Source organism: Pseudomonas sp. 910_23, assembly GCF_052850795.1.
The window spans coordinates 287,465-345,135 of sequence record NZ_VXCZ01000002.1; the positions used below are offsets into that span (position 1 = coordinate 287,465).

Below are 57,671 nucleotides of genomic sequence, written 5' to 3' on the forward strand. Positions count from 1 at the left end.
ACGGCCTTGAGGGCGACCATATTGTTGCTGTACACCTTGCCGAAGGCGCGCAGGCCGGTCAGCCACTCTTCGGCGGCTTCGCGACCGTGCAGTTTGATGATTGCCACGGCTTGTTCCTGGAAGGCACCGCTGGTGGGCACGAAGCCAACCTTGCCTTGCCACTCGGGGCCGGCGAAATCCAGGACGGATTTGGGCAGGTCCTTTTCAGCAATCAGTTTTGGATTGAACGCCACGACGCGGGTGCGTGCAGTCACGCCCATCCAATCACCATTACGACCGACGTAATCCTTGGGCAGCACGTCGAGGGTGCTGGCATCGATCTTCGCCAGCAAGCCTTGCTCGCCGAGTTTGTTCAGCGGCGGCGATTCTTCGGTATAGATCACGTCGGCGGGGGAGCGGTCACCCTCTTCGACGACCTGGCTGGCCAACTGATTGCTGCTGCCTTTGCGCACGTTGACGTGAATGCCGGTCTTGGCTTCAAAGGCTTTGGCGAGTTCATCGCCGACTTCCTTGTGTTGGCCGTTGTACAAGGTCAGGGCGATCTTGTCGGCAGAATAGGCGGCGGGCGAGAGCAGGGTCAGGCTGAGCAGGGTGAGGCTCAGGCCGCGCAGAAGGGATGTTTTGAGACGGTTATCACGGATCATCATCCGAAGTGTTCCTCGCTATATGCAACAAATCATTGCAAGGATAAACGATAAAACTTCTCAAGTGCGGGCGAGGGGGGAAATCGCTGGGGAGTTTTTCGAGCGTCAGAAACGAAAAAACCCGCTTTCGCGGGTTTGATCTGAATTTGGTGCCCAGGAGAAGACTCGAACTTCCACGACCTTGCGATCACCAGCACCTGAAGCTGGCGTGTCTACCAATTTCACCACCTGGGCATTATCTAACAACGTTGCCGCTGTTGATGGGGCGAACTATACGGCGGGCTTTTTGATCTGTAAACCCCTGATTCGAAAAATATAAATCAATTTTTCCGTTAAAAATCAAAGGTCTGAAACGAAAAAACCCGCTTTCGCGGGTTTGATCTGAATTTGGTGCCCAGGAGAAGACTCGAACTTCCACGACCTTGCGATCACCAGCACCTGAAGCTGGCGTGTCTACCAATTTCACCACCTGGGCATTATCTGACAACGTTGCCGTCGTCGATGGCGCGCACTATACGGAGCGATATTTGAGCTGTAAACCCCTGCCATGAAAAAACCCTGGAAAATTTCGTCAGTGGTCGTGCAAGGTGCGCGGCGGGGGGCGTAAAGGTCTTTTAAACGCTTGTTGATACCTGAAATTTCCCGTTTCAAGACGCGTATGCCAAACTAACCCACATATAGACAAGGTGAAAACTCTCTAATGGCCGATTGGCAGTCCCTCGATCCCGAGGCCGCTCGTGAAGCGGAAAAATATGAAAACCCTATTCCTAGCCGCGAACTGATCCTGGCGCACCTCGCCGATCGTGGTTCGCCTGCTAGCCGCGAGCAGTTGGTCGAAGAATTCGGTCTGACCACCGAAGACCAGCTCGAAGCCCTGCGCCGCCGTCTGCGTGCGATGGAGCGCGATGCTCAATTGATCTACACCCGTCGTGGTACTTACGCGCCGGTAGACAAGCTCGACCTGATCCTGGGCCGCATTGCCGGCCATCGTGACGGTTTCGGCTTCCTGATCCCGGATGACGGCAGTGACGATCTGTTCATGAGCCCGGCGCAAATGCGCCTGGTGTTCGATGGCGATCGCGCCCTGGCGCGGGTTTCCGGCCTGGACCGTCGCGGTCGTCGCGAAGGCGTGATCGTCGAAGTGGTGTCCCGTGCCCACGAGTCCATCGTCGGCCGTTACTTCGAAGAAGGCGGCATCGGCTTTGTGGTTCCGGATAACCCGAAGGTGCAGCAGGAAGTGCTGATCACCCCCGGCCGCAACGGTGCCGCCAAGGTCGGCCAGTTCGTCGAGGTGAAAATCACCCATTGGCCAACGGCGCGCTTCCAGCCCCAGGGCGATATCGTTGAAGTGGTCGGCAACTACATGGCGCCCGGCATGGAAATCGACGTTGCGCTGCGCACCTACGATATTCCTCACGTCTGGCCTGATGCCGTGCTCAAGGAAGCCGCCAAGCTCAAGCCGGAAGTCGAAGAGAAAGACAAAGAAAAACGCATCGACCTGCGTCATCTGCCGTTCGTCACCATTGACGGCGAAGATGCCCGTGACTTCGACGATGCGGTCTACTGCGAAGCCAAGCCTGGCAAGCTGCGCCTGTTCTCCGGCGGCTGGAAGCTGTACGTCGCGATTGCCGACGTGTCCAGCTACGTGAAGATCGGTTCGGCCCTGGATAACGAAGCCCAGGTGCGCGGCAACTCCGTGTACTTCCCTGAGCGCGTGATCCCGATGCTGCCTGAGCAGCTGTCCAACGGCCTGTGCTCCCTGAACCCGAAAGTCGACCGTTTGGCCATGGTGTGCGAGATGACCATCTCCAAAACCGGCGAAATGACCGACTACCAGTTCTACGAAGCGGTGATTCACTCCCAGGCGCGTCTGACCTACAACAAGGTCAGCACCATTCTGGAAACACCCAAGACCAGCGAAGCCAAGGCCCTGCGTACCGAGTACGCTGGCGTGGTCCCGCACCTCAAGCAGTTGTACGCGCTGTACAAGGTCTTGCTGGGCGCCCGTCATACCCGTGGCGCGATCGATTTTGAAACCCAGGAAACCCGGATTGTTTTCGGTTCCGAGCGCAAGATCGCCGCTATCACCCCGACCACCCGTAACGACGCGCACAAGTTGATTGAGGAATGCATGCTGGCGGCCAACGTGGCCACTGCCGAGTTCCTGAAGAAGCACGAAATTCCTGCGCTTTACCGCGTCCACGACGGCCCGCCGCCGGAACGTCTGGAAAAACTGCGCGCCTTCCTTGGTGAGCTTGGCCTGTCCCTGCATAAAGGCAAGGACGGCCCGACGCCCAAGGATTACCAGGCTCTGCTGGCCAGCATCAAGGATCGTCCGGATTACCACGTGATTCAGACCGTGATGCTGCGTTCGCTGAGCCAGGCGGTGTACAGCGCCGATAACCAGGGCCACTTTGGCCTCAACTACGAGGCGTACACCCACTTCACGTCGCCGATCCGTCGTTACCCGGATTTGCTCACGCACCGGGCGATCCGCAGCGTGATCCACTCCAAGCAGAACACCCCGCACGTCAAGCGCGCCGGTGCCATGACCATTCCGAAGGCGCGGATCTATCCGTACGACGAGGCGGCCCTGGAACAGTTGGGCGAGCAGTGCTCCATGAGTGAGCGCCGCGCCGACGAAGCCACCCGCGACGTAGTGAACTGGCTCAAGTGCGAGTTCATGAAGGATCGCGTGGGCGAATCGTTCCCGGGCGTGATCACTGCTGTGACTGGCTTTGGTCTGTTCGTGGAACTGACCGACATCTACGTCGAGGGCCTGGTGCATGTCACCGCCTTGCCGGGTGACTACTACCACTTCGATCCTGTGCACCACCGTCTGGCGGGCGAGCGCACCGGTCGCAGCTTCCGCTTGGGCGATACCGTCGAAGTGCAGGTCATGCGCGTCGATCTGGACGAACGCAAGATCGACTTCGGTATGCCTGACAAGCCCGCTGAGCCGGCTGGCCGCAAAAAGCGTGGCAGCGAAACCGCAGCGCCGGCTTCCAAAGGCAAGGCCACTGGCGCGAAGACGGCTGCCGAGCCTGCACCTGCCAAGTCGGGGCGTCGCTCTTCCGCCAAGGACAAGGCTCCTGAAGCCTACCGCCCAAGCGATGCTGCGGCGAAAAACGCCGAGCTGCGCAAGAGCCGCGAGTTGAAGCAGCAGCTGCTCAACGAAGCCAAAAGTGGTGGTAAAGCGGCGTCTGGGGGAAAGTCCCAAGGGGCGGAAAAACCGTCGAGCAAGCCAAGTAAACATCGTAAAGGCCCGCCCAAAGCGGGCTCAGCCCCCGCGAAAAACGGCGGGTCGCGCAAACCTAAGGCCAAGTCATGAGTCTGGAAAAAATCTACGGCGTGCACGCCGTAGAAGCACTGCTGCGTCATCACCCCAAGCGGGTCAAGCAGGTTTGGTTGGCCGAAGGCCGCAGTGAGCCGCGCGTACAGGCGCTGGTTGAACTGGCTAACCAAAACAAGGTTGCCATCGGCCAGGCCGAGCGTCGTGAAATGGACGTGTGGGTTGAAGGTGTTCACCAGGGCGTGGTTGCAGATGTCAGCCCAAGCCAGGTATGGGGCGAGGCCATGCTCGACGAGCTGCTCGACCGTACCGAAGGTGCGCCGCTCCTGCTGGTGCTGGACGGGGTGACCGACCCGCACAACCTCGGCGCCTGCCTGCGTTCGGCAGATGCTGCCGGTGCGCTGGCGGTAATCGTGCCTAAAGACAAGTCTGCAACCCTGACCCCGGTGGTGCGTAAAGTGGCTTGCGGCGCGGCAGAAGTGATTCCGCTGGTGGCCGTGACCAACCTGGCGCGCACCCTGGAGAAACTCCAGCAGCGCGGCCTGTGGGTCGTGGGTACGGCAGGCGAGGCCGAGGTCAGCATTTATGACCAGGACTTGACCGGCCCGACCATCCTGATCATGGGCGCCGAAGGCAAAGGCATGCGTCGTTTGACCCGTGAGCATTGTGATTACCTGGTGCACTTGCCGATGGCCGGTAGCGTCAGCAGCCTGAACGTATCGGTGGCGACGGGCGTGTGCCTGTTTGAAGCCCAGCGTCAGCGTGGTGCCAAGGTCAAAGCCAAGAAGTAATCCCGAGCCTGGCACAGAACCAAAATGTGGGAGGGGGCTTGCTCCCGATAGCGGCGGGTCAGTTACAGATGATGTGACTGAACTCCCGCAATCGGGAGCAAGCCCCCTCCCACATTTAATTTTGTGGTGTTTGGAAAGTTGTTCAAATAATCACCAATCACCTTGCGCCGCTTCTCCCCCTTCTCTACAATTGCGCCCCTTGCCTTCCTGGCAGGCACCGATGTGCCTCCCCTACGGCAAGATCCATAAGTGTCATTCACTCCTTGTCTGACCGTTTTTGAGCGGCAGGCTACAACCCGTAAGGAGCATTCATGCGTCATTACGAAATCATCTTTTTGGTCCACCCGGATCAAAGCGAGCAAGTCGGCGGCATGGTTGAGCGTTACACCAAGCTGATCGAAGAAGACGGCGGCAAAATCCACCGTCTGGAAGATTGGGGCCGTCGTCAACTGGCCTACGCAATCAACAATGTTCACAAGGCTCACTACGTGATGCTGAACGTTGAGTGCACTGGCAAGGCCCTGGCCGAGCTGGAAGACAACTTCCGCTACAACGATGCAGTGATCCGTAACCTGGTCATCCGTCGCGAAGAAGCCGTTACCGGCCAATCCGAGATGCTCAAGGCTGAAGAAAACCGCAGTGAGCGCCGTGAGCGTCGCGACCGTCCTGAAGAAGGCGCTGATGATAGCGCTGATGACAGTGACAACAGCGATAACGCTGACGAGTAATCCACGGACCTTATTAAGGAGCCTATCAAATGGCACGTTTCTTCCGTCGTCGTAAATTCTGCCGCTTCACCGCTGAAGACGTGAAAGAGATCGATTACAAAGATCTCAACACTCTGAAAGCTTACGTATCCGAGACCGGCAAAATCGTTCCAAGCCGTATCACCGGTACCAAAGCACGTTATCAGCGTCAGCTGGCCACCGCTATCAAGCGCGCCCGCTTCCTGGCCCTGCTGGCCTACACCGACAGCCACGGCCGCTGAGACCGGGCAGTCGACAAGTAGTAAGGGATTGAATGCATGCGCGCCTTAGCTGAGTTCATCATGCGCGGTCGCGTGCAGGCCACTCTGGTAGTGGCTGGCTGTGCGGCATTGCCGTTGCTTTATTGGTTGGGTGCTGCCGCAGGTTGCCTTGTGCTGCTGCGGCGCGGTTTGAAGGACGCCCTTGGCGTTCTTGCCCTGGGTTTGTTGCCGGCCTTGATCTGGTGGCTGCAAATGGGTGATCCACGGGTACTTCTGGTACTGCTGGGGTCATCGAGCCTTGCGTTGGTTCTGCGCGCAAGTGAGTCCTGGGTCCGTACGCTGCTGGTCAGCGTGGCATTGGGGTTGGTGTACTCAGTGATGCTTGGCGCGGCTTTCCGCCCGCAAATCGAGGCGCTGTCGCAGGAGATCGTCAAGATCCTGCCACTGGCTCTCGGGGATCTCTACCAGCAGTTGTCGGTAGATGAGCGAGCGCGGTTTGCGTCACTGATTGCCCCGGTCCTGACCGGCCTGATTGCGGCATTGTTGCAGGTCGTCAGCGTGCTGAGCCTGATTCTTGGGCGTTATTGGCAGGCGTTGTTGTACAACCCGGGTGGTTTTGGTCGCGAGTTTCGCAGTATCAGAATCCCTGCGGGGCCGGCGATGTTGCTGCTGGCGTGCATGGTTGTCGGACCGAACTTCGGTCCACAGATGGCCTTGCTGGCGCCGATTTGCAGCGTACCGCTGGTGTTTGCCGGGCTGGCCCTGATTCACGGGCTGGTTGCGCGAAAGCGCCTGGCCAGGTTCTGGCTGGTGGGGTTGTACGTCACGCTGTTGCTGTTCATGCAGCTGATCTATCCGTTACTCGTGGTTCTGGCCATTGTCGACGGCCTGATTGATTTTCGCGGACGTCTGGCGTCGAAAGATGCCGATAGCGCGAACGGTGAAGGTTAAAAGTTAGAGGATTTTCACATGCAACTGATCCTTCTGGAAAAAGTCGCCAACCTGGGCAACCTGGGCGACAAAGTGAACGTTAAGGCCGGCTACGGTCGTAACTACCTGCTGCCATACGGCAAAGCCACCGCTGCAACCGCTGCCAACCTGGCTGCGTTTGAAGAGCGTCGTGCTGAGCTGGAAAAAGCCGCAGCAGACAAAAAAGCTTCGGCCGAAACTCGCGCTGCCCAACTGGCTGAGCTGGAAGTGACTATCACTGCCACCGCCGGTGACGAAGGCAAGCTGTTCGGTTCGATCGGCACCCACGACATCGCTGATGCACTGACCGCCTCCGGCGTTGAAGTGCAGAAGAGCGAAGTTCGTCTGCCGAACGGCACCATCCGCAACGTAGGCGAATTCGACGTAGCCGTGCACCTGCACGCCGAAGTTGAAGCCACCGTACGCGTTGTCGTGGTAGCAGCTTAAGTCGCACCTAACTGACTGGCACCTCGCGTGTCAGCCAGTTAACATCGGGCACGATCCTGTTTACAGGTCGTGCCTTTTGTTTTTCTACACACCCTTAAATTCCAAGTGGCCATGAACGAAATCTCCGCTCCTGAGCAATACGATCTGCAAACCGCTGCCCTGAAGGTGCCGCCGCATTCCATCGAGGCCGAACAGGCCGTGCTCGGTGGCTTGATGCTGGACAACAACGCCTGGGAACGCGTGCTGGATCAAGTCTCGGACGGTGACTTCTATCGCCATGACCACCGCCTGATCTTCCGCGCCATCGCCAAGCTGGCCGACCAGAACTCACCGATCGACGTGGTGACCCTGGCCGAGCAGCTGGACAAGGAAGGCCAGACCTCCCAGGTTGGCGGGCTGGGCTACCTCGGTGAACTGGCGAAAAACACGCCGTCCGTCGCCAACATCAAGGCCTATGCGCAGATCGTCCGCGAGCGCGCCACCCTGCGCCAGTTGATCGGCATCAGCACCGAAATCGCCGACAGCGCCTTCAACCCGGAAGGCCGTACCGCCGCCGAGATCCTTGATGAAGCCGAACGCCAGATCTTCCAGATCGCCGAAGCGCGGCCCAAAACCGGCGGCCCGGTCAGCGTCAACGACCTGCTGACCAAGGCTATCGACCGTATCGATACCTTGTTCAACACCGACGCGGCCATTACCGGTATTTCCACCGGCTACACCGACCTCGACGAAAAGACCAGCGGCCTGCAGCCGTCCGACCTGATCATCGTCGCCGGCCGTCCGTCCATGGGTAAGACCACCTTTGCGATGAACCTGGTGGAAAACGCCGTACTGCGCAGCGACAAGGCGGTATTGGTGTACTCCCTCGAAATGCCAGGCGAATCGCTGATCATGCGTATGCTTTCGTCCCTGGGTCGTATCGACCAGACCAAAGTGCGTTCCGGCCAGTTGGAAGACGACGATTGGCCGCGTTTGACCTCGGCTGTCAATCTGCTCAATGACCGCAAGCTGTTCATCGACGACACGGCCGGTATCAGCCCGTCCGAGATGCGTGCGCGTACCCGCCGCCTGGTACGTGAACACGGCGATATCGCCCTGATCATGATCGACTACCTGCAGTTGATGCAGATTCCCGGTTCCAGCGGCGATAACCGTACCAACGAGATTTCCGAAATCTCCCGGTCCCTCAAAGCCCTGGCCAAGGAATTCAACTGCCCGGTGGTGGCGCTGTCCCAGCTCAACCGCTCCCTGGAACAACGCCCCAACAAGCGTCCGGTGAACTCCGACTTGCGTGAATCCGGAGCGATCGAGCAGGACGCCGACGTGATCATGTTCGTGTACCGCGACGAGGTGTACCACCCCGAAACGGAACACAAAGGCATTGCCGAGATCATTATCGGCAAGCAGCGTAACGGCCCGATCGGCTTTATTCGCCTGGCGTTCATCGGTAAGTACACGCGCTTCGAGAACCTGGCGCCGGGCAGTTACAACTTCGACGACGACGAGTAACCGTTGGCCGAGTCACTCGGCCAGGATTTGTCGAGTCAGTGTCTGGATCAGCTCGGCTTCTTCAATCGCAAGCAGGGCCTGCTGGCTATCGGTTTGCTCCTTGTAGGCCGCTTTCGACAGTAAACCGGCGGTAAGACTATCGCGTAGTGCCTCAAGTCGTTCCTGAAAGGGCTGACGCTGCGCTTCGAATTGCGCCTGGTATTTGTTGGTTATATAGACTTGCCAGAACTCTCTGGAAAGCAGCGCCTGGAATTCCTCGGGTGAATTATCCAGTGCCACTATTTTTTCATAGGCGCTGTCTAGCATGCCCTGTGTGACTCCACCCATATGGGTGTATGCCGTCCGCTGAGGCTGCCCAGGCAGTTGGAGGCGGTCTTTAAGGCCGTAGCGATAAGCCAGTCTGATCTCGACCTCCTCGCCCAGGCGCAGGCGATGCGGGCGCTTCGCTTCTTCCGATACCGTCGGATCGTTGACAATCGTTTCGCTGCGCAGGATGTCGGCTGAGGCGATTTTGTCCACTTCATGCAATCGGAACAGGCTTCTGGACAATGCCGATAACGGCTTGCCTTGTGACTGATCCATCGCCTGACTTTGGGCCCTGTATACCAGGACTGCGGTTTCCAGGTTGCCGAACGAGAAGGCCGCTCGGTCGCAGCACGCAGGTTCGCCGGCTCGATCGAAGATTTCTTTGCGCAACTGTTCGGACTCCGAACTGTTTTCGGTAATAGCGTCGATCAACTCCCAGACTCTTCGCCGATGATCCTCCTGGCCCGTACCCAGTTGCTCTAGACGCTTGAGCAGGTCGAAGAAGGGATCCGCCCCCTGCTGTTCGCGTAGCGTAGTCCATTGCGATCGCCTGGCCGAAACCTGAGCTGAGTCCAATCCCTTGGTCAAGCGTCGAAACGACTCGTCGCCCCGATTTCTAAAGGGTGCTGGCGGTCTGTTTAGCGTGGATGTGACCACTAAACGGTTTGGCTGCCCCACTTCGGCGAGTCCGGCTGTGATCAACCGGGCTGCGTAACGCCTGACCCGTGCCAACGTTTGATCGGACAACGGATTACCGGTAACAGAGGTCAAGTTATTGAGCCGTGCCGAACGGGGCAGGAGCGCGTCTGTAGGCGCGATGACGGAGTCAGGAATCTCTGTTATCTGATTGGCACTCAGGTCGATCGTGTCCAGTAGCGGTTGCTCTGCCAGGCCGGTCGGCCATGTCTCAATGCCTGTACCCGACAGATCAATCGAGCGGATGTCGGGCATCTGGCTGAAGTCGGGTGTCACGCCTAGTTGTTGGTTTCCCTGTAATACGAGGCCTCTGAGCGTGATGCGTTCCGCCAGGATGCGGGCGGTGTCCGGGGTCAGGCGAATCCGGTTGTTCTGCAGATATAAACGGGTGAGCCCATGCATTTCGCCCAAGGCTGGAGGAAGGTCCCTGAGCTGATTATCTGCCAGGTCGAGCCAGCGTACGTGTCGGTATCGTGTCAGGAAGCTTTCTGGAGAAACGCTTAGGTACATGTTGTTCAGTTTGAGTGAGCCTACGTGGCTGAAGTCCACGTCCAGGTCCGGCAGACTCGGCAGCCTCAGGCCACTGAGATCGAGTTCCAGGCCAATCGGTGTGCCGTCCTTGGCCAGCATCTGCGGTGTTTCCTGTCTCCAGCAACTCAAAATGCGTTCCAGGGCGATGTTACGATCGTCCCAAGTCACTGCATTGGTTGCGAGTTGGCCAGAGCGAACATAACCCTGGCGGCGAACACCGCCTGAAAACGCCCAGGCGTCCAGTTGGGTTTGGAGCTTATGGAACTCAAGTTCGAGTCTGTCCAACTCTGCCGCCACTGTTCCTTTGGGCAAGCTCCAAAGAAACTCCCTAGCCTGCTTGAGGGTCTTGCCCGGATATAGCCGCTGATACCTTTCTATCCTGGGGTTACCCGAGTCAAACGCGCTGTCAATTGCGTCTTTGATCAGGTCCGGATGGTTTTCATGCAGATTGCGCCAGTAGCTTTCGAATTTTCTCCAGTATTGAGAGGGAAAGTCATTGCCTTGTAGCTGGGTGACGTTATTGATCCGGACGATGGTTTCCAGCTGGTCGGCCGGCGGTTTCAGGTAGGTTTCGGGAACTGCACGCAGTTTGTTATTGAGCAAGTTGAGGCTTTTCAGGTTGGTCTGACTCAGTAGGCCGGTGGGCCACTGATCGATCTTTGTACTGCTGAGGTCCAGTGTTTGCAGTTTCGACATACCGCTGAAGTCGGGCGTTATCCCCAGCGGGTTTTCCGATAGATCGATATGTTCAAGCTGGGTAAGGCCGGCCAATTTTTCAGCACTGGGTACATCCAGCCTGATCTGGTTCGAACTCAAGTTCAGCGTGGTCAATTGACTCATGTTGCCGATCGCGGTGGGGAGTTTGTCGAGCTTGGAGTGTGTGATGCTCAGTCGCTCCAGGTTGGAGAAATTGCCCATGAACGTATCCGTCGCATCCGACCAGTTAATCGACACAAGATCCAACTCCCGCACATGGCTGAAGTCGGCTTTCAACCCGGGAAGCGCGGAGGTGCCTGACGGCATTGTGAATGATGTCCCGGTCTCACGACGCCAGCAGCGCTTGATCTCATCGGTAGCAAGCTTGGCCCAGCTTGTAGATTCGGAAGCGTTTGCATGTCGCCATGCCTTCAACTCCCTGCTGAGGTTTCTGTACTCGGCTTCTCGTCTATCCAGCCCGCCAGCAATGTCATTGCCAAGAGACTGGATAAACGCGTTGATCTGTCCTTCGTCAAATGACGGGAACAAGCTGTGTACCCGACGCTGCGGGCTGCGCAGTTGATTTAAGGCTGCGCTGGCACTGTCGGCCAATTGCCGGAAGAACGACCAGTCATGTCTCTCGCCTCGTACGCCCCCCGGTGCGCCGACGATGGCGCTGACCCAGACATTGGCGGCGTTGCGCCTGATGGCGTGGCTTGCACCGAGGCGACTGTTGTTGTAGACGTTAGCCGCGTCCATCGCCACGGGATCGCCAGGTTTGACGATGCGCCAGACTTTGCCTGCCGCCGAGGAAGCATCGCGGTCGAGCATGACTTGATAGGTGCCGCCGTCGATCGTCACGTATTGACGCCCGCTCAGGGCATGGACGCCGTCTGCATCGGCATTGTCCGGCACCTGCTTGTGGAGTATCCGCAAACCACTGATGCTCTGGTTCGATAGCGGCGACTCCCGCGATTGTGTGAGGAATTCTGGCAGGTGCGCCTGCTGTACGCGCGCTTGCTCAAGCACGTCCTGAGCCAGCACGGCGGTGTCGTGGCGACCAAGGCCCAGCTCATTGCGTTGGGTTTCGGTGAGAGTGCGCAAGGTGGCACCGAGTAAGCTGTTTTCCCCGACGGCCGCCGTTTTCAGATCGCCACTGTCCGGTCGGTAGCCAGCATATTCAGTGCCGGACTTGACCAACATGACGAAGCTGTCTGCGTCTTCGCTCCCATAGGTGTCCAGCAGGGATCCTCGGCGGATGGTCCGCCCGGTCTGATCGGTAGAGCCTTGATACACCTGCACGCCGACATCGCTTGGCCAACCTGGCAAGAGCGTCAGCAGGTTGCAGAACAGGGCTTCACTGTGCGCGTTGAGGCCGAGGCCGCTTGGGTCCGAAAGTGCGTTGAGCGCCTCAGTGATGATGCTTTGTTGAAGACTTTTGTGAATGGCCTCGCGTACCGGAGCTTCCAGGAAGGAGTACAGGCCGACGTCGCGTAATGAGGGATGACGACGCAGCAAGTCTGCAGCCATTGCCCGTGAAAGGTCCGGAAAGCGACGCCGCAACAGGCCGATTGCCAGGTCATCACTGGTGGGCTGGCCGGACAGCGCCGTGGGTGCAAACCGAGCTGCTGAATTTTTTGCATTCAGGTGGTCGCGCGGTTGGCCGTCGCGTAACGCCTCATACACAGCGGCTTGATGTGCTTGAAGGTGTGTCGCTATTTTTTTTCTCAGCTCAAGCAATCGGCTCGCCAGGTGTTGGTCTTCACTGCTGTGGCCTGTCTTACCCAACCTGCTATTGGGGACGAGCCGTTCATGTTCCTGCAATACCTGTTGCATGAGCGAGCCCACCGGCGAGCCAAATGCCAGTGCCAGGTAACGATCGCGGCCGTCCTGGCGTAGTTCGATTGTGGCCAAGGGCTGTGTGTTGCCCGCGAGCACCGGTGCGTGGCTGGACAGCAAGGTTTTGCCGTCAGGGGCATACAGTTTGATCGTGCAGGTGCCCAGGTCGGCCAGTAGCGCAGGCATGACCTGATCGGCAATGGGCGGCAGCGGGCCATCGCTCTGCCTGAGCGCCGCTTGTAACTGGGTGAGCCCTTCGCGCAGTTGCTGATTCTCTATGGCCTGCGTCAGTGCGACGGGCGCGCGCCGGCGATCGAACCAGATATCCAGCAGATCCTGGCGATCCACCCGCGCGACATCCAGCGAGCGCTTACAAGCTGTCGGGCTCAGCGGCAGCTCGCTGGGCGAGATCATGTGCTGCAACAGTTGGGCTTCGTTCAGCGCACGGGTATCGATCGGGTCGAGTGTCCAGCGGTCATGCTTGGCTGAATAGGTAACGTAGGGCTGAATGCTTGAAGAACCGTGCATGTCCAGTTGATAGCGCCCGGAGATTTTTTCGAGGGTGACCTGGGCGAATCTGGTTTGGTTGTCGACCTGTAGCTTGATGTAGCTTCGGTTGTCCTTTTCAAACAGGCCTTGAGGGTTTTGTTCAACTCCCGACAGGTAGTTGGGGTCGATTTGTGTGTAGTCGTTGATGAACCACAACCCAGGCTTGCCGTTCGTGCCAAGAGCATAGTTGGGGTTACCCAGCGCGTTCATCAACTGACGGGTGCGGCGTGCAGACAACTTGGCTGCCGCCCCCTGCAAGCGCAGCCCCACCAGCAGGTCAAGGATGTCGCCGACAGCTTGCACCAGCTCGGCCTGCTGGCCTCGGCGCAGCGCCGCAATGGCAGACCAGGTCTGATAGACGAGGGCGCCCAGCATTGCGACCAACATGATTTTGCCCAAGCCCGTCACACCGCCGGGGAGGGGGATCAGCAGCATCGACAAGGTTTCGCTGACCAGATAGGTGGCCAACGCAACGGCGGCCTCCTGGTCGGCGAGTTTATTGGTGCGGGCCAGTCGGATAAGGTCCGATTGTATCGGCCACGCCTGGTGGATCGGCAAGGTGTGGGCGAGGCAACGGATGTCCGTGCCGATTTTTTCCACCGCCAGTTTTTGTCTGTTTGGGGTCTTGCTGGCGAACAGGTCATACAGGATTTTGGCATGCCAGGCGAGCTCGTCCCGGTTGACCTTCAGCGGTTTGATAAAGGCTCGCAGCTTTTCCTGATTGTTCAGGGAGATGGCCTTCATGAACCAACTGAAGTGTGCCAGCCCCACGTCGTTGCGGATCTGGTCCTGCAGCGAGTCCACGGCTTCTTGCCTGGAGGCATGTCGGCGTAACGCGCCATTGGGGCGGTCCGGGAAGTAGCTGTAGACGCAAGAGCCGTCGGGCGTGTCAAAGCGACGAGTAAAGAACGGCAGGGCAATCTTTTCGCCGCCGGCGTCCAGTTGGTAAAGGTCCCAATACACGCTGGTGTCGAACAGCCAGTCTTTAAGTTCATTGAATTCCCATTCGCTGATACTCCAGGACTCATTGGTGCGGTACGCGTCCCTCAATGCGACCAGCAGCTTGGTGCTTTGCAGGCCGAATAGCGGATTGGACAGACGCTTCTTGAACTCTTTTTCGATGTAGTCGCTGATGCGCGTGCCGATGTCCACGCTCCTTGCGACGGCCACGAACGCTTTGACGCTGATGACGTTGCCGCTGATAGAGCTGGCGCGTTGTTCTTCGGTGGAGAAATACGCAGTAAACCCGAAGTTGCGATACGCCGCCTCCAGCAAGGTGATCGAGCGTTCGTACTCACGTATGCCCAGGTCCTCTTTGTAGATGCGCACGTTGTTGCCCAGGCGGTCGTTGGCGGGGAGGTCATCCTGGGAGGCCGGCAACTGCCGGATCCGCGTCTTCAGGTAAGTGGTACGCGAGTTGATGGCCGTGCCGGTTTTGCTCTTCAGCGCGCTGTCCAGAGCGTCGACCATTTGCTGGCTCAAGTCGTTGTAAAGGTCTGTGAGGGCGTTGCCGAGGGTTTGTTCGCGCTCCACCAGATCCTTGCTCAGGCGCAGGTATTCTTTTTGCTCGTCCACGCCCATTTTGCCCATGAAGGTGTTTACGTTTTCCTGTATCAGTTGAAAGATCTGTTGTTCGGCCCAGCTTTCGTTGGTGAGTAATGCAGGTTGCTCTGCATCAAAGGTGACTGAGTTGGTCATGGTGTGTGCTCGGGAAGAGAGCGCTTGGCACAGCAGCGTGGCAGGCGCTCTGTTGGAAAGATTGAGCGACATTAGGGCCGGCAGTACCAGAAGAAGAGGTGCATAAAGCTGTGCGCTGAAAACGCCTGGTAGTTGCACCCTCAATGACGACGCGTGATCAGCGCGCCTATGTGGGCCTCGCCCCCCCAGCAAAACCGGGCTATAAGCACCGTCGGGCGCGGTGTGGCTAAAAGCCGACCATTGCCGTCGGAATTGGTCAAAATTTGTGCTATATTCCGCGCCCGCGATTTTTCATCTCAACACCGGTCACCGTCATGCAAACAGCCAAGCCGTTATTTGACTATCCCAAGTACTGGGCCGAATGTTTCGGTCCTGCGCCATTCCTGCCGATGAGCAGGGAGGAGATGGATCAGCTTGGCTGGGATTCCTGCGACATCATCATCGTCACCGGTGATGCGTATGTGGATCACCCATCGTTCGGCATGGCGATCATCGGCCGGCTGCTGGAGTCCCAGGGCTTTCGCGTCGGGATCATCGCCCAGCCGAACTGGCAGTCCAAAGACGACTTCATGAAGCTCGGCGAGCCGAACCTGTTCTTCGGCGTCGCGGCCGGCAACATGGACTCGATGATCAACCGCTACACCGCCGACAAGAAAATCCGCTCCGACGACGCCTACACCCCAGGCGGCATGGCCGGCAAACGCCCGGACCGCGCCAGCCTGGTGTACAGCCAGCGCTGCAAGGAAGCCTACAAGAACGTGCCGATCGTGCTTGGCGGCATCGAAGCTTCCCTGCGTCGCATCGCCCACTACGACTACTGGCAGGACCGGGTGCGCAACTCGATCCTGATCGACGCCACCGCCGATATCCTGCTGTACGGCAACGCCGAGCGCGCCATTGTCGAAGTCGCCCAGCGCCTGTCGTGGGGCCACAAGATCGAAGACATCACCGACGTGCGCGGCACCGCGTTCATTCGCCGTGACACACCCGCGGGCTGGTACGAAGTGGACTCCACGCGTATCGACCGCCCGGGCAAGGTCGACAAGATCATCAACCCGTATGTGAACACCCAGGACACCCAGGCCTGCGCCATCGAGCAAGAGAAAGGTCCGGTGGATGACCCGGAAGAAGCCAAGGTCGTGCAGATCCTGGCCAGCCCGCGCATGACCCGCGACAAGACTGTGATCCGCCTGCCGTCGGTGGAAAAAGTCCGCGGTGACGCGGTGCTCTACGCCCACGCCAACCGCGTGCTGCACCTGGAAACCAACCCAGGCAACGCCCGCGCCCTGGTGCAGAAGCATGGTGACGTGGACGTTTGGTTCAACCCGCCGCCCATCCCGATGACCACCGAAGAAATGGACTACGTGTTCGGTATGCCTTATGCCCGCGTGCCGCACCCTGCGTATGGCAACGAGAAAATCCCGGCCTACGACATGATCCGCTTCTCGGTAAACATCATGCGTGGCTGCTTCGGCGGCTGCACCTTCTGCTCGATCACCGAGCACGAAGGCCGCATCATCCAGAACCGTTCCGAAGAGTCGATCATTCGCGAAATCGAAGAGATCCGTGACAAGGTGCCGGGCTTCACCGGGGTGATCTCCGATCTCGGCGGGCCTACCGCGAACATGTACCGCATTGCCTGCAAGAGCCCGGAAATCGAATCCGCGTGCCGCAAGCCGTCGTGCGTGTTCCCCGGCATTTGCCCGAACCTGAATACCGACCACTCCTCCTTGATCCAGCTGTACCGCAGCGCCCGTGCATTGCCGGGTGTGAAGAAGATTTTGATTGCTTCCGGCCTGCGCTACGACCTGGCCGTCGAGTCGCCTGAGTACGTGAAAGAGCTGGTGACCCATCACGTGGGTGGCTACCTGAAGATCGCCCCGGAACACACCGAGGAAGGCCCGCTCAACCAGATGATGAAACCGGGCATCGGCAGCTATGACAAGTTCAAGCGCATGTTCGAGAAGTACACCAAGGAAGCGGGCAAGGAGCAGTACCTGATCCCGTACTTCATCGCCGCCCACCCGGGTACCACCGATGAAGACATGATGAACCTGGCCCTGTGGCTCAAGGGCAACGGCTTCCGTGCCGATCAGGTGCAGGCGTTCTACCCGTCGCCGATGGCCACCGCCACCGCGATGTACCACTCGGGCAAGAACCCGCTGCGCAAGGTCACCTACAAGAGCGACGCGGTGACCATCGTCAAGAGCGAAGAGCAGCGCCGTCTGCACAAGGCGTTCCTGCGTTATCACGACCCGAAAGGCTGGCCAATGCTGCGTGAAGCGCTGACGCGCATGGGCCGCGCCGATCTGATCGGGCCGGGTAAAGACCAGTTGATCCCGCTGCACCAGCCGGCCACCGACAGCTACCAGAGCGCCCGTCGCAAGAACTCGACGCCGGCCGGCAGCCACAAGGTCGCCAAGGAAACCACCACCAGGATCCTTACCCAGCACACCGGCCTGCCGCCCCGTGGCAGCGACGGCAGCAACCCGTGGGACAAGCGTGAGCAAGCCAAGGCGGCTGCTCAGGCGCGTAACAAGCAGGCCGCCAAAGAGCGTGCCGATGCGGCCAAGGGCAAGGGCGGCAAGCCTGCGCGCAAGCCGGTAGTGCCGCGTTGATCATCGCTTGAATATGCAGAACGCCAGCCTCGTGCTGGCGTTTTGCTTTCTGGTCGAGGGTGAGCCTGTTTGGTAAGGTGGCGTCCATTAGATTGCTATCGCAGGCAAGCCAGCTCCCACACTTGGAATGCATTCCCCTGTGGGAGCTGGCTTGCCTGCGATGAGGCCGGTCTGGGCACTATCAATTTCAAGGAAGAACACTTATGGGCAACCCCTTGCTCAACATCGGCATGGACTCCAACCGCTCCCAGTTCATGGCGCGCCAGCGCATTGAAAGCCAGATCAACCTGCCGCGCCTGTTTGCGGCTATCGACGCCGATCCAGGTATCGTTGGCGCAGGCGTCGTATACATCGACGCCGACTTCAACGTCATTACCCTGCGCGAATTCAAGCCCATTTGCAGCATCAAGCCCAAGCGCATCATTTTGCGTGAAGCGCAGAAGTACATCTCGCCGGCGCAGTTTGTCGAGCAGGTGAAGACCGACCCCCGTGAAGGGCGCCTCCAGAAGGAGGCCTTTGATATGGGGCTTTCCTGTGGGGCGGCGGTGATCGGCTGGATCGTGGTGTTCAGTGGCAGCGTCGCCGTACCCTTCACCGCCGGTGCCAGTGCTTTTGTGGTGGGTATTGGCGTCACGGCCGCGCTGGCCAGCAGTGCTCAGTGCGGATTTGGCGTGGCCCGTACCTATAACGAGATCCTTGACCCGCAGGCCAACGACCGCATGGACGACGCCCAGTGGTACGGCGCGGTGTCACCGATTCTCGATGCCGCATCGTTGGTCGGTATCGGAACGGGAGCCTTCACCACATTAAGGTTGCTCAAGGCCAAAAAGGCCGCTGCCTTGGGCAAGAGTTGGTATGAGCTGCTCAAGGGCTTGAATCGCCAGGAGCGCAAGAAGTTGACCCAGGAATTGCTCAGCCTCAAAGACCCGAGCCTGACTCCCAAGTTGCTCAAGTTGCAGCAGCGCGCCGGCACGTTGCCCAAGCGCTACAGCTCCACGGAAATTCGTCATGCCACGCTCACCCAGCTCAAGGACGCCTTGGGCGGCATGTTGGGTATCTGGGGCAGCTACCGAACCGGTCACGTCGGCTCGGCGTCGACGCTTGCTATTGGCCTGTATGAGGAGCTGACGGAATGAAGGAGTTTCCCGATAGGCGCAGTTTCCTTGCGCGTTATTTCCCGGTGTTCATGGGCACCATCTTCATGGCGATCTTTTCCGGTTCGGTGGCTGTCTCCACGGCGGGCGTGACCTATTTGCGCGGTGTTGAGCCGGCGCTCAAGGCCAACTACTCCGGGGCCGCAATCCTGGTGCTGGTAGCGGTGCTGGTGTTTGGCAATGTGATGATTGCACGCGGGTTCCCCTGGGCGACCCGGCTGGTGGCGGGCTACCTGGTGTGCTGCCTGCTGTTCGTGTTGCCGATGATTCAATACGGCCTCAATACCCTAGTGTACGGCTCGGCGGTGCTGTTCCCGCTGCTGGGTTTGTTGCTGCTCAACAGTAAGCGCCATCGTGAAATGCGCCAGCGATTACTCGAAATACGTCACCTGCGTCGGGCTGTCGTTGCACAGCGTAAAGCACGCTGACGGGGCGCCCTGGCAGCGGCGATTTATTTCTCGCGAGGCAGCCATGAGGGGCGCGTCAGATTTTGACGTTTTGACGAATATTCCAGCCGTATTTCACCGCGCCTCCATCCTTGCCACCATCGGCTTTCTGCGGCTGGTAGCTGACTTCGATGGTGGCGGAGTTCAGGCCTATCACCTCGGTCAGTAAGTCGCTGCTTGTGACCGCGTCGGTTTGGTAGGACGTCACCATGACTTCCTTCATGATGATCACCAGATACTCCACGGCACTGCTGCCTCCGGCCTTGCGCACTACGAGCCTGGCTTCGGGATAATGCTTGCCGGTGGAGCAGGCCATCATCAGGTTGGGTGAGGACTTGTCCAGGGTCTTGGAAATGGTCAGGTTTTCAATATTGACCTTGCCCGCGCCGCCGCCACTGCCGGTGTGCATGGAGCCTGTCTGGGACATGCCCCAGCCCCATTTGCTGATCTCGATTTCATCGCGATGCGCCTGGTCCTTGGACTCTCCTTTGATGTCCCCCAGCTTTAAAAACATGTCAGTTGCCATGAACGCTCCCTGTTTTGGGTGTGCGCCGGTAGTGGCGCGGGCGTACTTTTCCTCATCCGAGATTTGGCCTACAAGGTGCTACGTCATGATCAGGAAGTGCCTGTCCGAATAAACTGAAGTTTCTGACATTTTTAAGGGATACCCAGTCTTTAACCTCTGCACTCTTGTGAAAAGCCGGAGTAAAGGGATGACTTCAAGCGTGTTGAAAGACGGTTTCCCCAGTGCCCATTTGACCACGCGGCAGTGGGTTGAAAGCAGTATTGATCTGCGCAAGTTGTTTGCGGCTATTGATGCCGACCCCGCCATTGTCGGCGCCGGCGTGGTGTACCTCGACGCTCAGCTACGGGCGATGGTGTTGCGCGAGTTTCAGCCGATTTGCAGCATCGTGCCGAAGAAGGTGATTTTGCGTGAGGCACCCAATTATGTTGGGCGGGTGGAGTTTGCTCGGCGGTTGGCGAATGAGCCGCGTGAGTCGCAGGTGGCGTTCGAGGCGGTGAATGCGGGGCTGGCGTGTACTTCGGCGGTGATTAGTTGGATGGTGATTGCGGGGGGATTTGCGCTGACGCCATTTACTTTTGGCGGCTCTGGTGTAGCGGCCGCGATTAGCGTTGTGGGCGCGTCAGCCAGCACTGTTCAATGCTGGATTGGCGCAGGTCGAACTAAAAATGAAATGAATGACCCTGCCCTTAACGACGCTCTGGATAGCGACCGGTGGTATCAGGCCGTTATGGTCGGATTGGATGCGGCCTCGTTGTTAGGGGCGGGTAACGCAGCCATGTCGACGATTCGACTCGTCGACATGTTCAAAAAAGCAACGGGGAAAAGTACGCACCAGGTACTCAAAGGGCTGAATCGACAGGAGCGAGTAAAGCTCACCAGAGAGCTGCTGAGTATCAACCACCCGGAAATGACCCGAAAAATGATCAAGCTCAAACAAATGGCCGCAGAGATGCCAAAGCGCTACAGCTCGGCCGAAGTAAGGCGTGGCACCTTCTTACAGATGCTTGATGCTCTTGGCGCCGTATCAGGCATTGCTGGCAGTGTGAGGAGCGGGAACATCCGGATCATCGCGGTAGGGCTGTATGAGGAGATCGCAGAATGAGACTTTTAGGAAGAAGGTATCTTGTCCCTATTCGGCCTTTTTTGATCCGCAATTTTCCCGTGTTTATTGGCGTGATTTTTTCGGGCATCTTCAGCACTGCTAATGTTGTCGTATTGGTAGAAAACTATTATTTGCCATCGTTATCGAGTGTTACTGCTGTAAAAGCCGGCGTCGCATTGGCCCTCTTTATCACCTTCTGCAATGTCATGATCGCCTCCGGACGCCCGCAATGGGCGCAGGGCATGTATGCCCTTTTTATTGCCTGCCTGTTGGTTGCTGTGCCAGGTTATCATTTTTCGCCGAACTTCCTTTACGCTGAGTGCTTCTTCTGGCCGATCCTCGGCCTGCTACTGCTTCGCAGCAAACGCCATCGGGAAATGCGTGCCGCCTACGTAGAACTTCGCCACATGCGCGCTAAAGTTCGGGCGGCCATCGAAAAACGACGTAAACACGAACGCGCCATCATCAGAATAAAAAAACCGAGGTGATTCCCCACCTCGCCGGCCCCAATCGCTACCCCTCGACCCACACCCGCCACATATTTGTGCAACCCTTGCACCATAACCGCAGGCACGGCGCTGTTTTGGTGCTGTACTGCACCGGGTCTGACGTTTTAGTGCAATGACTGCTGCTGTGGCATAAGTCTTGCGCGCGTTGTGCTTATGCCCTGGCTCGCAGGAGGCCGCCGTGTCGATTCATGTCGCGTTGCACCACGTTACGCATTACCGCTACGACCGTGCTGTCGAACTCGGCCCACAAATTGTGCGCTTGCGCCCGGCAGCCCATAGCCGCACGCGGATCCTGTCTTACGCGCTGAAAGTGCTGCCCGAGCAGCACTTCATCAATTGGCAGCAAGACCCTCAGGGCAATTACCTGGCGCGCCTGGTGTTCCCGGAAAAAACCGACCAACTGCGCATCGAAGTCGATCTGGTCGCCGAGATGGCGGTGTTCAATCCGTTCGACTTTTTCCTTGAACCCTACGCCGAAAAAATCCCGTTCAGCTACGCCGCCGATGAGCAGCGCGAGCTGGCGCCGTACCTGGAAACCTTGCCGCTGACGCCAAGGTTTGCCGCCTACCTGGCCGGTATTGACCGCACACCCTTGCCTGCGGTGGATTTCCTGGTTGGGCTGAACCAGCGCCTGGCCGCCGATATCGGCTACCTGATCCGCATGGAACCGGGCGTGCAAACCCCGGAATTCACCCTGGAAAACGCTTCCGGCTCCTGCCGCGACTCGGCCTGGCTGTTGGTGCAATTGCTGCGCAATCTTGGCTTGGCGGCGCGATTTGTCTCTGGTTATCTGATTCAGCTCACCGCTGACGTCAAAGCCCTCGACGGCCCCTCCGGCACCGAAGTGGACTTCACCGACCTGCACGCCTGGTGTGAAGTGTATTTGCCCGGCGCCGGCTGGATCGGCCTGGATGCCACCTCCGGTTTATTTGCCGGTGAAGGGCATATCCCATTGGCCTGCAGCCCCGATCCATCGTCTGCCGCACCCATCAGTGGGTTGGTGGAACCGTGCGAATGCGAATTTACTCATGAGATGTCGGTGGAGCGTATATGGGAAGCCCCTCGGGTAACCAAGCCCTACACCGAAGAACAATGGCTGGCGATCCAGGCCCTGGGCCGACAGATTGACGGCGACCTGCTCAAGCATGACGTGCGCCTGACCATGGGCGGCGAGCCAACTTTCGTGTCCATCGACGACCCCGACGGCGCCGAATGGAACACCGCCGCCCTGGGGCCGGACAAGCGTCGCCTGTCCGCCGAGCTGTTCCAGCGCCTGCGCCGGCACTATGCACCCCAGGGCCTGGTGCATTTCGGCCAGGGCAAGTGGTACCCCGGCGAGCAACTGCCGCGTTGGTCGCTCAATTGCTACTGGCGCCGCGATGGGGTGCCGATCTGGCACAACAGTGCGCTGATCGCCGATGAGCAAGAGGACTATGGGGCTGACGGCGCGATGGCCGGACGTTTCCTGGCCAGCGTCGCCGAGCGTCTGAAGTTGCCGGCGCGCTTTGTGTTCCCTGCCTTTGAGGACAACTTCTACTACCTGTGGCGCGAAGGCACACTGCCGCAAAACGTTAGCGCCCAGGACCCGCGCTTAAGCGACGAACTGGAGCGCGAACGCCTGCGCAAAGTCTTCGTCCAGGGCCTGGACAAGGTCATCGGCCAAGTGCTGCCGTTGGCGCGCACCGCCGCCAATGATCGCTGGCAGAGTGGGCGCTGGTACTTGCGCGATGACCACTGCCGCCTGGTGCCGGGCGATTCGCCGTTGGGTTATCGGCTGCCGTTGGCTTCGCAGCCGTGGGTGACAGCGGCGGAGTATCCGTTCATACACCCGACCGACCCGAACCAGGATCAGCCGCAGCTGCCCACGACCGCGCAGTTGCACAGCCACGACGAGCCGGCCCCAAGTGATGAGCGTGTGCCAAAGGTCGACGAATCCGCCGATTGGCTGACCCGCACTGCGCTGTGCGCCGAAGCGCGGGAAGGACGCCTGTACCTGTTCATGCCGCCGCTGGAGCGCGTGGAGGATTATCTGGAGCTGGTGACGGCCATCGAGGCCACCGCCCAGGAACTGCATTGCCCCGTGTTGCTGGAAGGCTACGAGCCACCCGCCGACACACGCCTGAGCAATTTTCGCGTGACGCCGGACCCGGGTGTGATCGAGGTCAACGTGCAGCCATCCGCCACCTGGGATGAGTTGGTGGAACGCACCGAATTTCTTTACGAAGAAGCCCGGCAAACCCGCCTGACCACCGAGAAATTCATGATCGACGGGCGCCACACCGGCACCGGCGGTGGTAACCACTTCGTCCTCGGCGGTGCGACGCCCAAGGACTCACCATTCCTGCGTCGCCCCGATTTGCTGCGCAGTCTGATCAGCTACTGGCATAACCATCCGTCGCTGTCCTACCTGTTCTCCGGCCTGTTTATCGGCCCGACCTCCCAGGCGCCACGGGTGGATGAGGCGCGCAACGATGCGCTGTATGAACTGGAAATCGCCTTCGCGCAGATGCCGGCACCGGGCGAGGAATGCCCGCCGTGGTTGGTGGACCGCCTGTTGCGCAACCTGCTGATCGACGTGACCGGCAACACCCATCGCGCCGAATTTTGTATCGACAAACTCTACTCGCCGGAGGGTGCCACCGGCCGCCTGGGCCTGCTGGAGTTGCGCGCTTTCGAAATGCCTCCCCATGCGCACATGAGCCTGACTCAGCAATTGCTGCTGCGCGCGCTGGTCGCACGGTTCTGGCGCGAACCTTATGCGCCGCCGAAGCTGGCGCGTTGGGGCACCGAACTGCATGACCGCTTTTTGTTGCCGCATTTTATCGAACAGGACTTTGCCGACGTCATTGTCGAGCTCAACGCTGCCGGTTATCCGCTGCGGGCCGAGTGGTTTGCCGCGCATCTGGAGTTCCGCTTTCCCAAAGTGGGTGATTACGCCGTCAGCGGTATCGAACTGGAACTGCGCCAGGCATTGGAGCCTTGGCATGTGTTGGGCGAGGAGGGCGCGGTAGGCGGGACGGTACGTTATGTGGATTCGTCCCTGGAGCGCCTGCAAGTCAAGTTGAGTGGCCTGCCGGCGCAGCGCTATCTGCTGACCTGCAACGGCATACCCGTGCCGCTGCAACCGACCGGTCGGGTGGGAGAGTTTGTTGCCGGTGTGCGTTACCGCGCCTGGCAACCGGCCAACTGCCTGCAACCGACCATTGCAGTCCATGCGCCGTTGGTGTTCGACCTGCTCGACACCTGGATGCAGCGCTCGCTGGGTGGCTGCCAATACCATGTGGCGCATCCGGGCGGACGCAATTACGACAGCTTGCCGGTCAATGCCAATGAGGCGGAAAGCCGGCGCATGGCGCGGTTTTTCCGCTTGGGGCATAGCCCTGGCAAGCTTGTGGTGCCGACTGTAGTGGTGAACGGTGAATTGCCAATGACCCTGGATTTGCGGCGTTTTACAAAAAATAAGGAATGAACATGATCCAAGTGTGGGAGCTGGCTTGCCTGCGATAGCGGTGGTTCAGTCGATAGTTCTGGTGACTGACACACCGCTATCGCAGGCAAGCCAGCTCCCACATTGGATCGTAGTGAATTTGAGTTAACCTGACTTCCCTTGCCTCTGCCGAGCGTTCCATGTCCGACTTGCTCGACCGTTACCCGCTGACCGCGGGCACCTATCACGAACTGCTGGACGCCGGCGGCGCGGTGCGTGCCCATTGGCAGCGCCTGCTCGACCATCTGCAACGCAGTACGCCCGCACAATTGGCCCAGCGCCAGGCGTTGCTGACGCGGCAGATCCAGGAAAACGGCGTGACCTATAACGTCTACGCCGACCCCAAGGGCGCTGATCGCCCGTGGGAGCTGGACCTGCTGCCCCATGTGCTGGCCGCTGATGAGTGGCGGCAGTTGTCGGCCGGTATCGCCCAGCGCGCGCGTCTGCTCAATGCGGTACTCGCCGACCTCTATGGTCCGCAACGCCTGATCAAAGAGGGGCTGTTGCCTGCCGAGCTGGTATTTGGGCATAACAACTTTTTATGGCCGTGCCAGGGTATCCAGCCGCCGGACGGTGCTTTTCTGCACCTGTACGCCGTGGATCTGGCGCGCACTCCCGATGGCCGTTGGTGGGTCACCGCCGACCGTACCCAGGCGCCGTCGGGCGCCGGCTACGCCTTGGAAAACCGCACCATTGTGTCTCGCGCCTTCCCGGATCTGTACCGTGACTTGCAGGTGCAGCATCTCACCGGTTTTTTTCGCACCTTGCAGGAAACCCTGGCCCGCCAGGCGCCCGGCGATGACCAGCCGCCACTGATCGTGCTGCTCACGCCGGGGCGTTTCAACGAAAGCTATTTCGAACATCTGTATCTCGCCCGCCAGCTCGGCTACCCACTGGTAGAAGGCGGCGACCTTACCGTGCGCGACAGCACGGTGTTCCTGAAAACCCTCAGCGGTCTGCGCCGGGTCCACGCGATCATGCGCCGCCTGGATGACGATTTCTGCGACCCTCTGGAGCTGCGTACCGACTCGGCCCTGGGCGTGCCCGGCCTGCTTGACGCCGTGCGCCAAGGCAATGTGCTGGTGGCCAATGCCTTGGGCAGCGGCGTGCTGGAGTCGCCGGGCTTGTTGGGGTTCCTGCCGAAGATCAACGAGTTCCTGTTCGGTGAAGCGCTGATCCTGCCGTCGATTGCCACCTGGTGGTGCGGCGAGGCACCGGTGCTGGCCGAGGCACTGGAGAAGCTCCCGGAACTGTTGATCAAGCCGGCGTTTCCTTCGCAAAGTTTCGCCCCGGTGTTCGGTCGTGATTTGAATGAACAACAACGCCAGGCCCTGGCCGAGCGGATGCGCGCGCGGCCTTACGCCTATGTCGCTCAGGAGCTGGCGCAGTTGTCCCAGGCGCCGGTGTGGCATACCGAAGAAGATCATCTGCAACACCGCGCCATCGGGATGCGTGTGTACGCGGTAGCCAGCGATGAGGGGTATCGCGTGCTGCCCGGTGGCCTGACCCGTGTGGCCGCCGACGCCGATGCCGAAGTGGTGTCGATGCAACGCGGCGGTGCGAGCAAGGACACATGGGTGCTCGGCGAGCGCGCCAGCGCTGGTGAACAGTGGCGTGCCCAGCGCGCCATTGGCGTGCATGATCTGGTGCGCCGCGACCCGTATCTGCCGTCGCGGGTGGTGGAAAACCTGTTTTGGTTTGGCCGTTATTGCGAACGCTGCGATGACAGTGCGCGCTGGCTGCGCATTGTGCTGGCGCGTTATGTCGACGGCGACGATCCGTTGGCATTGCAGGCGGCGGTCGAACTTGGAGAAAGCCTGCGCCTGTTGCCGGAGGAGGGCGAGCTACCGGAGCGTCTGCTCGCGGCCTTGCTCGGTGATGACTGGCCCTCAAGCCTGCGCGCCAATTTGCAGCGCTTGCAGTGGGCAGCGTCCCAGGTACGCGGCAAGCTGTCGCGGGAAAACTGGCAGGCCCTGGTGGAGCTGCAACGCGAAGCCATGGAGCTGGAAAGCCAGGCCCCGGACTTCGGCGAGCTGCTGGATTTTCTCAACCGTTTGGTGATGTCTTTGGCGGCGCTGTCCGGGTTTGCCCTGGATGATATGACCCGCGATGAAGGCTGGCGCTTTTTGATGATGGGCCGGCGCATTGAGCGTCTGCAATTTCTGAGTACCAGCCTGGCAGCGTTCCTGCGCGGTGTGGCGGTGTTCGATCAGGCGGGGCTGGAGTGGTTGCTGGAGCTGGGCAACAGCAGCATCACCTATCGCTCGCGCTACCTGGCGGTGCCGCAGCTGATCCCGGTGCTCGACCTGTTGTTGCTCGATGAGCAGAACCCCCATGCGGTGCTGTTCCAGCTCAAACTGGTGAGCCGTACCGTGCGTCGCCTCAATGATGATTTTGGTGTGCCCAGGGAAACCGGCCTCGCGCCGTTGGTGGAGCGCCTGGGGCGCTTTGACCTGGGGTGTCTGGAGAACCCGTTGTTTGGCGAGCCCAGCGTGCGTGCCGCGCTGGATGGCCTGGCCGACCTGCTGCAAGCGGTCGCCGATGAGAGCGGGCAAGTGTCGGATCGCCTGGCGCTGCGCCATTTTGCCCATGTGGATGATGTCAGCCAGCAAACGGTGTCGGTGTGATGAGTGCGCGCTATCAGATTTTTCACGATACCCATTACCACTACGACAGCCCGGTGTCCCTGGCCCAGCAGCTGGCGCATTTGTGGCCACGGCCGTGTGCGTGGCAGCGTTGCACCTGGCAAACCCTGGACATCAGCCCGCCGCCCTCTTCACGCCGTGATGAGCTGGACGTGTTTGGCAACCCGATCACGCGCCTGGCGTTCGAGCGTCCTCATGATGAGCTGCTGGTCAATGCCGGGTTGACCGTGGAAGTGCTGGCGCGACCCGCGCTGGACCTGGGGCAATCGCCGGCGTGGGACCGCACCCGTGACAGTTTTACCTACAGCAGCCAGGCGCTGTCGATGGAGGTGATTGAAGCCTGCCGCTATCGCTTCGAATCGCCTTACGTGCATCTGAAAAAAACCTTCGTCGAGTTCTCTGAAAGTTGCTTCCCGCCTGGCGAGCCGTTGTTGGTAGGCGTGCAGGCGTTGATGCAAAAGATTTTCAGCGAATTCACCTTTGATGCCGAAGCCACTCAGGTCGCCACGCCGCTGGTGGAGGTGCTGGAGCGCCGTCGCGGTGTGTGCCAGGACTTCGCCCACCTGATGCTCGCCTGCCTGCGCTCACGGGGCCTGGCGGCGCGCTATATCAGCGGCTACCTGCTGACCCAGCCACCGCCCGGCCAGCCACGGCTGATCGGCGCCGATGCGTCCCATGCGTGGGTCTCGGTGTTCTGCCCGCGGTCGGGCTGGGTGGATTTCGATCCGACCAACAATGTGCAGCCGGCACTGGAGCACATCACTCTGGCCTGGGGCCGGGATTTCTCCGATGTGTCGCCGTTGCGTGGGGTGATTCTGGGAGGCGGGAGCCATGACCCGGAGGTGCGGGTGACGGTGATGCCGCTGGAGTAGCGGTGGGTTGGGGTGAACAGGGAGGGCCTGCTCACCCCAACAAAATTTATTCAGCCGGGTCTTTCGGGGTTTCGGTCTCGTCAGTTGCTGCTTCACCTTCCGCATCCGGGTTCAGCGCGCCGGCTTCTTCGTCTGCAGCGGCTTTCTTGCGTTGCAGCTTTTCCTCTTTCTTCTGTTCCTTTGCCAAGTCTCTCTGACGTTTGGCGAAGGAGTAATTAGGTTTGGCCATGGGCGATCCTCTAGGGTCGAAGGTGAGGGTAGGCGGCGCGCAGCTGCCTTGGGTCGTCATGGTAGCAGCTTCAGGGTGCCCTTTGCTTTCACTTACCGCAGGCGTAGGCGGCCAGCAGGCCGTTGAACAGGTGATTGAGGTGCATGGCATGAACTCCCGTGAGTGATGGGGCGATCATAGGCAGGGTGCGGCAGTTTGGCTGGTTGATTGTGTTGATCAACCTGATAGCCTAAAGTTGTATACAATCTGTTGATGCAGATCATAAGAAACTAAGCCTGCTTGAGGCACCCTTGTCGCAATACGCGTTTTCTAACCCTGCCCTGGAGATTCACATGTTCGCCAAACTCGTTGCTGTTTCCCTGCTGACTCTGGCTAGCGGCCAGTTGCTTGCTGCAGAGTGCAAGGTCACTGTCGACTCCACCGACCAGATGTCTTTCAATACCAAAGAAATCACCATCGACAAGAGCTGCAAGCAGTTCACCGTTGAGCTGACTCACTCGGGCAACCTGCCCAAGAACGTGATGGGCCATAACTGGGTGCTGACCACTGAAGCCAACATGCAGCCTGTGGCTACTGACGGTATGGCTGCAGGTATCGATAAGGATTATCTGAAAGCCGGTGATGACCGCATCATCGCCCACACCAAGATCATTGGTGCTGGCGAGAAAGACTCGGTGACCTTCGACGTCTCCAAGCTCAAAGCCGATGAGAAGTACAGCTTCTTCTGCTCGTTCCCTGGCCACATCTCGATGATGAAAGGTGCCGTGGTCCTGAAGTAACACCGCGTTATCGTTCATCGGGGGCAAGCCCCCTCCCACATTTGAATGTATTCACAAATCAAAGTGTGGGAGGGGGCTTGCCCCCGATGGCATTCTGGCAGTCACTGCAAAATCAGCTGACTCACCTTAAGGCGCAAACGGCATCACCCGCTTGTGCTCAGTCTTGCGATACGTCTCGCAGATAATCCTGAACGCCTCCTCACGCACCGGCTCACCGTGCAGGAACGCATCAATCTCTGCATAGGTCACGCCATGTGACGCCTCGTCTGGCTTGCCCGGCGACAAGTCTTCCAGGTCCGCCGTCGGGATCTTCTCTACCAGTGACTCGGGCGCACCAAAATGCCGGGCAATCGCTCGCACCTGGTTTTTCACCAGCCCGCTCAATGGCGCCAGATCGCAGGCACCATCACCGAACTTGGTGAAAAATCCCATCACCGCTTCCGCCGCATGGTCGGTACCAATCACCAAGCCACTGGCCGCGCCGGCGATGGTGTACTGCGCCACCATGCGCATACGCGCCTTGGTGTTGCCCAGTACGAAGTCGCGGGACACCGCCGCCTTGCCTTCAAACGCTGCGACTTCATTGGCCAGGGCTTTGACCGCCGGGCCGATGTTGACGGTGTGGCGCTCGTCCGGCTCGATGAAGTCCACCGAAGCCTGGGCTTCGTGTTCGTCGAACTGGGTTTCGTAGGGAAGGCGCACGGCGATAAAACGATAAGCCTCATCGCCAGTGCTGGCGCGCAGTTCCTGCACGGCACGTTGGGCCAACAGGCCTGCGGTCAGGGAGTCGACGCCGCCGCTGATGCCCAGCACCAGGGCCTTGAGCCCGGAATTGCGCAGGCAGTCCTGGATAAAGGCTACGCGCCTGGCGACTTCTGCCTCCAGTGCGGCCTGGTCTTTGAACGGTGCTTGCACCTTGAGCTGCTGCGCAATCTCACGCTGTACGGCTTGCATGCTTCACTCCTTGCTGGATAGGGCAGGTACTTTGAAAACGTGACGCAAATAGGCGACAAAATTCGGGTCGGTGCAATGGGTCTTGCCCGCTTCATCGGAAATCTTGGCGACGGGCTGGCCATTGCAGGCGGTCATTTTAAGCACGATGCTCATCGGTTCCACCCCCGGAATGTCGCAGGTGAGGTTGGTGCCGATACCAAAGCTCACATTGATCCGACCCCGCAACGCGCGGAATATTTCCAACGCCTTGGGCAGCGTCAGACTGTCGGAGAACACCAGGGTCTTGCTCATCGGCTCGATGCCCAGCTTGTGGTAGTGGGCGATGGCTTTTTCCGCCCACTGAATCGGATCACCGGAGTCGTGGCGCAGGCCGTCGAACAGCTTGGCGAAGTACAGATCGAAGTCGCCAAGGAAGGCGTCAGTGGTGATGCAATCGGTCAGGGCAATGCCCAGCAGGCCACGGTACTCACGCACCCAGCAATCCAGGGCGGCGATCTGGCTGTCGATCAGGCGTGGGCCGAGTTGCTGGTGGGCCATGATCCATTCGTGGGCCATGGTACCCAGCGGCTTCATATCGAATTCGCGAGCCAGGTGCACGTTGCTGGTGCCGACAAAGCGCCCTGGGAAGTCGTGTTTGAGCACGCTTACCACTTCTTCCTGCACGCGGTACGAGAAGCGGCGGCGCGTGCCGAAGTCGGCCACTTGCAGTTCCGAGAGTTCATCGCTGGCGGCATTGTCCGTCAGCCAATCGAACTTGCGGTACAGCTGTTCGCGGGCCTGTTCGAGGATCACGGTCTGGTAGCGATAGCGGTTACGCACTTCGCTGACGATGGCCAGCATCGGCACTTCAAACAGGATCACATGCAGCCACGGTCCGCGCAGGCGGATAAACAACTCGCCGTTCTCGATACCGGTCTGCACATACCGCAGATTGAAACGGAACAGCCCGAGGAAGCGCAAAAAATCCGGCTTCATAAAGCTGATGCGTTCCAGAAAACCCAATTGATCGGGGCTCAGGCTCAACTCGGCGAGGCGTTCGATCTGGTAACGGATCTCCGCCAGGTACGGGCGCAGGTCTTCGCTGTTGCGGCAACGGAACTCCCATTCAACTTCCACATTGGGGTAGTTGTGCAGCACCGCCTGCATCATGGTCAGCTTGTAGAAGTCGGTGTCGAGCAGGTTCTGCACGATGCGATCGGCAAACACACTCTCGCTCATAACGGGAATCTCCAGACGGCTCGGCGATGGGCGCCGGCCTTTACGCACAATTAAGGAAGGGGGCTAGTGGCGCATACACGTGGGTCGGTTTGCCAGTGATTTTTTTGCCACGGCCACTGGCGCTATCGGGAGCAAGCCCCCTCCCACAGGTTGAAATGCGTTCCAAATGTGGGAGGGGGCTTGCTCCCGATAGCGGTATTCCAGGCACTAAATAACCTGCTCAAGCATCCACTTCACAAATTCCCTGACCTTCGGCACCTCCGCCGAATGCTCCGGATAAGCCAGGTAATACGCATCCTGGCTCGGCATCGCATGTTGCCAGGGAATCACCAGCTTGCCCTCGGCCAATTCCTCTTCCACCAGAAAGCGCGGTAACAGCGCCACGCCACAACCCACTTGCGCGGCCCGAATGCACATATAGAAGGTGTCGAACCGCGGCCCGTGGTAGCTGTGCTCGGTGTGGAAGCCCTGGCTGGCGAACCAGTCATGCCAGCCCTGGGGCCGCGAGGCGTTTTGCAGCAACACCAGGTCGCTCAGTTGCGTGGGATCGGTGAAAGGCTGCGCCGGCAGGCTCTCCGGCGCGCATACCGGCACCAGCTCTTCACTGAACAGCTTCAGGCTCTCGGTACCCGGGCGTGCGCCCTGGCCGAAATAGAACGCCATGTCAGCCTTGCCTTGCAGCAGCTCGTCCGGCTGCTGTTCGTTGCACAGGTCCAGGTGGATCTGCGGGTGACGCAGGCGCCAACCCTTGAGGCGCGGCACCAGCCAGCGCGCGCCGAAGGTATAGGGCGTGGACACGCGCAGCACCTCGGTCTCGCCTCCGTAGGAGCGCAGGTAATGGGTAGACATCTCCACCTGGGTGAGGATCTTGCGCACTTCCACCAGGTACAGATCGCCCGCCGGGGTCATCTGCAAGCGGCGGCGTACCCGGCGAAACAGCAGGTGCTGCAACAACTCTTCCAACTGCGCCACCTGTTTGCTCACGGCGCTTTGTGTGAGGTTCAGCTCTTCGGCGGCGCGGGTGAAGCTCAGGTGGCGGGTGGCGGCTTCGAAGCACTGCAGAGCGGTGATCGACGGCAAATGTCTTTTGTTCAGCACGGCTTGCCTCTTTTTATTCTTTGCATGAATAAACGGAATGATATCTCGCCTAATCGTCGTTTGTTGGCAAGTCTTGGGCCAGCTACAAATAGGGCCAGGATCGCCGTGCGTATTGCGGCGCGAATTTTTGTATGCAGATTGAAGGAGTGACCCATGGTTGCCGCATTGCTTGATCGTCTCGGGGTAAACCCGGCGCTGTACCAGGCGGGCAAACAGCCCGTGCATTCGCCGATTGATGGCAGCCGTATCGGCAGTGTGCACTGGGAAGGCGCCGCCGAGGTGGAGCAACAGGTCAGTCGTGCCGAGCATGCATTTGAGGCTTGGCGCAAAGTGCCGGCGCCGCGGCGTGGCGAGCTGGTGCGCCAGTTTGGCGATTTACTGCGCCAATACAAGGCCGACCTGGGCGAACTGGTCTCCTGGGAAGCCGGCAAGATCACCCAGGAAGGCTTGGGTGAAGTCCAGGAAATGATCGACATCTGCGACTTCGCCGTGGGCCTGTCCCGACAGTTGTACGGCTTGACCATCGCCTCCGAGCGCCCAGGCCACCATATGCGTGAAACCTGGCACCCGCTGGGCGTGGTCGGGGTGATCAGCGCCTTCAACTTCCCGGTGGCCGTATGGGCCTGGAACACCGCGCTGGCATTGGTGTGCGGCAACGCAGTGATCTGGAAACCCTCTGAAAAGACCCCGCTCACCGCCCTGGCGTGCCAGGCGCTGTTCGAGCGCGTATTGAGCAAGTTTGATGATGCTCCCGAGTACCTGAGCCAGGTGATCATCGGCGGCCGCGACGCCGGCGCCGCGCTGGTGGACGACCCGCGTGTGGCCCTGATCAGTGCCACCGGCAGTACGCGCATGGGCCGCGAAGTGGCGCCGAAAGTCGCGGCGCGCTTCGCCCGTAGCATTCTTGAGCTGGGTGGCAACAACGCGATGATCCTCGGCCCAAGCGCCGATCTGGACATGGCCGTGCGCGCCATCCTGTTCAGCGCCGTCGGCACTGCCGGCCAACGCTGCACCACCTTGCGCCGGCTGATCGCCCATGAATCGGTCAAGGAGGACATCGTCACCCGCCTCAAGGCTGCCTACTCCAAGGTGCGCATCGGCCACCCGCTGGAAGGCAACCTGATCGGCCCGCTGATCGACAAGCAGGGTTTTGACAACATGCAGGACGCCCTGGAGCAAGCCTTGAGCGAAGGCGGCAAGGTGTTCGGCGGCAAGCGCCAACTGCAAGACACATTCCCCAACGCTTACTACGTCTCGCCGGCAATTGTGGAAATGCCCGAGCAAAGCGACGTGGTGTGTACGGAAACCTTCGCGCCGATTCTCTACGTGGTCGGCTACACCGACTTCGCCGAAGCCCTGCGCTTGAACAACGCGGTGCCACAGGGGCTGTCGTCATGCATCTTCACCACGGATGTGCGTGAAGCCGAGCAATTCATGTCGGCGGTGGGCAGTGATTGCGGGATTGCCAACGTCAATATCGGCCCGAGCGGCGCGGAGATCGGGGGAGCCTTTGGCGGTGAAAAAGAGACTGGCGGCGGGCGAGAGTCGGGTTCGGATGCGTGGCGCGGGTATATGCGCCGCCAGACCAATACCGTGAACTACTCGCTGGAATTGCCTCTGGCCCAAGGCATTACCTTCGACTGAGCCCTCGCCTCGAAGTGAGATCAAAATGTGGGAGGGGGGCTTGCTCCCGATAGCAGTGTTTCAGTCAGCAAATCTGTAGCTGACCCACCGCTATCGGGAGCAAGTCGAATCGTCGCACCGCCCCTCCCACATTTGATCAGATTTTCAATTCTGAAAAGTTGTTTGTTAGGTCTCATCGGAGTCTGGCAATGGCACTACGCGAAACATGTTTATGGGAACACCTCACCCCCGGCCGGCCGGATCGTGCCGCGCTCAGGGGCGCGCTCAAGGTGGATGTCTGCGTGATCGGTGCCGGTATCACCGGTTTGTCGGCGGCCATTCATTTGCTGGAGCAGGGTAAAAGCGTTGCCGTGCTGGAGGCCCATCGCACCGGCCATGGCGGTTCGGGGCGTAACGTCGGGTTGGTCAATGCCGGCATGTGGATCCCGCCAGACGAGATCGAAGCCGGGTTCGGCACGGCGGTTGGCAGCCAGCTCAACCGCATGTTGGGCGCAGCGCCGGCCCTGGTATTCGGCCTGATCGACAAATACAAGATCGATTGCCAATTGCGCCGCGAGGGCACCTTGCACATGGCCCACAACGCCCGTGGCGAGGCGGATTTGCGCAGTCGTGAAGAGCAATGGAAGCGCCGTGGTGCGCCGGTCGAATTGCTCACCGGGCAGGCGTGTGAGCAAGCCACCGGCACCCAAAAAATCTCCGCCGCCTTGCTCGATCGACGGGCCGGCACCCTGAACCCCATGGCCTACACCACGGGCTTGGCGAATGCCGCCGCAGCGCTGGGCGGGCAGTTGTTTGACCATTCCCCGGTCACCCAGCTTGAGCGCCAAGGTGCCGATTGGTCGGTGCAGACCGCCGAGGGCGCGGTGCAGGCCGCTCAGGTGGTGATCGCCTCTAACGCCTACACCGAAGGCGAATGGACCGAGTTGCGGCGCAATTTTTTCCCCGGCTATTACTATCAGGTGGCGTCAGCGCCGCTGACCGATGATGCCGCCCGGCAAATCCTCCCCGGTGGCCAGGGCTCGTGGGATACGCGCCAGGTACTGAGCAGCATCCGTCGCGATGCCGATGGCCGTCTGTTGCTTGGCAGCCTGGGCAATGGCAACCAGAAACCTGCCTGGTTCCTCAAGGCGTGGGCCGATCGGGTGCAGCAGCACTACTTCCCGTATCTCAAATCGGTGCAGTGGGAATACACCTGGACCGGCTGCATCGCGTTTACCCCAGACCATCTGATGCGCCTGTTCGAACCCGCCCCTGGCCTGGTCGCAGTCACCGGCTATAACGGGCGCGGTGTGACCACCGGCAGTGTGGTCGGCAAGGCGTTTGCCGACTATCTGTGTCACCAGAATCCCCAGGCCTTGCCGATCCCCTTTGCACCGATGCAGCCACTGGCGGGTGCAGGTCTGCGCAGTTGCCTGTATGAAGCAGGATTCTCGCTGTATCACGCCGGGCAATGTCTGAGGATCGTGATCTGATCAGCGAAATACCGCTCAAAAGCCTGCGTTTTCTTAGCAGGCTACCCATCTGTATTGGTGCAAGGCGTAGCAATCACGCACTGTAAATGTGCAGTTCCGTTACGCACGTTGTTACAGGTGTAGGAACTGTCGTTTATCCCTCTGGTTGCAGCTGCGACCTGGCGGGGTTGTACTTTTTTGGTTCGTTGGTTGCACCTATCGAGGCTAGACGGTTGCACGTCCTGGCAAAAGGCGTCGAAACGCCTGTAATAACAATGACACCGTGTCTTTTTGAAGAATAAAAAAGTAATGGCACGCGGCTTGCTCTGAGCTTTCAGTGAAAAGTTTGAATGCAAGTTGTCGTGCCAAAAATCAAAAATATCGGAGCACCACTCATGTCCCAGACGTTTTACAAGAAAGGTTTTCTGGCCCTCGCCGTTGCAGCGGCGCTGGGTGTTTCTACGTTTGTTCAAGCTGATGTGAAAATTGGTGTGGCGGGCCCGATGACGGGTGCCAACGCCGCTTTCGGTGAGCAGTACATGAAGGGTGCCCAGGCGGCAGCCGACGTTATCAACAAGGCCGGCGGCATCAACGGCGAGCAGATCAAGCTGATTGCCGGCGATGACGCCTGCGAACCCAAGCAAGCCGTGGCCGTGGCCAACCGCCTGGCGGACCAGGACAAGGTGATCGGTGTGGTCGGGCACTTCTGCTCGTCCAACACCATCCCGGCGTCTGAGGTCTACGACGAAGCCGGCATCATCGCCATCACCCCAGGCTCCACCAATCCACAGGTCACCGAGCGCGGCCTGGGCGCCATGTTCCGTATGTGCGGGCGTGACGACCAGCAAGGCATCGTCGCCGGCGACTACATCGTCGATGTGCTCAAGGGCAAGAAAGTCGCGGTGATCAACGACAAGGACACCTACGGCAAAGGCCTGGCCGACGCCACCGCTGCGCAGTTGACCAAGCGTGGCGTCAAGCCGGTGCTGGAAGAGGGCCTGACCCGTGGCGAGAAAGACTTCAGCGCCCTGGTCACCAAGATCCGCTCCCTGGGCGCCGACGTCGTGTACTTCGGCGGCTTGCATCCAGAGGCCGGCCCATTGGTGCGCCAGATCCGTGAAGCGGGCCTCAAAGACGTCAAGTTCATGTCCGATGACGGCGTAGTGACCGACGAACTGGTGGCGACCGCCGGTGGTGCGCAGTACGTCGATGGCGTCTACATGACCTTCGGCGCCGACCCGCGCCTGTTGCCGGACAGCAAGACCGTGGTGGAAGAGTTCCGCAAAAACGGCACCGAGCCTGAAGGCTACACCCTGTATGCCTACGCCTCGATCCAGGCCCTGGCCGCGGGCTTCAACGGTGCCAAGTCCAACAAGGGCGAAGACGCGGCCAAGTGGCTCAAGGCCAACCCCGTGCAGACGGTAATGGGCAAGAAGGAATGGGACGGCAAAGGTGACCTGAAAGTCTCTGACTATGTGGTTTACCAGTGGGACAAGGACGGTAAGTACCATCAGCTGGAAAAACAGAAGTAAGGCTGAGCACCACAGTTCCAATGTGGGAGGGGGCTTGCTCCCGATAGCGCAGTGTCAGCCAACACATGCATGACTGACCCACCGAAATCGGGAGCAAGCCCCCTCCTACAGGGGAACGGTGTTGTTATTGAGATCTGTTTTTTCCTCCAGAAGCGCCGCACACCCACCGGTGTGCAGGTGCTCACCGCGTGAGATTGCGTTATGGATGGTATTTTCCTGCAGCAACTGGTCAACGGCCTGACCCTCGGGTCGGTCTATGGCCTGATCGCCATCGGCTACACAATGGTCTATGGCATCATTGGCATGATCAACTTCGCCCACGGCGAGGTTTATATGATTTCCGCTTACCTCGCGGCGATCAGTCTGGCACTGCTGGCTTACTTCGGCATCGAATCCTTCCCGCTGCTCATTCTCGGCACCTTGATCTTCACCGTGGTCGTCACCGGCGTGTACGGTTGGGTCATTGAACGGGTCGCCTATAAACCGTTGCGCAACTCCACCCGACTGGCTCCGCTGATCAGCGCCATCGGCATCTCGCTGATCCTGCAGAACTACGCACAGATCGCCCAGGGCGCCAAGCAACAAGGTATCCCGACCCTGCTGGCCGGCGCCTGGCGCGTCGATATCGGCACTGGCTTCGTGCAACTGACCTACACCAAAGTGTTCATCCTCGTGGCGGCATTCGCCGGCATGGCGTTGCTCACCTACATCATCAAGTACACCAAGCTGGGTCGCATGTGCCGCGCCACCCAGCAAGACCGCAAGATGGCCTCGATCCTGGGCATCAACACCGACCGGGTGATCTCCTACGTGTTCGTCATCGGCGCGGCCATGGCTGCCCTGGCCGGCGTGCTTATCACCCTCAACTACGGCACCTTCGACTTCTATGCCGGCTTCATCATCGGTATCAAGGCGTTTACCGCGGCGGTACTCGGCGGCATCGGCTCCCTGCCTGGGGCGATGCTGGGCGGGATCATCCTTGGTATCTCCGAGTCGCTGTTCTCGGGGTTGATCAACTCTGACTACAAAGACGTGTTCAGTTTCTCCCTGCTGGTGGTGATTCTGATTTTCCGTCCCCAGGGCCTGCTTGGTCGCCCACTCGTGGCGAAGGTGTAAACATGTCTGCTGCCAAATCTATCGATATCAAGAAAAGTGTGGTCGATACGGTCCTCGCCGGGCTGATTTCGCTGATCGTGTTCGGGCCCATCGTCGGCGTAGTGCTCGACGGCTACAGCTTCAACCTGGAGCCGCTGCGCGTTGCCACGTTGGTCGCCATCGTCATGGCCGGCCGTTTTGCCCTCAGCCTGTTCCTGCAAACCCCCAAGGGCGTGAAGATTCTGCAGGGTTTTGAAAGCAGCGGCTCGGGTGTGCACGTGCTGCCACCGGACTACAAATCGCGGTTGCGCTGGATCATCCCGGCGTTGATCGTGATCGCCATCGTGTTCCCGATCTTCGCCAACAAATACCTGCTGACCGTGGTGATTCTCGGGCTGATCTACGTGTTGCTCGGCCTGGGCCTGAACATCGTGGTGGGCCTGGCCGGCCTGCTCGACCTGGGTTACGTGGCGTTCTATGCCATCGGTGCCTACGGCCTGGCGCTGGGTTATCAATACCTCGGCCTGGGGTTCTGGACGGTGCTGCCGCTGGCGGCAATCGCGGCGGCACTGGCGGGGTGCATACTCGGCTTCCCGGTGCTGCGAATGCACGGTGACTACCTGGCCATCGTGACCCTGGGCTTTGGTGAAATCATCCGCCTGGTGCTCAACAACTGGCTGTCATTCACCGGCGGCCCCAACGGTATGCCGGTGCCTTCGCCGACGTTCCTGGGCCTTGAGTTCGGCAAGCGTGCCAAAGATGGCGGCATCCCGTTCCACGAGTTCTTCGGCATCGATTACAACCCCAACATCAAGTTCATGTTCATCTACATCGTGCTGTTTCTGGTGGTGCTGGCCGTGCTGTACATCAAGCATCGCCTCACGCGTATGCCAGTCGGTCGTGCTTGGGAAGCCTTGCGTGAAGATGAAATCGCCTGCCGCTCCATGGGCCTGAACCACGTGCTGGTCAAGCTCTCGGCGTTCACCATCGGCGCTTCAACCGCAGGTTTGGCCGGGGTGTTCTTTGCCAGTTACCAGGGCTTCGTCAACCCGTCGTCGTTTACCTTCTTCGAGTCGGCTTTGATCCTCGCCATCGTGGTGTTGGGCGGCATGGGCTCGACGGTCGGAGTGGTGATTGCGGCATTCGTGCTGACCGTGGCGCCTGAATTGCTGCGCAGCTTCTCCGAATACCGTGTGCTGCTGTTTGGCGTGTTGATGGTGGTGATGATGATCTGGAGACCGCGTGGCTTGATTCGGATCAGCCGCACCGGTGTGACGCCACGCAAGGGGGTAGCGCCATGAGCAAGGAAGTCGTGCTATCTGTCGAACACCTGATGATGCACTTCGGTGGCATCAAGGCCCTGAGCGATGTCAGCCTCAAGGTCGAACGCAACTCGATATTTGCCCTGATCGGCCCCAATGGCGCCGGCAAAACCACGGTGTTCAACTGCCTCACCGGCTTTTACAAAGCCAGCGGCGGCAAGATCGAACTCAACGTGCGCGGCAAGCAAACCAACGTCATCCAGTTGTTGGGTGAGCGCTTTGAGGCCACCGACTTCGTGTCGCCCAAAAGCTTCCTCAGCCGCGTGTACTACAAGATGTTCGGCGGCACCCACCTGGTAAACCGCGCCGGCCTGGCACGGACCTTCCAGAACATTCGCCTGTTCAAGGAAATGTCGGTGCTGGAAAACCTGCTGGTGGCCCAGCACATGTGGGTCAACCGCAACATGCTCGCGGGCATCCTCAATACCAAGGGCTACCGCAAGGCTGAAAGTGATGCACTGGACTGTGCGTTCTACTGGCTGGAGGTTGTGGACCTGGTGGACTGCGCCAACCGCCTGGCTGGCGAGCTCTCCTACGGCCAGCAGCGCCGCCTGGAGATCGCCCGCGCCATGTGCACGCGGCCGCAGATCATCTGCCTGGACGAACCGGCAGCGGGCCTCAACCCTCAGGAAACCGAAGCCCTCAGCGCGATGATTCGCCTGCTGCGCGACGAACACGACCTCACGGTGGTGCTGATCGAACACGACATGGGCATGGTGATGAGTATTTCCGACCACATTGTGGTGCTGGACCACGGCAACGTGATCGCCGAAGGCGGCCCCGACGCGATCCGCAACGACCCGAAAGTGATCGCCGCCTACCTGGGCGCGGACGAAGAGGAGTTGGTATGAGCGCACCTATCCTCGAAATGAAGGACCTGGACGTGTTCTACGGCCCGATCCAGGCGTTGAAGAAAGTCTCGCTGCACATCAACGAAGGCGAAACCGTCAGCCTGATCGGCTCCAACGGCGCGGGAAAGTCCACGCTGCTGATGTCGATCTTCGGCCAGCCTCGGGCCGAGTCGGGGCAGATTCTGTACAACGGCGTCGACATTACCCACAAGTCGTCCCACTACATCGCCTCCAACGGCATTGCGCAGTCGCCGGAAGGGCGGCGGGTGTTCCCCGACATGACCGTCGAGGAAAACCTGCTGATGGGCACCATCCCCATTGGCGACAAGTTTGCCAGCGAGGATATGCAACGCATGTTCGAGCTGTTCCCCAGGCTCAAGGAGCGGCGTAACCAGCGGGCCATGACCATGTCCGGCGGCGAGCAGCAAATGCTCGCCATCGCTCGTGCGCTGATGAGCCGGCCCAAACTGTTGCTGCTCGACGAGCCAAGCCTGGGACTGGCGCCGATTGTGGTGAAGCAGATCTTTTCTACCCTGCGCGAGCTGGCGTCTACCGGGATGACCATCTTCCTGGTGGAGCAGAACGCCAACCATGCGCTGCGCTTGTCGGATCGGGCGTATGTGATGGTCAATGGCGAGATTCGCCTGACGGGCACCGGTAAAGAGCTGCTGGTGAACGAGGAAGTGCGCAACGCCTATCTCGGTGGTCACTAACTGGTACTCAGTACCCTGTGGGAGGGGGCTTGCTCCCGATAGCGGTGTGTCAGTTTAAGAAGTGCTGACTGACAAATCGCTATCGGGAGCAAGCCCCCTCCCACATTTGATTGTGTGGTCCATCAGGCCTTTCTCCAAATTGTGGAAAACAAATCCAGCCCACCTCCAAAGCGCGACATATAGCCGCCGCAAATCCCTGTTTTGTCACAGTTTTGACTTGTCCCCATCCACTGTGGAAGCGGCTGTGGGTAACGTGGGTGTACTTGGCTGAAAGCCTTTGAATACGGGGCCTGTAGCGTTGTGGTTGTTTTTTGATCGGCGGCTTTTTCTCGACCCTCTACCGGCTTTGTCAACCTGTTTAAAGACACAGGTATATGACCGGAATATGTCCATCCAGCCTGTGGATAAGTCTGTGACTAAACTCTGGAAAGACGCCCGCAGGGGCCGGAATGACTGGCCTGAAGCCATCGTTGTGTCTTTCCGGATTTTTCAGTGGCTACATACGCCCCGGCCAAGGTCAAGCAAAAAACTTTCTAAAACCGCCTGCAAGCCTTGTACACAGTGGCTTCGAGCGATTTGCACTTGCCCCCAAAGACTGTGGGCGCAGTTGTGGATAACCTGCGCGCATATGGCTGCAGGCCACGGTTTATAAGGCTTTGCTTGGGGTGGTTAAAAAATGCACAGTTGCGTGTGAAGTTACGTGCGTAGCGGTTGCCGCAACGGCGGCGGAAGGGCATTCTGCTGGCAACTTTTTTCCCCGATGCACTCAAGGAGAACACCATGTCCGACACGCTATTCATTACTGGCGCTACTTCAGGTTTCGGCGAAGCCTGTGCCCGTCGTTTTGCCGAAGCCGGCTGGAAACTGGTGCTCACCGGTCGTCGTGCCGAGCGCTTGAATGCCTTGGTCGAAGAACTTTCCAGGCAGACCGAAGTGCATGGCCTGGTGGTGGATGTGCGCGATCGCAAAGGCATGGAGGAGGCCATCGCCAACTTGCCGCCGTCGTTCGCCAAACTGCGTGGCCTGATCAACAACGCTGGCCTGGCCGTGGGCACTGATCCGGCCCCCAAGTGCGACCTCGACGACTGGGAAACCATGGTCGACACCAATATCAAGGGCCTGCTGACCACTACCAACCTGCTGCTGCCGCGCCTGATTGCTCATGGCCGTGGTGCGGGGATCATCAACCTGGGTTCCATCGCCGGTAACTACCCGTACCCCGGCAGCCATGTGTATGGCGGCTCCAAGGCGTTCGTAAAGCAGTTCTCGTTGAACCTGCGTTGCGACCTGCAAGGCACTGGCGTGCGTGTGACCAACATCGAGCCAGGCCTTTGCGAGAGCGAGTTCTCGCTGGTGCGCTTTGGCGGTGACCAGGCGCGTTATGACGCCACCTACGCAGGTGCCGAGCCGATTCAGCCTCAGGATATTGCCGATACGATTTTCTGGGTGATGAATACGCCGGCGCACGTGAATATCAACCGGTTGGAGCTGATGCCTGTGAGCCAGACCTGGGCTGGGTTTGCGATTGAGCGGGGGGCCAAATAGGGCCTTAGACCGCGTCGCCTGCATCGGGGGCAAGCCCCCTCCCACATTGATCGGGTTCGCAGATCAAGTGTGGGAGGGGGCTTGCCCCGATAGCGGTAAATCGGCCAAAAACAGGCCATAAGGTACACTCCACTCCTGAAAACCCCACCGCACTGTGCGGTTTAAAGGTTTTGACGGGAGGAAATGTGAGTAACCGAGGTGAGCAGGCACTGCTCAAACAATCGACCATCCTGATGTTCGCCGTGGCGATCGCCGGGATTGTCACGGGTGTCATATCCGGCGCCCAATCCATTTTATTCGACGGCTTTTTCTCGCTGATCGCCACCGCCATCAAGGTGCTGATGCTGATCACGGCCAAGCTGATCGCCAAGAAAAGCAACGAGCGCTTCCAGTTCGGCTATTGGCACCTGGAACCGATGGTGCTGTTGATCGAAGGCAGTTTCCTGCTGCTGATCGCCATCTATGCGTTCCTCAATGGCGTGTTCGGCATCATTAATGGCGGGCGCGAGATCGAGTTGGGGTTAGTGATCATTTATGCGGCGGTGTTTACCGTCGTGGAGTTCGCCTACTTCTTTTACGTGCGCTACCGCAACCGCACGCTTAAATCGTCGCTGATCCAGTTCGACAACATCAGTTGGCTGGTAGATGCGATGCTTTCAGTGGGCTTGCTGATCAGCTTTCTGGCCGCACTGTTGCTCAAGTCCCAGGGTTATGGCGAATGGGCGGTGTATGTCGACCCGCTGATTTTGATCCTGCTGGCCCTGAGTATGCTGGCGCCAGCGTTCAAGATCCTGCGCCCGGCGTTGCGTGAAGTGCTGGGGATCGCGCCGGATCACCTGGACGATAAAGTACGCGAAGTGATGGATGCGGCGCAGGCCAGGCATGGTTTCGATGACTACGTGTCCTATGTGCAGAAGCACGGGCGGGCGCGGTTTATCGAGATTCATGTAGTGCTGCCGGCCGATTACCCAGTGGATAAGGTCGCGACCCTCGACAGGTTGCGCGAAGAGATATCCACAGGGCTGGGCACGCCGGATGCGGCGCGTTGGTTGACGATCAGTTTTACCGGGGATCGCAAGTGGATTGCGTGATGGGCTGTTAGACCGAGGTGAGGCTATCGGGAGCAAGCCCCCTCCCACATTAGGACGATTTTCAGCATGAAAACGCGGACAAGTGTGGGAGGGGGCTTGCCCCCGATGAGGCCCTGAGGGTTACCCAAACTGCTTGATCAAACCCTGGTAGCAAGTCGCCAAGTGATAGGGCGTGGTAGAAGGCATATCCCGCCGGCTCACCTTACCGTCGGCATCCAGGCATTCATGCCAGCCCTTTGCATGCAGAAAACGCTGTTGCAGCGCCAGCAATTGACGTTGCAGCACCGTCTCGCTGCCGGGACGCAAGGTCAGTGCTCGCAGGTATTCCGCCTGGGCCCAGATGCGCTGAGTGCCGTCGCGCACCGTGCCATCGAGTGCCAACATGCCACTGACCGCACCGCTTAACTTATCCACACCCTTTTGCTCGGCATAGGCAAACGCCCGTGTCAGTGATGCATGCAGCGGCGTGCCGCGCAGCACCTCTGAGGATTCCAGCAAAAAGAACCATTCGAACTGGTGCCCTGGCTCAAACCAGTTATCCACAGCGCCCAGCGGTTTCTCCAGCATCACGCCGTGCTCGCGGTCGATGAAGCGTTGCTGCATGGCCGTCGCCAGTGCCAGCAGTGCCGCTTGTACCTGCGCGTCCTCGCGTACCGCGAGGGTGGCGAGGAAGCCCTCGGCCAAGTGCATCAGCGGGTTTTGCAACGGGCCGGATTTCAGCGAGGCCCAGTTGCGCTCAAGTACCGCCTCATACAAGCCATCGCCTGTGGCAAAGCGTTGAGCCACAACTTCCAGTGCGGCGTTGAGCACTGACTCCACCAAGGGTTCACGCACCTTGGCCCAGTAATGGGCACAGGCAAAGATGATGAACGCGTGGGTGTAGAGGTCCTTGCGCTTGTCCAGCGGTTGGCCGGCCGGGTCGATGCTGTAGAACCAGCCGCCGTGCTCGGCATCATGGAAGTGCCGCTGCAGGGAGCGGAACAGCGCCGCCGCCCGTTCATCGGCAAAGGCCGCACCTGGCTCGCCGATCAGGCTGGCGAACAGGTACAGCTGCCGGGCGCACGCCATGGCGCGATAGCGTTGTGGGGGCAATGGTTGATGATCGGCATCCAGTGCCTCAAAGGGCAGTGCGAGGTCGGCATTCCAACCCGGACCTTGCCAGAGGGGCACGATCAGGTCATGGAAGTGCGTGAGCACAGGCGTCAGGGAAGAGGGGGAAGCGATGGGCATTGGCTGGCGTCGTCACGGCAGGGGTGTTTGCCGCGCATGGTAGCAGGCTTGGGATCGGTGGTGTTTGTACTGGCACTATCGCGGGCAAGCCCGCTCCCACATTTTTGAAGTGTGAACCCTCTCAAATGTGGGAGCTGGCTTGCCTGCGATGAGGTCCTTGCAGTCGCTGACGATCAGCCTGCCAACAACCACACCCCAGTCGCTGCCGAAGCCGCCCCGGCCACCCGCACCAAGGGTGCTGCAGCCGCTGGCAAAAAGCGCACCACTGCATAACCGGCGGCATGCAACGCCGCGGTCGCACCCACAAACCCAATGGCATACGCCCAAGGGCTGGTCATGTCCGGCAGTTCAAGGCCATGGGCCACGCCGTGAAACAACGCAAACAATGCCGTGGCGCCCACCGCCATGAACAGCGGCGGCCGCACCGCCAGTGCCACGGCCAGGCCCAGGGCGAGCACCGAAGCGGCAATCCCGCTTTCCAGCGCCGGCAATTGCAGCCCTTCAAAACCCAACACCCCGCCGATCAGCATGGTGCCGACGAAGGTGCATGGCAGTGCCCAGCGCGCGACGCCTTTCTGTTGGGCCGCCCACAGGCCGACCGCAACCATGGCCAGCAAGTGATCGAGGCCGCCCAAGGGATGGCTGATGCCGGCCACCAGGCCATTGTCGCCGTGGCCAGGGTGCGCGAAGGCCAGGGCAGGGGCCAGCAGCAGCGCGGCAGCGGTGAAGAGTTTGTTGAGGCTCATGGACAGGTTCCTTATGGGTTGATCAGGCGGCGGTCAGCAAGCCCTGGCGTTCGATGAAGGCGACGATGTCGTCCAGGCCGACTCCGGTTTTCTGGTTGCTGAACACAAAGGGTTTGCCGTTGCGCATCCGCTGGGTGTCGCTGTTCATCAACTCCAGCGAGGCGCCCACCAGCGGGGCCAGGTCGATCTTGTTGATCACCAGCAAGTCGGATTTGCAAATACCGGGCCCGCCTTTGCGTGGCAGCTTGTCACCAGCGGACACATCGATCACGTAAATGGTCAGGTCTGAGAGTTCCGGGCTGAAGGTGGCCGACAGGTTGTCGCCGCCGGACTCCACCAGGATCAGGTCCAGGCCGGGAAAGCGGCGGTTGAGCTGGTCCACGGCCTCAAGGTTGATCGAAGCATCTTCGCGAATCGCCGTGTGCGGGCAGCCGCCGGTCTCCACGCCGATGATGCGCTCCGGTGCCAGCGCCTTGTTACGTACCAGAAAGTCGGCGTCTTCGCGGGTATAGATGTCGTTGGTGACCACCGCCAGGTTATAGCGATCACGCAGCGCCAGGCACAGGGCCAGGGTCAGGGCGGTCTTGCCGGAGCCCACCGGGCCGCCGATTCCGACGCGCAGGGGTTGTGTGTTCATGTGCTTCTCCACAATAAAAAACGTTCAGGAACGAAACAGGCGGCTGTACTGGCGTTCGTGGGCCATGCACGCCAGGGACAGGCCAAAGGCGGCGCTGCCCAACCGCGCAGGGTCAATGCGCTCGGCGTCCTGCTGGGCTTGCTGTAGCAAGGGCAGCAGTTCGCTGGTCAGGCGTTGCGCGGCTTGCTGGCCCAGTGGCAGGGTTTTCATCAGCACGGCCAATTGGTTCTCCAGCCAGCTCCACAGCCACGCGGCGAGGGCATCGTCGGGGCTGATGTGCCAGGCGCGGGCGGCCAGGGCCCAGCCAAGAGCCAGGTGCGGTTCGCCGCGTTGTGCAAGGAACTCACGGGCGGCGCTGTCCAGTTCCGGTAAGCCATTGAGCAGTTGCTGCAGGGAATAACCCATTTGCCGGCTCTCCTGATACAGCTCGCGGGTCTCACGGCTGGCGCGGTGTTCTTCGCACAATTGCGCCAGCCCAGGCCAGTCCTGTTCAGCGGCAGCGCGGCAATGGCCGAGCAACAGCGGCGCTTCGAAGCGCGCAAGGTTGAGCAGCAACTGATCGCTGATCCAGCGCCCTGCGCTCGCGGCATCCTGTACGCGGCCGTTGTCCACAGCCATTTCCAGGCCCTGGGAATAGCTGTAGCCGCCAATCGGCAACTGCGGACTGGCCAGGCGCAACAGCGCCCAGGCTGGGTTCATAGACGTACGCCGAACTGGTGCAGCTTGGGCGGGTAGTTGAAGTCTTCGTCGCCATGGCGCGAATGATGATGGCCGCCGCCGTAGGCGCCATGTTCCGGCTGGAACGGCGCCTCGATGGTTTGCGTGTCGGCGCCTAACTGTTCCAGCATCGCCTTGAGCACGTAGTCGTCGAGCAGGCGCAGCCAGCCGTCGCCGACTTGCAGGGCCACATGGCGGTTACCCAGGTGATAGGCAGCGCGGGTCAGTTCAAAGGCGTTGCGGCAAGTGACGTGCAGCAGTTGTTCAGGGCGGGCGCAAACGCGTACGACACGTCCGTCTTCAGCTTGTAGGAACTCGCCATCGTGCAAGGGCGGCTGCCCACGCTCCAAAAACAGGCCGACGTCTTCACCGTCGGCACTGAAACAGCGCAGGCGGCTTTTGCTGCGGGCTTCGAAGTTCAGCAGCAACTCAGCGGCCCAGAGGGCTTGGGGGGCGATTCGGCGGTGGATCACCAGCATCGGTAGGCTTCCAGCTATGAGCGATAGCAGTGCTAGAGCAAGGGGCTTGCCAACCTGCTACTGGCGTAGGAGTTTCCTGTCAGTGCAGGTGGTTGCGCATGGATAGGGCATCCACGGGTTGTATAGAGCGTTCAAATTTGGTGCGCATGAGCGGTTATAGCACTGGAAAAGGGCGTTTTCCCTGAAAGAAGCCTGGTGCTGCATGAAATTTCTTTCATCCAATTATCCGTTGCGTTTTTAAGGATTTATCCTACAAAGACCCGAGAATCGGCCTTCGTGGGCTTACGTGATGGTTCTTTAAGATTCGCGCCGTGTTTAATTCACCGCGATGTTCATCATGTTCAAGTCATTTATTTGTTCAGTCATTGTCGGCCTGTCGTGTGTTATCTCGTCAGCCTCGGCCAATCTTCAACAGCCGCCGACTTTCGCTTCAAGCCATGCGGCGTCTTCGGTCGACGATGTGATCGACCGCGCCCATCAACTGCTCGGCACTCCCTACAAGTGGGGCGGTACGTCTGCCGAGCAAGGGTTTGATTGCAGCAGTTTCCTGGTCTATCTGTTCAAGACCGAAGCCAACATTCAGCTGCCGCGCACCACTGCGGCGATGCACCGTTCAACCGCCGCAACCATCAAGCGCACAGCGTTAAAACCGGGCGATGCCGTATTTTTCAAAGGCAATGGGCGAGGGCGGGTGAGTCACGTCGGGCTGTATATCGGCGAAGGCAAGTTCATCCATTCACCGCGTACCGGCAAGCATGTGCGTATCGATTCGTTGAGCAATAAGTACTGGAGCAAGAACTACACAACGGCCAAGCGTTTTCACAAGGCTGGCTGAGGGATTACTCGGTACTGCCCAGCCCTTGCCAGTGCTTGAGGCCGATAAAGATAAAGCGCAGTTGCTGGGTGATTTTCGCCTGGGGCGTGAGGTGGGCCGGCAGGGCATGGGCCGGTGGGTCGATGATATCGGGCAGGGTGGCAAACACGCTTTTGACGATCAGGTCGGCCATCACATGTAAACCTTCTGCATCCAGATGCTGCAATTTTGGCATCAACGTCAGGTCGGCGGCCAGGTCGCGGGTGATGTCCTCGCGCAGGGCGCCGATGGCTTGGCGCACGGCCAGGCAGCCGCCGTACTGTTCGCGGGCCAAAAACAGGAATTGCGAACGGTTGGCCGAAACTACGTCGAGAAAGATCCGCACAGAGGCATCGATAATGCCCCCCATCACGAATTCGTTGTGGCGCACCAGGCGGATCGTGGCGCGGAAGGTCTGGCCGACTTCGCTGACCAATACCAGCCCAAGCTGGTCCATGTCGGCAAAATGGCGATAGAAACCAGTTGGCACTATACCCGCTGTCTTGGCCACTTCGCGCAGGCTCAGGCTGCCAAACCCACGGCCACACTCCATCAGATGGCGGGCTGCGTCCATCAAGGCAAGGCGTGTCTGTTGCTTCTGTTCGGCGCGGGGCAGCATGAGCGGATGGGCTTTGTCGGCAAGTACAGCGACGCACTCTAGCAAAAGCGCTTTGCCGGCGTCGAACTTGGCGGGGGCGAGGCGTGACGCGGTCTATATAAAAGCAAAAGCCCGATCGGCTGATCGGGCTTTTTTCTGGGCCACCACGGGCTTAGCTCTGTGCTTGATGCAGTTCTTGCAGACGGTCGGCACCACCTTCAGCAACGCCTTCGGTGTAGGCGCGTTTGTTGGCTTGTTCAGCACCGCCTTCTACCAGACCTTTCTCTTGCAGGCGATTGTAGCCATTTTCAGCGACAGCACCTTTGGCGTAGTCACGGTTTTCGTCTTCTTGCGAACCGCTGCGCGCCACGGTTTGGCTAGTCTGCATGGCTTGAGCTTTGTTCTGTGGAGTGGCCTGTTCGGCGGCTGGCAAGGCGAAAGCGCTGGAAGCCAGGACAGATAACAGGACGGTAGCGAGTAATTGGCGTTTCATGATGGTTGCTCCTTGGGAGGGCGATAAAGTGGGTACAGGGCTAATGCTACTCTTGATAAGTCGATATAAAAGTTCATAAACACAATGGTAATAATCAACAGAATTGATTGTTCCCTGCAAAGGCTCTAGATCGAGCCTCTCAAGCACGCGGTTTTGCACCGCAGTGGGTATTTTCGACACGAACCTGGGTAACAATGGTGCGCTGGCGATGATTAAATCTGTCTGCTTGATCAGGAAAATCGTTTTTTTCGGCTAAATCCGCCGTTGGGTTAAACCCTCCGGCACTTTGCCAGTCGTAGTTCTATAAGCTGTGTCAAAGGCTGTTGCCCAGCCAGTCGTATTCAGGAGCCCTGTGCAATGACGCGCACTCGTAAAATCGTCGCTTGGAGCTGCGCCAGCTTCGTTCTGTTAATTGCCATTGCGGTACTTGTGCTGGTGTTCTTCGACTGGAACCGCATCAAGCCGCCGCTCAACGCCAAGGTCTCCGAAGAACTGCATCGCCCGTTCGGCATCAACGGCAACCTTGCGGTGGTGTGGCAGCGCGAGCCCGATGAGGGCGGCTGGCGTGCCTGGGTGCCGTGGCCCCATGTGATCGCCGAAGACCTGACCCTGGGCAACCCGGATTGGTCGAAACAACCGCAGATGGTCACGCTCAAGAAGGTGGAACTGCGTATTTCACCCCTGGCCTTGCTGGTGCAGCGCGTGGTGATCCCGCGCATTGACCTCACCGAGCCCAGTGCCCAGTTGCAGCGCCTGGCCGACGGCCGCGCCAACTGGACGTTCAAGTTCGATCCCAAGGACCCCGACGCCGAGCCCTCCAACTGGGTGGTGGACATCGGCGCCATCGGCTTTGACAAGGGCCATGTGACTCTCGACGATCAAACCCTCAAGACTCAGTTGGATGTGATCATCGACCCCCTGGGCAAACCTATCCCGTTTGGTGAAATCGTCGGAGATGCCGATGCCAAGAAGGCGCTGGAAAAAGGCTCGGCGCCTCAGGACTACGCGTTCGGCCTCAAGGTCAAAGGCCAATATCACGGCCAGAAGCTCGCCGGTACCGGCAAGATCGGCGGTCTGCTGGCCTTGCAGGACGCGGCCAAGCCGTTCCCGCTGCAAGCCCAGGTGAAAGTCGCCGACACCAGCATCGCCCTGGCCGGCACCTTGACCGACCCGCTTAACCTCGGTGCCCTTGACCTGCGCCTCAAACTCTCGGGCAGCAGCCTGGGCAACCTCTACCCGTTGACCGGTGTGACGTTGCCGGATTCGCCGGCCTATTCCACCGACGGCCATTTGATCGCCAAGCTGCATGAAACCAGCGGCGCCTCATTCCGCTACGAGAACTTCAACGGCAAGATCGGCAACAGCGACATCCATGGCGACCTGGCCTATGTCGCCAGCCAGCCACGGCCCAAGCTCAGCGGCGCGCTGGTGTCCAACCAACTGCTGATGGATGACCTGGCGCCTCTGATTGGCGCGGATTCCAACGCCGAGCAAAAAGCTCGTGGCGGTGAAAGCAAACAACCGGCGACCAAAGTGCTACCGGTTGAAGAGTTCCGCACCGAGCGCTGGCGCGAGATGGATGCCGACGTGGAATTCACCGGCAAGCGTATCGTGCACAGCGCCGACTTGCCCTTCACCGATCTCTACACGCACCTGGTGCTCAACGACGGCCAACTGAGCCTCGAACCCCTGCGTTTCGGCGTGGCCGGCGGCAAGCTCGATGCGCAGATTCGCTTGAATGGCCGCATTACGCCGATGGAAGGCAGCGCCAAGCTGACGGCACGCAACTTCAAGCTCAAGCAACTGTTCCCGACCTTTGAACCGATGAAAACCAGCTTCGGTGAGCTCAACGGCGATGCCGATATTACCGGGCGTGGTAACTCGGTGGCGGCACTGTTGGGGACGTCCAACGGCGACCTGAAGATGCTGATCAATGATGGCGCCATCAGCCGCAGCCTGATGGAAATCGCCGGGCTCAACGTGGGCAACTACGTAGTGGGCCGCCTGTTCGGCGACGAGGAAGTGAAGATCAACTGCGCGGCGGCAGACTTCGGTATCAAGACGGGCCTGGCGACCACGCGGTTGTTTGTGTTCGATACCGAGAACGCCATCATCTACATCGACGGCACCGCGAACATGGCCACGGAGCAGTTGGACCTGACCATCACGCCGGAGTCCAAGGGCTTTCGCTTGTTTTCGCTGCGCTCGCCGCTGTACGTCAATGGGCCGTTTATCAAGCCCAATGCTGGCGTGAAAGCCATTCCGCTGGCGCTACGTGGTGCAGGCATGGTCGCCCTGGGCGTTATCGCCGGGCCAGCCGCCGGCTTGCTTGCCTTGGTCGCTCCAAGTGGCGGAGAGCCCAATGAGTGCGCACCGTTGCTGCAGCAGATGAAGGAAGGCAAGGCGCCTAAGACTGTGAAGTAACTGACCAACAGCTCAAACGAAATGTGGGAGGGGGCTTGCCCCCTCCCACATGGTTATTGCTATGTCGCTGATTACAGGTCCTGCAGAATATCCGCCATATCATCGGCGTGCTCTTCTTCCTGGGCCAGGATGTCTTCGAAGATGCGACGGGTAGTCGGGTCTTTATCACCGATGTACTGGATGATTTCACGGTAGCTGTCCACCGCGATGCGCTCGGCTACCAGGTCTTCGTAGACCATCTCTTTGAGCGAGTTGCCTGCCACATATTGAGCGTGGGAGTTCTTCGACAGCAGGTCGGGGTTGAACTCCGGCTCGCCGCCCAGTTGCACGATACGCTCGGCCAGTTTGTCGGCGTGCTCGGCTTCCTGGGTGGCGTGTTCAAGGAACTCATCGGCAGCCACGCTGGCTTTCAGGCCGTTGGCCATGAAGTAGTGACGCTTGTAGCGCAACACGCAAACCAGCTCAGTGGCCAGCGACTCGTTGAGCAGGCGGATGATCTCCTGACGGTCGGCGTCGTAGCCTTCGGTCACGGCACCGTTTTCGACATTCTGGCGGGCGCGGCTGCGCAGGGTCGCAATGTCAGTCAAGTGTGCTTCAGTCATTTCAATCTCCTGGGGCTAATCCGGTTGTACGCCACGCTCTGCCGGCGTGATCGCTATAGGTTGTGAGTCCCGGGCCAGGCGAAAAGTTTTATCGGATTTAACAGGATGTGTCATGAGCACGTCTGACCGGTGTGGTCCAGCGCTCCGACAGGATCACTCCACCCAGGGTCAGCAAGCCACCCACCAGGTGATACAGCGCCAACTCTTCCTTCAGCACCACCGCTGCGATCAGCGCGGTAATCAACGGCAGCAGGTTGAAAAACAGCGTGGTACGGCTTGGCCCCAGGATCTTCACCGAGTGCATCCACGCCAACGGCGCCAGCATTGAAGCCAGCAGGCAGGCGTACAGCACCAGCGGAATATTCGTCCAGCCCAAACCGGCCTTGGCCGAGAACAGGTACAGCGGCAGCAGCACCACCACCGCCACCAGCACCTGCAAATACAGCAGCACCAACGGTGGCAGGCGCAGTTGCCATTTTTTCAGCAGGGTGCTGTAGACCGCATAAGCCAGCGTCGCCACCAGCATCATGCCGTCACCCAGGTTGACCCCGTGTTGCAACAGCGCGCCCAGGCTGCCGGACGATACCACCACCACGACACCGGCGAACGACAGCACCGCGCCGGTCAGAGCGCCGAAGGTCAGGCGTTGCCCCAGGCTGATAATCGCGGCGGTCAACGCCATCAGCGGCATCAGCGAGAGAATGATGCCCATGTTGGTGGCGCTGGTCAGCGTGGCGGCGTAATAGGCCAGGCTTTGATACACCGCCATGCCCAGCACGCCGAGGATGAAGATCTTGCCCAGGTTGGGGCGGATAAGCGGCCAGTTGGCAACGACCGGCTTGAGCATGAACGGGGTGAACAGCAGTGCTGCGAACAGCCAGCGGTAAAAGCCGATTTCAGCCGGGAAAATCGAGCCCACGGCCAATTTGTTGACCACGGTGTTGCCAGCCCAGATAAAAATGGCCAGCAGCGGATACGCGTATTGCATCGAAAGAAACCCAGTGTATTGACGAGGCGCGATTATCCCCTGTCTGGATCGAAGCCTATACTGCGATCCAGACAACCGACCTCTGAATCCAGACAACATGCCCCGACATACCGTACGCCTGGCGGATTTCCCCCGCCTGCCGAGCCCTGTGTACTTTCGCTATTCCGATTTCGCACCCGATACCGAGTGCACCCCGCACCGGCACAGCTGGGGGTCGTTGGACTATTCAGCCAACGGCGTGATGCGCATGGAGGTGGCTGGCAGCCGTTTTATGTCGCCGCCGCAGTACGCGGTGTGGATTCCGCCCAACACCGAACACAGCTCCTACAACGCCCAGGCGATTGTCTATCGTTCGGTGGGCTTGGCGCCGACGCTCTGCGAGCAGCTGCCGCAAGCGCCGTGCACGCTGACGATCAGCGATATTCTCAAGGCCATCCTCAGCGATTTCGCCCAGCGCGACGTGAATATCCCGCAATCGGACGCGGATATCCGCCTGGCCCAAGTGCTGGTGGACCAACTCAAGCAGGCGCCGATCCACGATGGCTTCCTGCCCTACGCCCGCCACCCCGGGCTGCTGGGGGTGCTGGAAGGTATGCAGGCGCAGCCCGCCGACAATCGCCCGCTCGGGCAATGGGCTGAGCAGGTACATGTGAGCGAACGCACCCTGGCGCGTCAGTTTGTGCGCGAGCTGGGTATGAGTTTTGGTGAATGGCGCCAGCGCCTGCGCTACCTGGCGGCCATCGAAGCCCTGGACAGTGATCGCAGCGTGCAGCACGTGGCGTTTGATTTGGGCTACAGCACCGCCTCGGCATTTATCGCCATGTTCCAACGCCATGCTGGCTGCACCCCGGAGCACTACCGACGGACGAATATTCGTGGCCGGTGAAGTTGTAACAGCTTTTGACTACACTGCGCTGTAGGCCGTGCCCGTCGGCACGGTAACAGGGAGAAAACTCCATGAAGATGCTGCGTATTCCGTTGTTGATGATGGGCCTGCTGTTGTGTTCACAAGGTTTTGCCGCCACTGCCCAGCAGAACAAAATGACCACCTGCAATGCCGAAGCCACCACCAAGACCCTCAAGGGCGATGACCGCAAGGCCTTCATGAAGACCTGCCTGTCGGCGCCTGCCGCCAACGATGCCAAGACCCTGACGCCGCAGCAGCAGAAGATGAAGGACTGCAATGCGTCGGCTAAAACCAAAGCGTTGACCGGCGATGCGCGTAAAACATTCATGAGCACCTGCCTCAAAGGTTAATCACGATTTCGCAGGCGCTGCAGATCAAATGTGGGAGGGGGCTTGCTCCCGATAGCGCCGTGTCAGTCAATCGATTCATTGGCTGATCCTCCGTAATCGGGAGCAAGCCCCCTCCCACACTTGATCGCATTCACAGTCGTCCCCCCTCGCTTGATGCCTGCAACGCTGGCAGACTGCCCATCCTTTAACGCCGTTCGTTTTGAGGCTGTATGCCAACGTTTTCTCAGCGTCATGTGTTGTTGCTGGCCAGTTACATCATCATTTTCGGCGGGTTGCTGCTGGTGCTGCCGCTGAAGTTGCTGCCCAGCCTGCTGGCCGGCCTGTTGGTCTATGAACTGGTCAACATGCTCACCCCCCAACTGCAACGACTGATCGAAGGCCGGCGCGCCCGTTGGCTGGCGGTGGCCTTGCTCGGCACCCTGATCGTCAGCGTACTCACCTTGATCTTCGCCGGCGCCATCAGCTTCCTGCTCCACGAAGCTGAAAACCCCGGGGCTTCCCTGGATAAATTCATGGGCGTGGTCGACCGCGCACGCGGCCAGTTACCGCCGTTCATCGACGCCTACCTGCCCGCCAGCGCCGCCGAGTTTCGCGTGGCCATCGGCGACTGGATGAGCAAGCACTTGAGCGAACTGCAACTGGTCGGCAAAGACGCCGCCCATATGTTCGTCACCTTGCTGATCGGCATGGTGCTCGGCGCCATCATCGCCCTGCAACGGGTGCCCGACCTGACCAAACGCAAACCCCTGGCCGCCGCGCTGTTCGACCGTTTGCACCTGCTGGTTCAGGCGTTTCGCAACATCGTCTTCGCCCAGATCAAAATCGCCGCGCTCAACACGGCTTTCACCGCCGTGTTTCTCGCCGTGGTGCTGCCGCTGTGCGGCATCCACCTGCCGCTGACCAAAACCCTGATCGTGCTGACCTTCCTGCTCGGCTTGCTGCCGGTGATCGGCAACCTGATGTCCAACACCCTGATCACCATCGTCGCGCTGTCGCTGTCGATCTGGGTGGCGGTAGCGGCGCTGGGGTATTTGATCGTGATCCACAAGGTCGAGTACTTCCTCAACGCGCGCATCGTCGGCGGGCAGATCAGTGCCAAGTCGTGGGAATTGCTGCTGGCGATGCTGGTGTTTGAAGCCGCATTCGGTTTGCCGGGGGTGGTGGCAGGGCCGATTTACTATGCGTATCTGAAGAGTGAGCTGAAGTTGGGTGGGATGGTTTAGGCGCAGATGCGAGTTACAAGCTGCAAGCTGCAAGCGGAAGCAGATTGGCTTTTACTTGCCGCTTGCAGCTGAAAACTTACCGCTTAAGACCCATAACGCTTGCTGGCCTCAATCGCCAAACCGCTGCCGATACTGCCGAAGATATTGCCTTCCACATGCCGCGCATTCGGCAGCATCGCCGAGATACTGTGGCGCAACGCGGGGATGCCGCTGGAACCACCGGTGAAGAACACCGTGTCTACCTGGGCCACGCTCACCGAGGCGTCATTGAGCAACTGCGTGACACTGCCGCGCACGCGTTCAAGCAGGTTGTCGATGGAGGACTCGAACAGCGCCCGGCTCAGGTCCACGCTCAGGCCGGCTTCGATACGATCCAGTGGCACATGGCGGCTGTCTGCCTGCGTCAGCTGGATCTTGGTTTCTTCCACTTCCATCGCCAGCCAGTGCCCGGCGCGCTGTTCGATCAGCTTGAACAGGCGGTCGATGCCGCCGGTGTCTTCGATGTCGTAGCGCATGCTGCCCAGGGCCAGCTGGGACTTTTGCGAGTACACCGAGTTGATGGTGTGCCAGGTCGCCAGGTTCATGTGGTGGCTGGTAGGCATGTAGGCGCCGCTCTTCATGCGGCTGCCGTAGCCGAAGAGCGGCATCATGCCGGCCAGCGAGAGTTGCTTATCGAAATCGGTTCCGCCGATGTGCACGCCACCGGTGGCGAGGATGTCGCTCTGGCGGTTGTCGTTGTGACGGCGGTCCGGCGACAGGCGCACCAGGGAGAAGTCGGAGGTACCACCGCCGATGTCGACGATCAGCACCAGCTCCTCTTTTTCAATGGTGGACTCGTAGTCGAACGCCGCCGCAATCGGTTCGTACTGGAACGAGATGTCCTTGAAGCCGATCTTGCGCGCCACGTCCACCAGGGTGTTCTCGGCTTCCTGGTCGGCCATTGGGTCGTCATCGACGAAGAATACCGGGCGGCCCAATACCACTTCTTCGAACTCACGCCCCGCGTTGGCTTCAGCGCGGCTCTTGAGTTGGCCGATAAACAGCGCCAGTAGGTCGGTAAAAGGCATTGCAGTGCCAAGCACGCTGGTGTCGTGCTTGATCAGCTTGGAACCCAGCAGGCTCTTGAGCGAGCGCATCAAGCGGCCTTCGTAGTTCTCCAGGTATTCGTGCAGCGCCAGGCGACCGTACACCGGGCGGCGCTCCTCAAAGTTGAAGAAGACCACCGACGGCAGGGTGATTTTGTCGTCCTCCAGCGCGATCAGCGTTTCCATGCCGGGGCGGATCCAGCCGACGGTGGAGTTGGACGTGCCGAAGTCAATGCCGCAGGCACGGGCTGGGGATGGGTTTTTCATGTCTATCGGGTTCCGGTTGAAAAACGGCCGCGCAGTGTATGCCAGTCGCAAGCGCTTGCGTAGGCCAACCATCCGTTAAATCGTGCTTGAAAGTACGGGATTTGCCCCCACATCTGTTGCATACGGCTGATGCCGATAACACTTTGACGTACCCCCAGGCCGCAACCCTCACCAGGTGCAAACCAGCGCACGTTGCGCCCCGGGCAGTGCGATCTCGATAAAGGATGGTGAACCGTCGATGGATTTCAAAGATTACT

Annotated in this window: 48 protein-coding genes and 2 tRNA genes (2 of these 50 running past the window's edge); 31 read left to right on the forward strand and 19 right to left on the reverse strand. The window is 59.7% G+C overall.

Annotation, left to right across the window (positions count from 1 at the left end; translation table 11 throughout):
- The 3 genes from FW800_RS03420 to FW800_RS03430 form a co-directional block, all read right to left on the reverse strand.
- Positions 1-647: the 5' portion of an iron ABC transporter substrate-binding protein gene (locus tag FW800_RS03420; protein WP_032878194.1), read on the reverse strand. Its footprint begins 379 nt before the window's first position; the window shows 647 of its 1,026 coding nt (coding positions 1-647); its start codon is at positions 645-647; the stop codon falls past the left edge of the window.
- Positions 648-791: 144 nt separating this feature from the next.
- A tRNA-Leu gene (locus FW800_RS03425) sits at positions 792-878 on the reverse strand.
- Between the two features lie 154 nt (positions 879-1,032).
- Positions 1,033-1,119: transfer RNA gene (locus tag FW800_RS03430), tRNA-Leu, on the reverse strand.
- 225 nt (positions 1,120-1,344) lie between these two features.
- Here FW800_RS03430 and rnr point away from each other — a divergent pair.
- The 7 genes from rnr (at position 1,345) to dnaB (ending at position 8,619) form a co-directional block, all read left to right on the forward strand.
- The gene (gene rnr, locus FW800_RS03435; RefSeq protein ID WP_446436969.1) at positions 1,345-3,975 is read left to right on the forward strand and encodes a ribonuclease R; all 2,631 of its coding nucleotides are present in this window, start codon (positions 1,345-1,347) and stop codon (positions 3,973-3,975) included.
- Entirely contained in the window at positions 3,972-4,727 is a 756-nt protein-coding gene (gene rlmB / locus FW800_RS03440; protein WP_024073089.1) for a 23S rRNA (guanosine(2251)-2'-O)-methyltransferase RlmB, read from the forward strand. Before rnr ends, rlmB begins: the two co-directional genes overlap by 4 nt.
- Positions 4,728-5,038: 311 nt before the next feature.
- Entirely contained in the window at positions 5,039-5,455 is a 417-nt protein-coding gene (gene rpsF, locus FW800_RS03445; RefSeq protein ID WP_005784250.1) for a 30S ribosomal protein S6, read from the forward strand.
- A 29-nt stretch (positions 5,456-5,484) separates the two neighbouring features.
- Positions 5,485-5,715, forward strand: a complete 231-nt coding sequence (gene rpsR / locus FW800_RS03450; protein WP_002551829.1) for a 30S ribosomal protein S18 — start codon at positions 5,485-5,487, stop codon at positions 5,713-5,715.
- Positions 5,716-5,751: 36 nt separating this feature from the next.
- Positions 5,752-6,645: a hypothetical protein gene (locus FW800_RS03455; RefSeq protein WP_005784252.1), complete on the forward strand. Its 894-nt coding sequence runs from the start codon at positions 5,752-5,754 to the stop codon at positions 6,643-6,645.
- Between the two features lie 18 nt (positions 6,646-6,663).
- Positions 6,664-7,110: a 50S ribosomal protein L9 gene (rplI, locus tag FW800_RS03460; RefSeq protein ID WP_003171376.1), complete on the forward strand. Its 447-nt coding sequence runs from the start codon at positions 6,664-6,666 to the stop codon at positions 7,108-7,110.
- Between the two features lie 111 nt (positions 7,111-7,221).
- Positions 7,222-8,619, forward strand: coding sequence for a replicative DNA helicase (gene dnaB, locus FW800_RS03465; RefSeq protein ID WP_003188079.1), 1,398 nt, complete (start codon positions 7,222-7,224; stop codon positions 8,617-8,619).
- A gap of 12 nt (positions 8,620-8,631) precedes the next feature.
- Here dnaB and FW800_RS03470 read toward each other — a convergent pair whose 3' ends face one another.
- Complete coding sequence (locus tag FW800_RS03470; protein WP_446436970.1) at positions 8,632-14,934, reverse strand: NEL-type E3 ubiquitin ligase domain-containing protein; 6,303 nt, start codon at positions 14,932-14,934, stop codon at positions 8,632-8,634.
- A gap of 314 nt (positions 14,935-15,248) precedes the next feature.
- Here FW800_RS03470 and FW800_RS03475 point away from each other — a divergent pair, with 314 nt between their 5' ends.
- The 3 genes from FW800_RS03475 to FW800_RS03485 all read left to right on the forward strand — a co-directional run bounded on the left by FW800_RS03475 (position 15,249) and on the right by FW800_RS03485 (position 19,134).
- Positions 15,249-17,552: a YgiQ family radical SAM protein gene (locus tag FW800_RS03475; protein ID WP_005784258.1), complete on the forward strand. Its 2,304-nt coding sequence runs from the start codon at positions 15,249-15,251 to the stop codon at positions 17,550-17,552.
- Positions 17,553-17,755: 203 nt separating this feature from the next.
- Positions 17,756-18,688, forward strand: coding sequence for an NAD synthetase (locus FW800_RS03480; RefSeq protein ID WP_446436971.1), 933 nt, complete (start codon positions 17,756-17,758; stop codon positions 18,686-18,688).
- A complete protein-coding gene (locus tag FW800_RS03485; protein WP_122732389.1) occupies positions 18,685-19,134 on the forward strand; it encodes a hypothetical protein in 450 nt (149 codons plus the stop codon). The genes FW800_RS03480 and FW800_RS03485 overlap by 4 nt, the downstream gene beginning before the upstream one ends.
- A 55-nt stretch (positions 19,135-19,189) precedes the next feature.
- On the opposite strand, the gene FW800_RS03490 is transcribed toward FW800_RS03485, so the two are convergent.
- Positions 19,190-19,678: an Hcp family type VI secretion system effector gene (locus tag FW800_RS03490; RefSeq protein WP_446436972.1), complete on the reverse strand. Its 489-nt coding sequence runs from the start codon at positions 19,676-19,678 to the stop codon at positions 19,190-19,192.
- Between the two features lie 187 nt (positions 19,679-19,865).
- Here FW800_RS03490 and FW800_RS03495 point away from each other — a divergent pair, with 187 nt between their 5' ends.
- From FW800_RS03495 to FW800_RS03515, 5 genes are all read left to right on the forward strand, one after another.
- Positions 19,866-20,780, forward strand: a complete 915-nt coding sequence (locus tag FW800_RS03495) for an NAD synthetase (protein WP_446436973.1) — start codon at positions 19,866-19,868, stop codon at positions 20,778-20,780.
- On the forward strand, positions 20,777-21,268 hold the full coding sequence (locus FW800_RS03500; protein ID WP_446436974.1) for a hypothetical protein: 492 nt from the start codon (positions 20,777-20,779) through the stop codon (positions 21,266-21,268). The genes FW800_RS03495 and FW800_RS03500 overlap by 4 nt, the downstream gene beginning before the upstream one ends.
- Before the next feature lie 199 nt (positions 21,269-21,467).
- The gene (locus FW800_RS03505) at positions 21,468-24,758 is read left to right on the forward strand and encodes a transglutaminase family protein (protein ID WP_446436975.1); all 3,291 of its coding nucleotides are present in this window, start codon (positions 21,468-21,470) and stop codon (positions 24,756-24,758) included.
- Positions 24,759-24,916: 158 nt separating this feature from the next.
- On the forward strand, positions 24,917-27,403 hold the full coding sequence (locus tag FW800_RS03510; protein ID WP_032878180.1) for a circularly permuted type 2 ATP-grasp protein: 2,487 nt from the start codon (positions 24,917-24,919) through the stop codon (positions 27,401-27,403).
- Positions 27,403-28,293, forward strand: coding sequence for a transglutaminase family protein (locus tag FW800_RS03515; RefSeq protein WP_446436976.1), 891 nt, complete (start codon positions 27,403-27,405; stop codon positions 28,291-28,293). The genes FW800_RS03510 and FW800_RS03515 overlap by 1 nt, the downstream gene beginning before the upstream one ends.
- Positions 28,294-28,339: 46 nt before the next feature.
- Here FW800_RS03515 and FW800_RS03520 read toward each other — a convergent pair whose 3' ends face one another.
- Positions 28,340-28,522 carry a hypothetical protein gene (locus FW800_RS03520; protein ID WP_005784271.1) on the reverse strand — a complete coding sequence of 61 codons (183 nt, stop codon included), beginning with the start codon at positions 28,520-28,522 and terminating at the stop codon, positions 28,340-28,342.
- Positions 28,523-28,854: 332 nt separating this feature from the next.
- Between FW800_RS03520 and azu the strand changes: the two genes are divergently transcribed.
- On the forward strand, positions 28,855-29,301 hold the full coding sequence (gene azu, locus FW800_RS03525) for an azurin (RefSeq protein ID WP_043047849.1): 447 nt from the start codon (positions 28,855-28,857) through the stop codon (positions 29,299-29,301).
- 126 nt (positions 29,302-29,427) lie between these two features.
- On the opposite strand, the gene nadE is transcribed toward azu, so the two are convergent.
- From nadE to FW800_RS03540, 3 genes are all read right to left on the reverse strand, one after another.
- Complete coding sequence (nadE, locus tag FW800_RS03530) at positions 29,428-30,255, reverse strand: ammonia-dependent NAD(+) synthetase (protein ID WP_078820150.1); 828 nt, start codon at positions 30,253-30,255, stop codon at positions 29,428-29,430.
- Positions 30,256-30,258: 3 nt separating this feature from the next.
- Positions 30,259-31,473 carry a nicotinate phosphoribosyltransferase gene (gene pncB, locus FW800_RS03535; RefSeq protein ID WP_446436977.1) on the reverse strand — a complete coding sequence of 405 codons (1,215 nt, stop codon included), beginning with the start codon at positions 31,471-31,473 and terminating at the stop codon, positions 30,259-30,261.
- Positions 31,474-31,680: 207 nt separating this feature from the next.
- Positions 31,681-32,571: a LysR family transcriptional regulator gene (locus FW800_RS03540; RefSeq protein ID WP_078820151.1), complete on the reverse strand. Its 891-nt coding sequence runs from the start codon at positions 32,569-32,571 to the stop codon at positions 31,681-31,683.
- Positions 32,572-32,724: 153 nt separating this feature from the next.
- On the opposite strand from FW800_RS03540, the gene amaB reads away from it, so the two are divergent.
- The 9 genes from amaB to FW800_RS03585 all read left to right on the forward strand — a co-directional run bounded on the left by amaB (position 32,725) and on the right by FW800_RS03585 (position 43,815).
- The gene (gene amaB, locus FW800_RS03545) at positions 32,725-34,215 is read left to right on the forward strand and encodes an L-piperidine-6-carboxylate dehydrogenase (RefSeq protein ID WP_446436978.1); all 1,491 of its coding nucleotides are present in this window, start codon (positions 32,725-32,727) and stop codon (positions 34,213-34,215) included.
- A gap of 188 nt (positions 34,216-34,403) precedes the next feature.
- Positions 34,404-35,687 (forward strand): L-pipecolate oxidase, encoded by a 1,284-nt coding sequence (amaA, locus tag FW800_RS03550; RefSeq protein WP_446436979.1) that lies wholly within the window; start codon positions 34,404-34,406, stop codon positions 35,685-35,687.
- A 374-nt stretch (positions 35,688-36,061) separates the two neighbouring features.
- A complete protein-coding gene (locus FW800_RS03555; RefSeq protein WP_078820153.1) occupies positions 36,062-37,198 on the forward strand; it encodes a branched-chain amino acid ABC transporter substrate-binding protein in 1,137 nt (378 codons plus the stop codon).
- 201 nt (positions 37,199-37,399) lie between these two features.
- A complete protein-coding gene (locus tag FW800_RS03560) occupies positions 37,400-38,314 on the forward strand; it encodes an ABC transporter permease subunit (protein WP_003188099.1) in 915 nt (304 codons plus the stop codon).
- 2 nt (positions 38,315-38,316) lie between these two features.
- Positions 38,317-39,594 (forward strand): high-affinity branched-chain amino acid ABC transporter permease LivM, encoded by a 1,278-nt coding sequence (livM, locus tag FW800_RS03565; RefSeq protein ID WP_005784284.1) that lies wholly within the window; start codon positions 38,317-38,319, stop codon positions 39,592-39,594.
- A complete protein-coding gene (locus FW800_RS03570; protein WP_005784285.1) occupies positions 39,591-40,466 on the forward strand; it encodes an ABC transporter ATP-binding protein in 876 nt (291 codons plus the stop codon). The genes livM and FW800_RS03570 overlap by 4 nt, the downstream gene beginning before the upstream one ends.
- Entirely contained in the window at positions 40,463-41,179 is a 717-nt protein-coding gene (locus FW800_RS03575; RefSeq protein WP_005784287.1) for an ABC transporter ATP-binding protein, read from the forward strand. Before FW800_RS03570 ends, FW800_RS03575 begins: the two co-directional genes overlap by 4 nt.
- Before the next feature lie 780 nt (positions 41,180-41,959).
- On the forward strand, positions 41,960-42,724 hold the full coding sequence (locus FW800_RS03580; protein ID WP_032878165.1) for an SDR family oxidoreductase: 765 nt from the start codon (positions 41,960-41,962) through the stop codon (positions 42,722-42,724).
- A 185-nt stretch (positions 42,725-42,909) separates the two neighbouring features.
- Entirely contained in the window at positions 42,910-43,815 is a 906-nt protein-coding gene (locus FW800_RS03585) for a cation diffusion facilitator family transporter (protein ID WP_005784289.1), read from the forward strand.
- A 120-nt stretch (positions 43,816-43,935) separates the two neighbouring features.
- On the opposite strand, the gene FW800_RS03590 is transcribed toward FW800_RS03585, so the two are convergent.
- The 5 genes from FW800_RS03590 to ureE all read right to left on the reverse strand — a co-directional run bounded on the left by FW800_RS03590 (position 43,936) and on the right by ureE (position 47,624).
- Positions 43,936-45,045, reverse strand: a complete 1,110-nt coding sequence (locus tag FW800_RS03590) for an AGE family epimerase/isomerase (RefSeq protein WP_248161127.1) — start codon at positions 45,043-45,045, stop codon at positions 43,936-43,938.
- 173 nt (positions 45,046-45,218) lie between these two features.
- Entirely contained in the window at positions 45,219-45,791 is a 573-nt protein-coding gene (locus FW800_RS03595) for a HupE/UreJ family protein (RefSeq protein WP_446436980.1), read from the reverse strand.
- A gap of 22 nt (positions 45,792-45,813) precedes the next feature.
- Entirely contained in the window at positions 45,814-46,428 is a 615-nt protein-coding gene (gene ureG / locus FW800_RS03600) for an urease accessory protein UreG (protein WP_005784294.1), read from the reverse strand.
- A 24-nt stretch (positions 46,429-46,452) separates the two neighbouring features.
- The gene (locus FW800_RS03605; protein ID WP_248128437.1) at positions 46,453-47,127 is read right to left on the reverse strand and encodes an urease accessory protein UreF; all 675 of its coding nucleotides are present in this window, start codon (positions 47,125-47,127) and stop codon (positions 46,453-46,455) included.
- On the reverse strand, positions 47,124-47,624 hold the full coding sequence (gene ureE / locus FW800_RS03610) for an urease accessory protein UreE (RefSeq protein WP_005784297.1): 501 nt from the start codon (positions 47,622-47,624) through the stop codon (positions 47,124-47,126). Before ureE ends, FW800_RS03605 begins: the two co-directional genes overlap by 4 nt.
- A 337-nt stretch (positions 47,625-47,961) precedes the next feature.
- On the opposite strand from ureE, the gene FW800_RS03615 reads away from it, so the two are divergent.
- A complete protein-coding gene (locus tag FW800_RS03615) occupies positions 47,962-48,459 on the forward strand; it encodes a C40 family peptidase (RefSeq protein ID WP_148852897.1) in 498 nt (165 codons plus the stop codon).
- Between the two features lie 4 nt (positions 48,460-48,463).
- On the opposite strand, the gene FW800_RS03620 is transcribed toward FW800_RS03615, so the two are convergent.
- A complete protein-coding gene (locus FW800_RS03620) occupies positions 48,464-49,096 on the reverse strand; it encodes a TetR family transcriptional regulator (RefSeq protein ID WP_005784300.1) in 633 nt (210 codons plus the stop codon).
- A 151-nt stretch (positions 49,097-49,247) separates the two neighbouring features.
- Entirely contained in the window at positions 49,248-49,568 is a 321-nt protein-coding gene (locus FW800_RS03625) for a hypothetical protein (protein WP_005784302.1), read from the reverse strand.
- 357 nt (positions 49,569-49,925) lie between these two features.
- Between FW800_RS03625 and FW800_RS03630 the strand changes: the two genes are divergently transcribed.
- A complete protein-coding gene (locus tag FW800_RS03630) occupies positions 49,926-51,992 on the forward strand; it encodes an AsmA family protein (RefSeq protein ID WP_446436981.1) in 2,067 nt (688 codons plus the stop codon).
- 71 nt (positions 51,993-52,063) lie between these two features.
- Here FW800_RS03630 and FW800_RS03635 read toward each other — a convergent pair whose 3' ends face one another.
- Both FW800_RS03635 and FW800_RS03640 read right to left on the reverse strand, forming a co-directional pair.
- On the reverse strand, positions 52,064-52,594 hold the full coding sequence (locus tag FW800_RS03635) for a ferritin-like domain-containing protein (protein ID WP_005784304.1): 531 nt from the start codon (positions 52,592-52,594) through the stop codon (positions 52,064-52,066).
- Between the two features lie 97 nt (positions 52,595-52,691).
- Positions 52,692-53,582, reverse strand: a complete 891-nt coding sequence (locus FW800_RS03640) for a DMT family transporter (RefSeq protein ID WP_446436982.1) — start codon at positions 53,580-53,582, stop codon at positions 52,692-52,694.
- Between the two features lie 97 nt (positions 53,583-53,679).
- Here FW800_RS03640 and FW800_RS03645 point away from each other — a divergent pair, with 97 nt between their 5' ends.
- From FW800_RS03645 to FW800_RS03655, 3 genes are all read left to right on the forward strand, one after another.
- The gene (locus FW800_RS03645) at positions 53,680-54,468 is read left to right on the forward strand and encodes an AraC family transcriptional regulator (RefSeq protein ID WP_005784308.1); all 789 of its coding nucleotides are present in this window, start codon (positions 53,680-53,682) and stop codon (positions 54,466-54,468) included.
- A 71-nt stretch (positions 54,469-54,539) separates the two neighbouring features.
- Complete coding sequence (locus FW800_RS03650; RefSeq protein ID WP_005784310.1) at positions 54,540-54,839, forward strand: PsiF family protein; 300 nt, start codon at positions 54,540-54,542, stop codon at positions 54,837-54,839.
- A gap of 209 nt (positions 54,840-55,048) precedes the next feature.
- Complete coding sequence (locus FW800_RS03655) at positions 55,049-56,062, forward strand: AI-2E family transporter (protein ID WP_032878157.1); 1,014 nt, start codon at positions 55,049-55,051, stop codon at positions 56,060-56,062.
- 83 nt (positions 56,063-56,145) lie between these two features.
- On the opposite strand, the gene FW800_RS03660 is transcribed toward FW800_RS03655, so the two are convergent.
- The gene (locus FW800_RS03660; RefSeq protein ID WP_078820160.1) at positions 56,146-57,414 is read right to left on the reverse strand and encodes an Hsp70 family protein; all 1,269 of its coding nucleotides are present in this window, start codon (positions 57,412-57,414) and stop codon (positions 56,146-56,148) included.
- Between the two features lie 238 nt (positions 57,415-57,652).
- On the opposite strand from FW800_RS03660, the gene FW800_RS03665 reads away from it, so the two are divergent.
- Positions 57,653-57,671 carry the 5' portion of a DnaJ C-terminal domain-containing protein gene (locus tag FW800_RS03665; protein WP_032878155.1) on the forward strand. Its footprint extends 920 nt past the window's final position, so only the first 19 of its 939 coding nucleotides appear in the window; it begins with the start codon at positions 57,653-57,655; its stop codon lies beyond the right edge, outside the window.

Excerpts from the sequence above, each read along its gene's own strand:
- rnr (WP_446436969.1), top strand. The coding sequence starts at position 1,345 with ATGGCCGATTGGCAGTCCCTCGATCCCGAGGCCGCTCGTGAAGCGGAA.
- rlmB (WP_024073089.1), top strand. The coding sequence starts at position 3,972 with ATGAGTCTGGAAAAAATCTACGGCGTGCACGCCGTAGAAGCACTGCTG.
- rpsF (WP_005784250.1), top strand. The coding sequence starts at position 5,039 with ATGCGTCATTACGAAATCATCTTTTTGGTCCACCCGGATCAAAGCGAG.
- rpsR (WP_002551829.1), top strand. The coding sequence starts at position 5,485 with ATGGCACGTTTCTTCCGTCGTCGTAAATTCTGCCGCTTCACCGCTGAA.
- FW800_RS03455 (WP_005784252.1), top strand. The coding sequence starts at position 5,752 with ATGCGCGCCTTAGCTGAGTTCATCATGCGCGGTCGCGTGCAGGCCACT.
- rplI (WP_003171376.1), top strand. The coding sequence starts at position 6,664 with ATGCAACTGATCCTTCTGGAAAAAGTCGCCAACCTGGGCAACCTGGGC.
- dnaB (WP_003188079.1), top strand. The coding sequence starts at position 7,222 with ATGAACGAAATCTCCGCTCCTGAGCAATACGATCTGCAAACCGCTGCC.
- FW800_RS03470 (WP_446436970.1), bottom strand. The coding sequence starts at position 14,934 with ATGACCAACTCAGTCACCTTTGATGCAGAGCAACCTGCATTACTCACC.
- FW800_RS03475 (WP_005784258.1), top strand. The coding sequence starts at position 15,249 with ATGCAAACAGCCAAGCCGTTATTTGACTATCCCAAGTACTGGGCCGAA.
- FW800_RS03480 (WP_446436971.1), top strand. The coding sequence starts at position 17,756 with ATGGGCAACCCCTTGCTCAACATCGGCATGGACTCCAACCGCTCCCAG.
- FW800_RS03485 (WP_122732389.1), top strand. The coding sequence starts at position 18,685 with ATGAAGGAGTTTCCCGATAGGCGCAGTTTCCTTGCGCGTTATTTCCCG.
- FW800_RS03490 (WP_446436972.1), bottom strand. The coding sequence starts at position 19,678 with ATGGCAACTGACATGTTTTTAAAGCTGGGGGACATCAAAGGAGAGTCC.
- FW800_RS03495 (WP_446436973.1), top strand. The coding sequence starts at position 19,866 with ATGACTTCAAGCGTGTTGAAAGACGGTTTCCCCAGTGCCCATTTGACC.
- FW800_RS03500 (WP_446436974.1), top strand. The coding sequence starts at position 20,777 with ATGAGACTTTTAGGAAGAAGGTATCTTGTCCCTATTCGGCCTTTTTTG.
- FW800_RS03510 (WP_032878180.1), top strand. The coding sequence starts at position 24,917 with ATGTCCGACTTGCTCGACCGTTACCCGCTGACCGCGGGCACCTATCAC.
- FW800_RS03515 (WP_446436976.1), top strand. The coding sequence starts at position 27,403 with ATGAGTGCGCGCTATCAGATTTTTCACGATACCCATTACCACTACGAC.
- FW800_RS03520 (WP_005784271.1), bottom strand. The coding sequence starts at position 28,522 with ATGGCCAAACCTAATTACTCCTTCGCCAAACGTCAGAGAGACTTGGCA.
- azu (WP_043047849.1), top strand. The coding sequence starts at position 28,855 with ATGTTCGCCAAACTCGTTGCTGTTTCCCTGCTGACTCTGGCTAGCGGC.
- nadE (WP_078820150.1), bottom strand. The coding sequence starts at position 30,255 with ATGCAAGCCGTACAGCGTGAGATTGCGCAGCAGCTCAAGGTGCAAGCA.
- pncB (WP_446436977.1), bottom strand. The coding sequence starts at position 31,473 with ATGAGCGAGAGTGTGTTTGCCGATCGCATCGTGCAGAACCTGCTCGAC.
- amaB (WP_446436978.1), top strand. The coding sequence starts at position 32,725 with ATGGTTGCCGCATTGCTTGATCGTCTCGGGGTAAACCCGGCGCTGTAC.
- amaA (WP_446436979.1), top strand. The coding sequence starts at position 34,404 with ATGGCACTACGCGAAACATGTTTATGGGAACACCTCACCCCCGGCCGG.
- FW800_RS03555 (WP_078820153.1), top strand. The coding sequence starts at position 36,062 with ATGTCCCAGACGTTTTACAAGAAAGGTTTTCTGGCCCTCGCCGTTGCA.
- FW800_RS03560 (WP_003188099.1), top strand. The coding sequence starts at position 37,400 with ATGGATGGTATTTTCCTGCAGCAACTGGTCAACGGCCTGACCCTCGGG.
- livM (WP_005784284.1), top strand. The coding sequence starts at position 38,317 with ATGTCTGCTGCCAAATCTATCGATATCAAGAAAAGTGTGGTCGATACG.
- FW800_RS03570 (WP_005784285.1), top strand. The coding sequence starts at position 39,591 with ATGAGCAAGGAAGTCGTGCTATCTGTCGAACACCTGATGATGCACTTC.
- FW800_RS03575 (WP_005784287.1), top strand. The coding sequence starts at position 40,463 with ATGAGCGCACCTATCCTCGAAATGAAGGACCTGGACGTGTTCTACGGC.
- FW800_RS03580 (WP_032878165.1), top strand. The coding sequence starts at position 41,960 with ATGTCCGACACGCTATTCATTACTGGCGCTACTTCAGGTTTCGGCGAA.
- FW800_RS03590 (WP_248161127.1), bottom strand. The coding sequence starts at position 45,045 with ATGCCCATCGCTTCCCCCTCTTCCCTGACGCCTGTGCTCACGCACTTC.
- FW800_RS03595 (WP_446436980.1), bottom strand. The coding sequence starts at position 45,791 with ATGAGCCTCAACAAACTCTTCACCGCTGCCGCGCTGCTGCTGGCCCCT.
- ureG (WP_005784294.1), bottom strand. The coding sequence starts at position 46,428 with ATGAACACACAACCCCTGCGCGTCGGAATCGGCGGCCCGGTGGGCTCC.
- FW800_RS03605 (WP_248128437.1), bottom strand. The coding sequence starts at position 47,127 with ATGAACCCAGCCTGGGCGCTGTTGCGCCTGGCCAGTCCGCAGTTGCCG.
- ureE (WP_005784297.1), bottom strand. The coding sequence starts at position 47,624 with ATGCTGGTGATCCACCGCCGAATCGCCCCCCAAGCCCTCTGGGCCGCT.
- FW800_RS03615 (WP_148852897.1), top strand. The coding sequence starts at position 47,962 with ATGTTCAAGTCATTTATTTGTTCAGTCATTGTCGGCCTGTCGTGTGTT.
- FW800_RS03620 (WP_005784300.1), bottom strand. The coding sequence starts at position 49,096 with ATGCTGCCCCGCGCCGAACAGAAGCAACAGACACGCCTTGCCTTGATG.
- FW800_RS03625 (WP_005784302.1), bottom strand. The coding sequence starts at position 49,568 with ATGAAACGCCAATTACTCGCTACCGTCCTGTTATCTGTCCTGGCTTCC.
- FW800_RS03630 (WP_446436981.1), top strand. The coding sequence starts at position 49,926 with ATGACGCGCACTCGTAAAATCGTCGCTTGGAGCTGCGCCAGCTTCGTT.
- FW800_RS03635 (WP_005784304.1), bottom strand. The coding sequence starts at position 52,594 with ATGACTGAAGCACACTTGACTGACATTGCGACCCTGCGCAGCCGCGCC.
- FW800_RS03640 (WP_446436982.1), bottom strand. The coding sequence starts at position 53,582 with ATGCAATACGCGTATCCGCTGCTGGCCATTTTTATCTGGGCTGGCAAC.
- FW800_RS03645 (WP_005784308.1), top strand. The coding sequence starts at position 53,680 with ATGCCCCGACATACCGTACGCCTGGCGGATTTCCCCCGCCTGCCGAGC.
- FW800_RS03650 (WP_005784310.1), top strand. The coding sequence starts at position 54,540 with ATGAAGATGCTGCGTATTCCGTTGTTGATGATGGGCCTGCTGTTGTGT.
- FW800_RS03655 (WP_032878157.1), top strand. The coding sequence starts at position 55,049 with ATGCCAACGTTTTCTCAGCGTCATGTGTTGTTGCTGGCCAGTTACATC.
- FW800_RS03660 (WP_078820160.1), bottom strand. The coding sequence starts at position 57,414 with ATGAAAAACCCATCCCCAGCCCGTGCCTGCGGCATTGACTTCGGCACG.